The organism is Corynebacterium kalinowskii, assembly GCF_009734385.1.
GTDB classification, from domain to species: domain Bacteria; phylum Actinomycetota; class Actinomycetes; order Mycobacteriales; family Mycobacteriaceae; genus Corynebacterium; species Corynebacterium kalinowskii.
In genome coordinates this window covers 2292155-2346702 of sequence record NZ_CP046452.1, presented here as the reverse complement: position 1 = coordinate 2346702, position 54548 = coordinate 2292155, and the positions used below count along the sequence as shown (strand labels likewise).

Below are 54548 nucleotides of genomic sequence, written 5' to 3'. Positions count from 1 at the left end.
GGTGGAGGTGAGTATTGAGCTGTGCGACCTGCAGAACGACGAAGATGACGTCGTCACTATCTCATTGCGTGAAGCGAAAGAGATCGTCAAGGTGTGCGCTCCAGTGGTCACAGCTCATGACGCGGACGAGCCGCAGCTACTGGGAATGATGATTGCATCTGAGTGGATCGAGCTCTCCGACGAGTCCGGTCTGGGCCTAGGTCTTAAGCGACTGCGGGTTAATCGGATCGGCCCCGAACACCAGTTTCCAGATATCCCGCAGACAATTAGCACGACCGATGTAGCTGACAGTGGGATTGTGGCCTTCACTCCGACTCAGCTTGATGCACTTAAAGCCGTGGCGAAGGCGCTGTCATTGGAGTCGATGCCAGCCCGCGGCATCAATCCGCGTAATGCGGATGCGCGGGTTTTCGTCAGCATGGATCGTTTCCAATCGGTTTCTCTTGTGCCAAAGAAGAAGCAAGATCAGTCCATCATGGATCCGTTGCAACCCGAGTTGGTTGTGGAGGACCAAGAGGCAGCGCCGCAGAAGTTGCGCGTCGTGACTGTGTCCGCGAAACCGATGGCGGCGACGTAGGCCATGGACGCGGGAATCTTTATTGGGATCGAGTTTGAGCGGGCTACCTGCCGTCAACCGGCGTATCGGCCTCGCCCGCGCGATGACGAAGGTGTTCATCCGACGTTGTGGGAGTCCGGTGTTGACAAAGAGAAAGCACCCTCCGTGGCCAAGCGCCACGTAAAGGCAGTGACGTTGTGCCGTCGATGTCCGGTGCTGGATGTATGTAAACAGCGTTTTCTTGAGCTCCAGATTGAGGGAGTTGAGATCGATGGTGTCGTCGCGGGAGTGCGGCCTGAGTATCGCTCTCGGCGGGTCTGCCGTGGGTGCCACCGACGCTTGAGCCCGCGGAGTGCTCAACAGATTCCCGGTGATGCAGTGCGTGAGTATGCGGATCATTTGTGTCGTCGTTGTTGGGAAAGGAGGAAGAAGGTCAATGGAACAAAGTGTTGAATCTGCAAAGCGAGAGCAGATCATTTGCGATTGGCGCGCGATCCAGCGGGCGTTCGCAATCATTGCGGAAGAGATCGCTGAGGCTTATCGGCAGGTGGCCGAGGCTTTGAGGGTTGTCCACGATGCGCTGGAGGTCACGTCGCGTAAACCGGAGCCGTTCTGGGTTGAGCGGTCGCGACGCCACGCCTTTAGATCTGCTGAACCTGCAGACAGACTGGCGCGGGTTCCTGGGCGTCATGGTGCGCGGAATCGGGAGCATCGATTCCGCAGGCGTCGCGTGGAAGCAAAGAACGTGCGCTGCCGTGGCCCAGACCGTGGCAGGCAGCAGTGAAGTATCGATGAATCAGTGAGGAGACAAAGGACATGCCGTGGTTGAGACTCGGAGATACCGCAGCAATGCACCCGCGACTCTTGGGCGTCGTCGAGTACGTTGATTTCGACGAACGACTCTTGAATGAGACCTTTGGTTTCCTCGTACGGTGTGCCACCCAGGCCGCCGGTTTCATCACTGACTACGTGGTGGACTTCGGCACGGCCACAGTCATTGCAGGGCCGAGTCGTGTCCGTGATCTTTTGGGCGTCTGCGAGTTCGCTGGTCTCATGCAGCCCATCGACATCGAGGGTCGTCGCCAATGGAAGATCATGGAAGACCCGGAGTTCATCCACATGCGGCTCCAGGAGGAGCTCGAGTGGGAGAAACAGCGCAAGGCTGATAACGGTGATCCTGCGCTCACGATCCAGATCCGTCTTCGCGATGGGGACGCCTGTCGCTACTGCGGAAGTGTGGTGAAGTGGACTGCGCGTAAGGGAAAGATTGCCGGCACTTATGATCATCGAGTCCCTGGTGAAGCTGGGACTTTGGAAACGATGGTCGTCGCATGTGGGTCCTGTAATGCAAAACGCGGGAACGATCCAACGGCCGACCGTATTCTTCCGCCATATCCTGTCCCAGAAGAACCCTACTATTCAGATTCCACGATTGAGTGGATCAATTCTCACCCATGGGCGCAACAGCACGGAATTACACTTGTAACCAAGCGGAGTAAGGACATTCCTCCTGGCCAAGTAGCTCCTTGCCATGCCAAGCATGTCGCCCAGCCAGCGTTGTACCAAGTTGAATTGCGCGAGCCTGACATAGATCCCCGCGCAGATGAAGCTACGGACCGTGGGACTCCGCCGCACCCAGCGGCGCGTGCACCCCGCGTAGCACCTGAAGACACGGCATTGTCCCCCTCACCGGAAACGGTGGCACGTGGGGTCGGCCAATCCAGCGACACAGTCCGAGGGACAGCGCAGTCACCAGCTGCCGCCAGTGCCCGTGTGTCTCAGTCGGAATGCGATCTGGCACTGACGTCTGAAGTTGTGAGCGACCGCTTTGACCCCTCACCGGAAACGGTGGCACGCGGGTTGGCTGACGCTTATTCATCTGCGGCCCGCGGGTCGGGGCTGCGTGCACTCGACGAAGGACACGACGAACCCTTACACAAGATTTCGCCTAGACCAGCGGAAACAATGGATCTGCCAGATCCGGCAGATAATCTGCCGAATAAGTCAGATCCGGCAGATCACCAGTGTGCAAGATCTGGATTTTCCGGGTCGGGACGGGACGGGTCGGGTCGGGCTGGTACTGCAGACGGTGAGGGAAGGAAGCGTAAAGGTTCTTGGACTATTCGAAGTCGGAGGAAGAAGCGGTGATGCTTACCCAGGATGAAGTGTTTATTCTTGAAAAGGCTTTGTTAGAGATTGAGGGTCTTGCTGGTTATCTCGATGATTTGATGGTTCCTTCGGTTCCTCCGTCTGGATCGAATGCGGGTGTGACTGCGACGAAGGGGAAGTCGAAGCCTCCGGTGGTGATCCCTGTGCTGGATATCAAGGATCATGCTGAGGCGGTTGTGTTTGGTTGGTGTTCGTGTTTGTCGGATTCGTTGGGGCTGCCGGTGCCGAGTGAGAAGTCGCTTGCTGTGCGAACCAGATGGTTGCGCCTGGAGCTGGAGTCGGTGCGCGTGTGCGAGTGGGCGTCGGATTGTCTTGAGGAGGTGGTGGCGGAGGCGCGCACGATTCGTGATCTCGTTGATCCGCCGCTGTCTAAGAGGTTGCCGTCGCTTGGTTCGGACGAGCCACGGGCTGTAGCTCGGTTTGATCAGCCGTGTTCGGCTCGGCAGGCAGCGCGATTGTGCGAATCCCGGGGCGTACCGGTCAGCGACCGAACCGTTTCGGACTGGGCGAAGCGGGGGATCATCACGGCCGATGTTGGTGAGCTTGGCACGTGGGAGGTCTATCCCAAAGAAGTGTTTGCAGTAGCGCGGGATAGGTATCGTTTGGGCAGGTCAAGGCTAAGAAAATCCCGACCTTCGCACCCCGGTATGCTACGCTCGCTTTAGCGAATTCCTGGGCCTTCCGGCTCGGGAATTTTTGCTTCTCTCGCGTGATCGGCCTGGGCAGTTAGGGCTAAAGCTTGATCGCAGCAGGGTGCTCTCCTCCCTGCGTTATCGACATCTTGCTGCGTGGGCGTTGATCCCGACGATAGGCAGCTAGTGGGACATGGTGCGAGCGTGCCGAGCGCACCGACGTAATCCCTTGTACATGTGGATCCCCTGCTTTCAACTTTCAATGTTCCCCTTGGGGCGTAGCAGGTGGTGCTGGTTCGAACCCGGCCAAGGGAACTACCGAAGGAGGTGGCTCATGGATACGACGCCTGGTGATCTTCGTGGCGAGAAGCTGAAGATCTATTGGACGAAGGGTGAGGGTTTGGCCAGATGGGCCGAGTCTCCGCATCCGTGGACTACTCTTCGCGCATTGCTCTCGAAACACATGAGCCCCGCGCAGGCGGCGGGCTTGGCGTCGGAGTACTTCAAGGCAGTGTTTGGGATCTGGCCCGGCGAGCGCAAGGGAAAGAACCCAGCAGGAAGAGGCTAGCCATGGAACAGATGCTGCACGTTGTGCCGAACAACGACTACATCAAGCACGATCTGAACACGAACCATTGCGTATGCGGTCCGCGTATCGAGCGTGTCGTGGAAGACGATGGCCAAGTGGGTTGGCTGATCGTTCACCACAGCCTCGACGGTCGCGAGTACCGAGAGCGTGGGCACGTCCCACCGATCGAGCCGGCGCTGTCATGACCGACGGCACGAAGTGGAACACTAAGCGCGCCTATTTGCCTTCGTGGCTTCGACTCAAGATTCTGCGGCGTGACCGGTACACGTGTCAGCGGTGTGGAACTAAGGCCGGTCCCTTCGAGGTCGATCACATCACGGCCGTTGCTTTCGGCGGGACTGACGATGAGAGCAACCTCCAGACGCTTTGCTCCAGGTGCCACGCACCAAAGACACAAGCCGAGAAGATCGAGGGGATCAGGCGTCGAAATGAGCGCCGTCGCCTGCCACAGAAACCGCATCCGGGTCTGAAAGTGTGAGCCGGGGTGGGGGAGGACCCTCGCCGACCGAAATCCGAGCCCGAGACCGATAGCGCCTGACATCTTGTACGGGTTTGAGGGTTTTTGCAGGTCAAAGGGTGTTTTTGAAAATCGAACTTGCCTGTCAGGGTGTGTGACCTGGGGTTTTGCAGGTGGCTCCACAGCCTCCTAGCCGGCATGTGGGTTATGGTTTCTCGAAAGTGAATATAGTGCCAGCTAGAAGTATCTAACCCGTAACGTTTTTGATAGGGTGAAGGCATGTCGAGTTGTTGTGAGCAGTGCGGGGAACGCCTGGAGATCAAGGTCTCCGGGCCCTCTGCTCGCTACTGCTCCGGCAAGTGCCGGCAGCGCGCCTACCGACGCCGGTGCAAGCAGCAGCTGCCCGCGCGCATGCGCCAGCTCGACCGCTGGACAGTCGCAGATGGAAAGCGTCCGGTCACGGCCTGCGGCGCTCCTGCCTCTTCGACGGACGCATCAACGTGGGGCTCGTACGAGCAGGTAAGCTCCCGCCCTCACGGCATCATGCTCGGCGGCGGGATCGCCTGCATTGACCTTGACCACTGCATCAACGGGCGTGGCCAGCTTGCTCCGTGGGCGAGTGAGATCATCAACGCCGCGCCAGGAGCTGTCGTGGAGCGCTCGATGAGCGGGCGTGGGCTTCACGTCTTCGGGTTGCTGCCCGAAGCGCCAGGGCGCAGGCGTGGCCACGCGGAGGTCTATTCGCGAGCCCGCTTCATTCGAACCACGGAGAACATCTATCGGCCGGGACGCCTCGTCGACCTGGAGCCGGCAGTAAAGAAACTCAATGCCCTCGCTAGAGCGGGGGACATTCCGACCTAGGAGGTGAGACATGCCCGGTCCGATCCCCAAGCGCAGCGACCAACGACGCCGCAGGAACAAGGACACCGACGGTGTCAGCACCGTCGTCGCATTCGGCAAGCACGTCGCCACACCTCCGACCGAAGACCGCACCTGGCACATCTACGCCAAGAACTGGTTCCGCTCTCTCAAGCGCTCAGGTCAAGCCCAGTTCTATCAGGAGTCCGACTGGCAAGAAGCCAGAATGGTCGCCTTGCTGATCTCGCTGGAGATGAAGCGTGAGCACGGCCCACGGGCCGGCATGATGGACGTGATCTTCTCCAGAGCAGACAACCTCATGACCACCGAAGGAGCACGCAGGCGTCTCCGCGTCGAACTCCACAACACCAAGGAAATCGACGACACCGACAAGTCAGCCACCGTATCCGTCCTCGCTGCCTACCGAGAGGAGTTCCAGGAGGGAGACTAACCCTTGGCGAAACAATCCGCCGCCGACATTCTCGACACCCTCCCACCAGGACTCCCAAAGCTCACACTCGGCTGGGAAGCACTCGCATGGTCAGCCCGCTACCTCATCCACCCCAACGGCCAGCGCGCCGGGCTGCCGTGGAAGTTCCGCAAACGCCAAGCAAGATTCATCCTCTGGTTCTATGCAGTCGACGAAAACGGCAACTGGCTCTTTGGCGAAGCTCACCGACGCCTCGCGAAAGGATCCGGCAAGACACCGTTCGCAGCGGCCCTCGCACTGATCGAGTTCCTGGCACCGGTAAGATTCGCCGGCTTCGACCCAGACCTTCCCGGTGGGTGCTTCGGCAAACCGGTCCCCATGGCCTGGGTACAGATTTCGGCAGTCTCTGAGAGCCAGACCAAGAACACCATGCGCATGATCCGCGCCATGGTCAACAAAAAGAAGAACCCCAGAATCCACCAGGACTACGACCTAGACGTCGGCAAGACTCAAATCAACGCCGACTCCGACCGCAAACTCGAAGTCATCACATCCTCAGCAGCAACCGCTGAAGGCGGCGAAGCAACGTTCATCGTCGCCGACGAGCTCGAACACTGGACACCAGCCAACGGCGGCACAGAGCTCCACGCGACCCTCATGGACAACCTCGCAAAAACCGGCTCCCGCATGCTCGGAACCATGAACGCCTGGAAACCAGGCATGGACACCGTCGCAGAGGAAATTTTCGAGGCATGGGCCGAGCAATACAACGGCCGTTCCAAAGCAGAACGAGAAATCCTCATGGACGCCGTCCAAGCGCCACCTGACACCGACCTCGCCGACCCAGACTCACTGCGCGCCGGGCTCGAGTTCGTGTACGCAGATTGCCCTTGGGTTGATATTGACTCGATCATGTCGCGTATCTGGACGAAGAACGCGCGTCCAGATGATTCGAAGCGCAAGTTCTTGAACTGGCCGACTGCTGATCTCAATGCTTGGGCTGATCCGAAGGACTGGGCTCAGATGGCGCGCTTCGGTCAGCGGCCTGCACCAGGCACGCAGATCGTGATGTTCTTCGATGGCTCGCTCTCGCGAGACACCACAGCGCTGGTTGGTTGTGAGGTCGAGTCGGGTCACGTCTTTCAGATCGGTGTGTGGGATCCGCACAACAGCCACGATGACGATAACCGGATCGATGTCTTGGCCGTGGACGCAGCTGTGCAGGCCGCGTTCGATACGTGGGAGATTCCCGCGTTCTTCGGAGACGTCCGTGAGTGGGAGAGTTTCACGAAGGTCACGTGGCCTGAGCGGTACAAGGACCAGTTGGAGGTGTGGGCTGTGCCGTCTGGAAACCGAATGGAGGCCATCGCGTGGGACATGCGCTCGAAGACGTTCGACTTCACCAGGGCTTGTGAGCTCACCGAGCGGGAGATCCTGGAGCATGCTTTCACCCATGACGGGTCGGTGGAGCTTACAGACCATGTGCGTAATGCCATGCGTGCTCAGAACCGCTATGGGGTCTCGGTGCGTAAGGAGTCTCCGAACTCGGCGAAGAAGATCGACGCGGCAGTGTGCATGATCGGTGCTCGTATGGTGCGCCGGATTTACCTAGAGCAAGCAGAAAAGACTCACAAGTACGACGGAAGGGCGGTGTTTGTATGAACGAGAAGCAGGTTCTCGACGCGGCGCGTATGCTGCTCGACCAGCACGGCTCGGAGCGTGCACGCTTCGACAAGATCGACGCCGCTATGCGTCCGTGGACGGACGAGGACGCCTCGCAGCGCTTCGACATTCAACGCGAAAACGGATCAAATGCAAAGATGACCCGCAGACTGGTTGGACTGGCGAAGGACTCCCAAGCGCTGTTTCTGCCGCTGGTACTGGACACATTCTCGCAGTCGATGAAGGTCGACAACTACTTCTCCGGCAATCAGGAGACAGCGCGGGCGTGGCAGCATTGGCAGCGTAATTCCATGGATGCGGCTCAAACAGGGATCACCCGTGCAGCGATGCAGTATGGCGCTTCTTTTGCAGTCGTGACGTCTTCCGATCCTAAGGGAAACGAGATCTCCCCGGTCATCAGTGGAGTATCCCCGCGACAAATGACGGCAGTCTATGGCGAGGCGCATGCATGGCCAGGCGAGTCGGGTGTCTCGTCGGAGTGGCCGATCATTGCATTGGAGATCAAAGGCAACCGTCTGAAACTCTACGACGAAGAAGCCGTTTACTACCTCGGTGCACACAAGCTTCCCATCGATCCACTTGCCTGGAAAGAAAAGGAATTCTCTGGGCTTTCAAATCTCAAGCTCATTGAACGTCGAGAGCATCGCGCCGGAGCGGCCCCGGTCGTGCGGTTTCGAGACCGCTGGTTGCTGAACGGTGAGTACCACGGTGGCATGATTGAGCCATTGATGGGCTTGCAGGCTCGTATCGATCGCACGGCCTATGAAATGGGAATTACCCAGTATGTCGCAGCATTCAAACAGAGATACGTTGTCGGTTGGGCTCCCGATAGTGATTACGAAGGTCTCAAGATGAAGGCCCAAGATACCTGGTTCATCAACGCAGATGGAGCGAAAACGAAGATCGGCCAGTTCGATGAATCCGACCTGACTCGCTACATTGACTCTCGCCAGGCCAGTGTCCGTGACCTTGCTGCTATTGCCCAGGTACCAGCTCAGTCTTTGGGTGCCAATGCGATCTCGAACATCTCGGCTGATGGCCTCGCTGCCATGGAGTCCGCGAAGGACCGCAAAGCGGCCGAGATTCAGACGTCGTTGGGTGAATCCTACGAGCAGCTCTTGCGCCTGTGTGCGCATGTTTCCGGGGATACGGAGGAAGCCGCCGACTTTGGTGCTGAGGTGAAGTGGCGCGACGCCACTGCACGATCTTTCGCCCAAACGGTCGACGGCCTCGGAAAGCTCGCTACCATGCTCGGAGTCCCACCGGAAGCACTGTGGGAAGACATCCCAGGGTTTACTTCAGAACGCATCGCGCGAATCAAAGAGAAGTACTCGAACCGTCTGGTACCGCCAGCGACTGACCCTGGCGGCGCCGCGCCGGGAATCTTCTAGCAGGCCATAGGGAGGTGAGACACGATGAGCGTTGAACAACACAAATCCGACAACGAAGAAGCGAAAGCAGTTTTGGCGGCGAGCGTGGCAGCGCTCATTAACGAGCACGGCGTGCCGAACTCTTTCGACGCGATGTGGTCGTTTGTTCAAAACCTGTTGCCGGAGATCCTTTCGGCCCGGCAGACGTTCTATGACTCTGCAGTTCGAGCCATGGGACGTTCCATGGTGAGTAAAGGGCTGGAAGTTTCCCCCGCGCCCATCCGGCCCTATGAAGCGAACGCGGCTTGGAAGCTCCTTGCGCGAGCGCTGGGATGGAACAAAAGGCAGAACCCTATCGATGGGCCGATTACCGAGCTCGATGAAGCAACGCAACGTCAACTCACCGAAAAAGTGATTCCGTTTCCGGAGGATCCTTTTGATGAGGAAGTCGTTGAGCAAGTCACCAGGCGGATCACGGCGGCAGCGATTACGCATGCTCAGCAGGCAGGGCGTGATGCGATTGTCGATACTGCGGAGAAAAACGTGGTGCGGACGGCCGGATCGAAATCGGTCGTGTCCAAAGCGAAGGATGAGCTACCTGAGCCGGCATTGGCACCAGAGCCGGCCTTGGCCGAGGAAACACAGGACAGTGAGGCCGTCGATACCTGGCACCCAGAAACACCAAGCGATGACGAGTACATCGCAGACTACGAAGATAGCGATGGCGTCATCCTCGGTTGGGCCCGTGTGCTCACGGGTGAAGAGAGTTGTTCCTTTTGCGCGATGTTGGCCAGCCGCGGCCCTGTCTATGACAAACAAACAGTACTCACCAAAGGCAACGGTGCGAGGTATCACGACAACTGTGATTGCATCGCGGTTCTTGTTGTTAAGGGACAACATTGGGAAGGCCACAATCAATTCCGGGCGCTCCAAAAACTGTGGAACGAATCGTACGAGACACCGGACAGTGACTCGGGTGACGCCCGCGCGGTGTTCTCCGAGCAGTACAAGCAGATCATCGAGTCCGAGCCTGAGAAGTTCGCCCTTGACGTCCACGAATCAGGAGTACCGGGAGTCAAACTCCCTGAACTCGTTGACAACGACGGCAACAAGATCACAAGCCTCGGATACTTCGGTGATGAACCCGAACCGATCCCGTCCCTGCGAACCTTGATCAAGCATTCGACCTGGGGCTGGAATCGCAACGATCCGCCGATTGATCCAACAAGCACCGAGCGCCGCGGTCACCACCACCAATCGATGCGCAGGAAGGGAAGCTTTTACCCCGAAACATGGGACGATCAACAGATCGCAGACGCCATTGCCTCCACTGTGGCAGACCCGGATCTGGTAGGAAAGAAGCAGTCCGCAGGCAACGCGGAACAAAGGATTGCTGTCAAGACTATCGGTGGCGTCACTGTCAAAGTAAAGTGGACATTAAAAGATGGTCGCGCTATCTCAACCACGGCATATCCAATCGGTGGTCCTGGAGTCGAACGATGGCATAGGAAACAAAGTGCGCGAATATCTGCCGAAGAACTTCAGCGCCATGAGACCGCTGGCTTGATAACTAATCCAAGGAGGAAGCGATGATCTCTGACGACAAAGCGACAGAGATCGCTTTGGAGATCGCCAGCTACCTCCAAGGGACAGATTTCTACCCGGAACTCATCAGCGACATTGATGCCGGAGAAGACGAGTCCGCATGCTTTACAGCAATCGGAAACCTCGGACTCACCAAAACACCAATTCCAGCGCAACTCCTCGACAACGCAGTCGACGTAGTCAAACTCCGATGGGAAAGCGACCCCGACGTGATGCAAGCAATTGATGAGTGGAAACCACTCGTCAACACCATCTAGAGACATTCCACCGAAACCCGGCACCGACCAACAGGTCGCGCCGGGTTTCGTCATTTCCATGGAAAGCAACGCCCACGGTGGGCCAGGTTTTACCACCTGATTCGTTGAGGTTCGATTCCTCTGCTTTCCGCTGACCCCGCACCCAGGCTGGTGGCGGGGTTTATCCATATCCACGACAGCAGACCCAGGAGGTCAACAATGTCTACTCCCGCCACCGACCAAATCCCAGTAGAGCAGCCAGGGCAAGAGCAAGCGCAGCAGACTCCAGTGCAGACGCCGCAGGTTCCAGGTGAACAGCAGGCGACGCAGCCGGAAGATCACAAGGGCTTGTCCGCTGAGGACAAGGACGCGGTGATTGAGAAGCTGCGTAAGGAAAACGCACAGCGCCGTGTTGAGTCGAAGGAGCTTAAGGAACGCGCCCAGAAATGGGATGAGTTCGAAGAGTCCCAGAAGACGGAGCTGCAGCGCGCTACCGAAGCTCAGACCAAGCTCGCGGAGGAAAACGCCCGCCTTCAGGCCGCGAATACTCAGCTGACGCTTGCCACTGCCTATGGCATCAAGGCAGAAGATATCGCGCTTCTGGGCACGGGTACGGCAGAGGAAATGGAAGAGCGCGCCAAGCGCATTCAGGAGCTGTACGGCGCTAGCCAGTCAGCTCCAACCCCACCACCATCGCAGCGTCCACACGAGGGATTCATCCCAGGGACTGGTCAGCGTCAGGACATTCCGGACGACACGTACCCAGCCGGGTGGACGCCTAAGCCACTCCGCAAGAACTAGAGATAAGGATCATTCATGAACATCACCAAGGTTCACTACAACCCCGCGGATCAGGTCACCATCAAGGCAGCAGCTGATCTCGTTGCCGGCCAGTTCGTCGTCATCACCGGCGAGATGGACGGCCGGAACCCCGTCGCCGGCGTCGCTGATGCTGGCGTAGTGCCATTCGGCGTCGCTGCTCACGACTGCCCTGCAGGTGAACACGTCATGGTCTACCGCAGCGGACACATCGTTGACGTCACGGCATCCGCTGCTATCAACGCCGGAGCCAACGTCTCCACTGCATCCGGCGGTAAGGCAGTAACTGCAGCGACCGGCCCGGTGGCTGGCATCGCACTCACCAAGGGCACGGCTGGCAACCCAGTCACCGTGGCACTGACCTAAGAAAGGACACTAAAACATGCTTAACTCTGGCTTTTTCCCAGGCGAAGCACCAAAGGTCTCAGACGGTGGCATCACGGTCTCCTTGATGCTCAAGCAGCCTAAGCGCATCGCCCGCTACATCGCCGATATCACGGCGCTCGGCTTGTTCACCGACCGCATTTTCGCGCACGACTCCGCAGAAGGTGGCGCGATTCTGTTCGACGTTGTCACCAAGAACAGCGCGCTGGCCGACGACCACATGGGAATTATCGCCCCTGGCGGCGCTTACCCAATCGTGGACGCCTCCGATGGTGAGCCGAAGGTCAAGCGAACCAAGAAGATCGGTGGCAAGTTCGGCATGACCGACGAAGCCCAGATGCGCAATGACATGGCTACCATGCAGCGCCGCGCGCAGCGTGTCGCCAACACCATGGTCTACGACATCGACGCTCTCGGCCTCGAGACGCTGACCGCAGCGCTCACCGAGTTCGACTCGGATATCGTCAAGGTCCAGTCCGGTGGCTGGGCGACGATCAACAAGACCGCGAAGTCCGCACAGACCGCTGAGAAGTCCATCCGAGCCGACATCAACAAGGCCCTCGCCGAGGGCAAGAAGACGCTCATGGGCTACAACTACGACCTGCTGTTGCTCAACACCGACGATCGCTTCCAGTTCGACACCGCCTTCGACGATGACGGCCAGGCCGCCAGCTTTGCAGCATCAAAGGGCATCGAGATCCTCGACACCCCTCTGCTCGCGCCGGGTGAGGGCTTGCTGATCGCCTCCGGTGCCGTGGGCACCATGGGTGTTGAGTCTCCGATCCAGTCGACCACCTACCGCGATGAGGATCATGACACCACGTGGACGAAGACCCGCGCACTCATGGCTCATGTGGTCACTGATCCGCTGGCCATGATCCGTATTCAGAACATCGCGGCGTAAGCCCATGGCTGGATACGCAACGGCCGATGACCTCAGGACGCGGTGGCGGCAGTATCCAGCTGACCTCAGCGATGAGATGGCCACGGCGTTGCTCGATGACGCGAGTACATGGCTGTCGGTGACGTTTCCCTCGATCCCGGAGGTCGTAACCGGGAAACTCGCCGACGTGCTGAAGATCGTGGTGTGTGCAATGGCGCGTCGCGCGTTGATCGCTGATGTCTCCGATGGAGCTGACCAGATCACCGATGCTGCTGGGCCGTTTTCGACATCGTTGCACTTCCGAAATTCGGAGGGAAACCTCTTCATCACCGGCCAGGAGCGGGAGATGATCGAGGCGGCCCTGGATTCGGGAGCAGACGACTTCAAGTGCATTTCTGCTGAAGGGTGGTAATTCGTGGCCACCGTCATCGTCGAACGACTCACAGGCGGTAAAGACCGTCATGGTGACCCGCTCGGGCAAACAGTCAGCCACAGTGAGCCAGGCGCTCGCGTGGCATGGGCCGGAGCAACCGAGGATCTAGACCACAAGAGTGTGCTGGTCACATCTCCTACGGTCTACTTCAAGCGCCGCTCTCCCGACATTCGGCGCGGTGACACCCTCAAAGTCCTTGGCCGCGAACTCCGGGTCAAAGACATTCAGCCGTGGGAACACCCACGACGGGAGTCGATCATCATGGGCACGGCCGTGATCTGTGAGGAGATCACCTAGTGGAGGAGCTGAAGTGGGAAGAAGGATGGTGGGCGGACTGGCTGCAAGGCCCCGACGCCGAAGCCCTGATGCACGAAGCAGGGCATAAAGCCATAGAGCTCTTCGAAGCGATGGCGCCGGAAGACTCCGGCTTGCTGGTTGCCTCTGCCGCCGTCGACGTAGACATCACCAAGCCCTACCAAGGAAAAGCTAAACCGCGTTACACAGCGACCCTGCGCGTCGTCGCACCGTATGCTGCCGCGTTTGAATTCGGTTACACCGCCAAGAACGGAAAACAGATCCCTGGCAATCACCTCCTCCGCCAGGTCCTGCAAGCCCTGTCCATCTAGGAGCCCCAATGAAACTGCCGACCGACGTCACACCACGGCCAGACATCGAAGACATCCTCTGCGATCTCTTCGAGAAAAAGGCCGTCGAGATCGACCCCACACCAGTGGTCGTGACCGAGCTCCCGCAGGATTACGAGTTCACCATTCAAGATCGCCCGATCATCACCATCCGTAAAACCACCGGATCCGGCACCACCGATCACCAAGTCGACGCCAGCTTCATTGAGCTCGCCGTGGTGTACCGCACGCGCCGGGAAGCGTGGCAGCTGCTCAACTACTTGGCCGCGTGGCTGTGCTCCTTGGAAGGGCGAGCAGACATGGGGCCAGTTCGGCTTGCCGCGATCGAGGAGATCAAGTCTCCGGTGATGCCGAAATGGGTAGACCCAGAGCATCGCCGCGTCCAGGCGGATTTCCGCATGGACATTCGACGCCCACGCTAGGGCACCACAAATAACTCATGACCTCGCTGGTTATTGGCGGGGTCTTTTCTATGCCCGCTCCTGGCGGGAGAAAAGGAAACAAGCTCATGACTTCTCCAACTCCGCAGCTTTCCCCGACCGACTTCTACACCCTCAAAGACAAGAACGATTCCCTGCTGCTCGCAGCACTGAACGTCGCTGTGCTGATGAAGCCCTACGACGGCAATCACCTTGAGCTTGACGACATCATCGCTTCCGATGGCCAGCTCAAGCAGCTCCCACCAGAGTGGTTCACCTTCGGCGAAATTGAGAAGAAGGCCGGCGTCGATCTTGCGCCGGACATGAAGGTGGAAGGCCCAGAAGGCTACGGTTCCCGTGGCCGGCGCCGCGACTTCATCACCGACGAGTCGTTCTCCATCGACTTCACCGCGCAGGAAACCCGCCTGCGCACCATGGAGGCCTACTACGACCTCGACCGCACCGACATGATTGCCGAGCCAGGTCGATTCTTCGCTAAGAAGCGCCGATCTTCGAAGATCCCAGAATGGTCCACGCTGCTCATCGGCTACGACGGTGAGCCGGGCAAGGAAATCTACCCACTGTGGTACTACCCGAAGACCTCCATGGAAAAGAAGGGCAAGCAGTCCCTCTCTGATTCCAACGTGCTCACCTGGCCAATGACCTTCACTGCAAAGGACGACCCTACCTACGAGTCCCTGTTCGGCTTCGGTATCGCAGGCACGGGATTCACCAAGGAAATGGCCGAGGCAATGGGGATCACCCTCACCGGCGGTTCCGGACAAGCCACCAAGACCGTGACCCTCCCCGCCGGCACGACCGGCGGCACCTGGACCCTGACCGTCGACGGCAAGACCACCGCGCCGATCCCTTACAACGCCGACGGCGCAGCCGTGACATCTGCTCTCGCAGCAGCACAGTCCACCGCCACCGCCCAGGGCTCCGCAGGTGGCCCATTCACCCTCTCTGACGCCACCAACGTCTCCGCCAACGGCAACGCCCTCACCGGCGGAGACACCGCCATCGCAATCAACTAGCGCACACCAGCGCGCCGGGCCGGGGGAGTTCTTGGCAGGTCGCCTCCGGCCCACCCCAGCTTTGTTTTTGACCTGCCTCCTTAAGTCTTGAAAGGACCTGCCATGACCAAGAAGATCGAGACCACAGACCAGTTCGAGGAGTTCCTCGGCCGCGCGAAGAAACTCGCGAAGAAGACCGGAAAGAAGCAGACCAGCTCGGTCACGGATGAGCCGTTCGTGCTGGGCGAAGACTATGGCTTCACTCCGGAGATCAGCATTGAGAAGCCTGTCTTCTCTGACCGATTGACGCTCGCGCAGGCGGCGCAGCGCCAGGACACCATCACCTGCCTGCGGGTGTTCTTCAAGGACGATTTCACGCGCTTCCTGATCTGTATGAACGACATGGGTGATGATGCCGAACTGATCACCTTGGGTGTTGTCCAGGCGCTCTTCGAGCACTTCTACGGCATCGGAGTGGACGACGCTGTCGGGGGTTTTCCTATGTTGTCGATCTGATCAATCGTGCTGGACGTCAAATCCGCTTTGACCTCCACCACTATTTGCAGATCGACCTCGATGACTTCTTCCTGGGCTATCGCAGCTGGGAAACACTTGTCGAGCTCGTCCACATGCTGCCACAAGGCAGTGCGTATTGGGCGGCGGTTGCCGACGATGACGAGCTTGCAGAGCTGGTGATCGACAGTCTGAAACCGAACCCACGTCCACCGCTGCATGGGTGGACGTCACTGCATGAGAGCTTGGCGACGATAGCTGAATTTTGCGAGGCGATTCTCGCCGCGGTCACCAATTCTGATCAACCTTTTCGCGGGCAGCCGCGTCCCGAGAAAGCAATTGAGCGCGTTGAGAAGCGGCGCTTGAAATCTAAAGGCGATGCCTTGCTCCGAATGGTGCTGGGTGATCGTCTTTCGTCGTGAAAGGACTAGTCAATGGCCGAGTATTCAGCTGGTACCGCGTCGATCCAGATTCGGCCAAATCTCAAGGATTTCAAGAAGCGCGCAGAGGCAGAGCTCGCTCAGATCAAGATCTCTTATGGCATCGACATTGAGCCGGAGATGGAGAAGTTTCGCGCGGAGCTAGATGCGGAGCTCTCCAAGCTTCAATCATCGGTCGATGTAGATGTAGACGCTGACACCGCTGCAGCAGCGACCAAGATAGAAGCGCTTACTAAGGAGCGACGTGCAGAAATCCGAGCCGAGGCGGATACTCTCAAGGCTCAAACTCAGCTGGACAGTGCTGCTTCTAAAAGGCGTACGGCAAGTATCAACGCAGAAGCTGATGTTCTCGCGGCAGAAACAAAACTGCAGGTAACAGAGAACAAGCGGCGAATCGCGGAAATCAATGCTGATGCCGACACGATGGCGGCTGAGGCAAAGCTCATGGCAGCAGCTCGTCGCCGTAAGGCTGAAATCGACCTTCAACTCGACGCATCCAGCGTTGCGACTGCACAAGCTGGAATCGCAGCTGTCGGTACTTCTGCGCAAATGGCGTCGGGCAGCGTGGCCATGCTGGGCGCTCAGGCAGCGGGCATCGGCATTCTTGGCGTCGCCGCAATGGGAGTAGTGGGCCCGCTCGCAGCACTGGCTTCTACTGCTATGACTGCGGCGGGCGCGCTTCTTATCCTGCCCTCTGCGGCGGGTGCAGCGGCAGCTGGCATCGCAACCCTAGGCATCGGCCTGTCCGGTATCGGCAAGGCGTTCGGCTCTATGGGGCAGGCCGCTGGCGGTGCCGGGGCTGACACCTCCAAGGCCATGAAGGCAGCTCAGCGCGGCGTGGAGGATGCAGAGCGTGGCATCGTCCAGGCACAGCGCCGAGTAGCAGACGCAGAGCGCAGCGTAGCTGATGCCCAAAAGGCGTCGAAGAAGACGCAGGAAGATCTCAACAAGGCCCGCAAGGACGCTGTCGAAGACCTCCGCGACATGAACCAGCAACTCCGCGACGCTGCCATGGACGAAGAGGAAGCCACCCTCGCTGTCGCGCGGGCCCGGCAGAACCTCATGGAAACCAAGGCCGACCCTAAGGCATCTGGCCTGGATCACGCCGAGGCTGACCTTGCTTACCGAAAGGCTGTGAAGAACCTCGAGGACACCCGAGAGAAGAACAACGAGCTTGCCCGCGACGTCGACGAGGCCAATCGCGCCGGGGTAGAAGGCTCCGAAAAGGTCGTTGCGGCGAAGGAGAAAGTCGAGCAGGCTGCGCGCCGGGAAGAGGACGCACAACGTTCTTTGGCTGATGCTCACGAGTCCGTGGCGTTGGCGCAGGAGCGGCTTGCTGACGCGATGGAAAACCTTGCGACCGCTGGTGGTGGGGCTGCAGGTGGCGTCGATAAGTTCGCTGACGCCATGGCAAACCTCTCGCCGAATGCACGGGCGTTTGTGCTCGCGATGCAGGAGCTCGGTGACGAGTGGAAGGATCTGCGCCTGACGGTGCAGGACAACCTCTTCAAGGGCCTGGGTGATTCCGTCACTCAGCTTGCTCATGTTCAGCTCCCGGTACTCAAGACCGGCCTGTCTGGGATCGCAACCGAGATCAATGGCGGCGTGCGTCAGTCGCTTGAAGCGTTGGGCTCTGATTCCACTGTCGAGGGAATGGGCTCGATGCTGGAGAACTCCCGTCTGGGATTTGCCGGGCTGAATCAGGCAGCGACACCAATCACGCAGGCACTCGTGGATATCGGTGCTGCTGGTTCGAGCTACCTTCCGCAATTGGGCAGCTACCTCGGCGAGGCTGGGGAGAAGTTCGGAAGTTTCCTTACCCAGTCCACGCAGAACGGCCAGTTCGATCAGTGGATCCAGAATGGCATGTCTGCACTGGAATCTTTGGGGCAGACCGCTAGCAGTATCGGCGGTATCTTCTCCGGTGTCTTTGGTGCCGCGTCGGCATCTGGACAGGGTGCTATTGGCCCGCTGAATCAAGTACTCGAGATGGTCAACGGGTTTGTGAACTCGTTCGAGGGCCAGCAGGCGTTGCAGAGCTTCTTCGGGTCAATGACCGACGCGCTGTCCGCGTTGTCTCCGATCTTGGGGACGGCGTTGCAATCGATCGGTTCGACGATCATGCCGGCTATTTCGCAGTTCATCCAGTCCGCAGCGCCAGGTACCCAGTCGCTGATTCAAGGGCTGGCCGATGGCCTATCCGCTCTGGCACCCGCGATGGGGCCACTAGGTGAGGCTTTCGGGGCGATCCTCGGTGCTGTCGCTCCTTTGCTGGAGCCGCTGGGTGCGCTGCTCACGGCAGTGATTCAGCCAATAGCGCAGCACATTACAACGATCTATACCGCGATCCAACCTGTGGTTCAATTGCTGGCTGGTCAGTTGATGCAGGTCGTTCAAATGTTGACGCCGATTCTTGGGCAGATTGTCGGGACGCTCACTGACTTGATGATGCAAATCATCACTGGCTTGGCGCCGTATCTACCGATGATTGTTCAAGCGGTCATGCAGGTCCTTGAGGCGGTGCTTCCGCTGGTGCCAATTCTGCTGGACTTGGTGGTGAATATCATCACGCCACTACTTCCTGCAGTGATGGCACTGGTGCCGGCAGTTGTTTCGGTCGTCCAAGTTCTCGCCAACGTTGTGACGGCTGTGATGCCGGTGATCCAGATCCTGGCTCAGCTGATCGGCATTGTCGCCCAGGTGCTGGCTTCGGTCGTTGGGTTCGTGGCCACGGTGATCGCTCAGTTCATCTCGCTCGCCGCTGGAGTGCTGGTCTCGGTGACGAACCTGATGTCGAGTATCACCTCAGGCTTCTCGAACATGATCGCCTCGGTCATCTCTGCTGCCTTGCAATTCCAGTCTGATTTGATCCAGCGGTTCAACGAACTGTGGGCAAACGCCTCACAATCGTTCAGCGAGGGGATCGGACACGTCCTCCGGATTACGGGCGAGATCAAAGACAAGATCCTGAAAGTCTTTGATGGAGCAGGTGATTGGCTTAAGAACATCGGCTCTTCCATCATGTCCGGACTATTGGGCGGTCTAAAAGACAAGTGGAACGACGTCAAGGAATTCTTCTCCAACTCGGTCGGTTCCTTGAGGTCGCCGTTCTCTCGCAGGTCAGAGGGATCCTACGAAGCAAACGCTCTCGGATCCATCAAGTACTTCGCCGGTGGCGGCGAGAACCACGAACCGCAGTTCGCACCAGCAGGCAGCTACCGCGTCTTTGGTGAGGAAGAGACCGGCGGCGAGCTCTACATCCCACTAGCCGATGACTACCGACGCGGACGCGCGGAAGCCCTGCTTGCAGCAGGTGCCCGCTACTTCGGACTCGAAGTCATAGACCCTGAAACCGGCATGCCATTCGCGCCGGGCTATCAGGGGGATTTGGGGCCGAAGTCTGCCACGTTCTTCGCTGAGGGCGGGGCGACGATCCAGGAGATCGACGACTTCGCCATGGGCGTTGACGGGCAGCCGTATGTGCTTGGTGGACCGTTCTGGGGGGACTGCTCACAGACAGTGTCGATCGTCACGCGGTATGCCAAGTTCGGTGAGAAGCTCATGCAGCGCGCCTTCTCCACGGTCAACGAGGGCCAGGTGCTCATCGATGATTGGGGCTTCTACCCAGGGCTGGGTGACCCGGGCGATCTGCAGGTCGGCTGGTGGGATCAAGGCGGTGGCGTCAACGGGCACACGGCAATGACGACGCCATCCGGTGTTGCTGTCGAAATGGGCGGCTACCCGTCACAGGGCCATTTCGGTGGTAGTGGCGTCGGCGCTGATGATTCCCAGTTCACCAATCATGCGCACCTTCCTCGGGATTTCTTCGAGGAGTTCGTCGTGCCTGATATGGGTGATCTTGGCGATATGCCGGGGCTGACCGACCCGAGGACCAAGGCGTCGGCTCAGCCGCTGCAGGACTTCCGGGCGTCGGACGCTGCGGATCCGATGTCCTACGGCACGACTGAGACGGGGCCGACGTCGCTCTCTGGGATCGCGGGCGAGTTCGCTAAGAACTTCATCTCCGGCCAGGTGAAGGGCGCGCTTGATGTGTTCGGAATTTCTGACGAGATCCCGGCTGTTAAGGCGTACAAGATGTGGGAGAAGACCCAGGCTGAGCTTGGTCGGGGAGGGTCGCGCACGTCGGCGGTGAAGGATATCGCCACGGCGAAGTCCGGTGCTGGTGACGCTTTGGCGCTGGATCCGACGTTGCCGACGAAGACCGTGACCGGCGCCCAGATCGTGGGCTTTGGTGAGGGGTTCGATGACATCACGGCTCCGGCTGGTGACGCCAATATTGGCCATGTCTGGGATCCGACGCAGGGTGCCGAGCAGTGGCGGGGCATGATGGCCGCCGCTATGGACAACCAGGGCTACGGCGGAAATCCTGCCGAGCTTGATGCGTGGGTTCGCCAGATTCAATCCGAGTCCAGCGGTAACCCGGGCATCGCCCAGCAGATCGTCGATGTCAACGGCACTGGCGAAGCTGCAGGCGTGGGGCTGGGGCAGATGATTCCTACGACTTGGGCTGCTTACCGCGACCCGACGTTGCCTGATGATCGTCGGGACCCGTGGGCGATGACGAATGCCATGGTGCGGTATGGGCATCAAAAGTATGGGGACGGCCTGCTTGATGTGATCGGCCATGGTCACGGGTATTGGGCAGGCGGTTCGGTCTGGGGTGCTGGTGGCCCAACTGATGATGCGATCCCGGCGTTGCTGTCGAACGGAGAATTTGTGGTCCGTGAGGCGGCAGCACGGTATGCGCGTCCAATGCTGGAGCGCATTAACTCCCAGCCGGGGCTTGCGCGTCAGATCATGCAGGGTTCACCGGTTACAGCGCAGGCCGCTGGTGCCGGCACGTCGGCTGAGTATCACGTCCATATCCAGACCAACAACCTCGATGAAGGTATGCGTCGCGCAGAGATGTATGGCCGTCAGCGCGTGGGCGCCATCGTCGGGGCGAATAGATAGGAGTAGCGATGAAAAGGCCGTCTTGGGATCATTCCGCCCAGATCATCATTAAGGGAGTCAACGGAGCAACCTGGCATGTGTCGGGTCCTGAATGTGGGCGTGAGGGTGTCGAGCTGGCGGAGGATCCGGACGGGCTGCATGACGAAGCCCCGTTCAAGGGCATCTGGCAGTCCGGCGCTTTCCAAGACGGTGCTAGCTTCCTCGGCTACACAGTCGACCCCATCGACCTCGTCCTGGGCTTCGATATCTTCCCCGAGGAGCAATCCTGGGAGTACATCGAGGCGATGTTCTACGCATCGTTTTCTCCGGAGAAACAGTCCGAGATCGTCTTCAACTCGGACGGCGAGCAACGGTCGCTCTTCGTCCAGAAGCTCGAAAAGACCAGGACCACGAGCAAGAAGGATCCGCGCCTGCTGCAGTGGTCCAAGATGCTGCTCACCCTACGAGCCAAGAACCCTTTCTGGCAGGGCGACACCATCACCCGGAACCTGGCGTTCGACTCCACTGGTACGAAGCAGATCATCGTGGAAAACCCCACCGACACCGCGATGTGGCTGCAATGGGTCGTCACCGCGCCGGGCAAGTGGACACTGCCAGACAACGACCTGACCGGTGAGGCCGATCGTTACAGGTACATCCACACCCCGCCGCTGAGCTCGGGGCAGGACCTCACGATCGACACGCACCCGCTCCATGAGTCCTACGTCGCGGCCGACGGCTCCAACGTCGCAGGTCGCTTCAACGGCGTCGAATTCCTTTATCCGATACCGCCGCACACGCCACCGACTGCACTTGACATTGGCTACACGGGCGACCAGCCCGGGGCCTGCCAAGTGCGCATGGTGCAGCAATGGCAACGACCTTGGGGAGGTAGAGTCCAATGACCGCACCAGTCATCGATGAGGTAGCAGTACGCCTCGACGAGATCTGGGCCGATGGGGATAGGCGTCGACAAGCCCGCATTGATGCTCGCCGGAAACCTCCCGTCATCCGCTTGTGGGATGGCAACTGGCACTACGTCGGCCAGGCCGCCAATGCTCTGGAAGGCGAATTCCAATGGAAGCTCAACGACACCGGTGCCGGCCGCCTGCGGCTCCCCGTCGATGACTGGCTCGCAAAGTGGGTCCTCGACTACCGCAAACGAGAAACCAAAAACGTCTACATCACTGTCGACAAAGACGGCGCCCGCTGGGGCGGCTGCATGCAATACCCCGAGCTCATCAAAACCGAGTCAGGGGAGCGCTACGTCGACATCCATTTCCTCCACGACTACGAGAAATTGAAGCATTTGTTGGTGTGGCCGAACCCGCTCACACCCGCGGCCGTGCAATTCCCTCGCACGTTTATCCTCCTGGGCCCTGCACGGTGGGCCCTCAAGACCGCGCTCATGCTCAACCTCTGGCGCATGCAAGGCAGCCTCTGGGCCTTGCCCGACGACCCACTCCACCCAGAATCCTGGTCCGACACCTTCAACCCCTACCAATGGCCCATCCAGGTCGCACCGGGATCCATAGCAGGGGACTCAACACCATTCACGATCCTGAACTCGCGGATGAAGTACTGGCACGACATGGCAGCCCCCAAACTCTCCGAGTATCAGCTCTCCGTCGAATGCCGCCGATGGCTCGAGGGCGACCCGCTCCCATGGCCTGGCGCAATGGTGCGCAACGGCTGCCTGATCGTGGACATCGTCGACAAGTCCAGCTTCTGGGACCCCGAGGGCACGTCGCTGTTCGGCAACATAAAAACCGGATTCATCCGCTCCATCCAGTCACTAGCCGGCAACAACATCGACACCCAACAAACAGTCATCGAAAACCCCAACCACGAATCCGCCTACTCCGACCTCAAAGAATGGCTAGGCACCAAACCCCGCGCCCCCTACGTCCTCTACCGAGACGGACGACTCACCGGCGTCGAATCAGCAAACTACAAACACCAACCAGCAACCGACGTCCAATTCGTCTCCGGCGGACACAGCGCGCCGGGAGTCAATGAGGCGATCTCGTCGATCATCACGCTGATTGGTAATTACGTGGGCATGTTGATCGGTGCGCCGACGATGGGTGTCATCGCTGACACTTTCCTCAAGCCTTTCTATGAGGACACGATTTTGGCGTGGGTGGCGGTGAAGTCCAGTATCCGCGCGTCGGAGAACGAGTACGGGGTCAATGATCGCGCGCTCGGGTGGGATCACTACCTCGAGTATTTCGTGGAGGGAGCCGATCGGGCCTACACGTTGGCGTCGCTGGTGGCGCTGCGGAAAGGCTATTGGGACACGCGAGAGCGCGTTTCTCACCAGATCTCGGTGCGCGACGGCGCGCCGTGGTTCGTGGGGGACGAAGGGCAGGGGCACTTCTTCCTCGGTGACCGGATCGGCTCAACGATCCAGGGGCTGCCAGACGACTTGATCGTCGTCGAGCAGGTCTCCGAGTTGACCTACGCTTTCGCCCGAGATTCCCGCGGCTGGAAGATCACCTGCGGTGACCTCGCCTCGCAGCACTCCCCGCTAGAAACCGTCATTTCACATGTGAAGGAGGGCGCTTCTGCTCTCCATGACCTAGGAGTTCAGTAATGCCAATTCCACTCCAGCACCATTGCAATTCATCGGATCCGGAGGAAGCGGCCCTCTGGGCCCTGGTCGCACTTCCCGGCGTCGGGGATACCGCACCTTTGGCCTTGCCTGTGGAGGTGATGCGCAAGTGGGCAAAGCGCCTGTGGGACTGCGGATTCAGGCACGTTCCGGAGCTGCAAACCATCAAGTATGTGCCACCGGGCGCTGATGCCGACTGGCTGACCGGTGCCGGCGGCCGGTGGGCACCCATCGATGAGGCCGTCGAGCCCCGCGGCCTGGCTCCGGACACCTCCCAGCTATCCATGGTCGAGCGCCAAGCGCTCTACGCGCAGTTGCGCGCGGAGTTTGAGGTTCCGACCCCAGATAGCAAGCACGCCACTGTGGAGGTGAAGGAGCAATGACGCATCCATTCATCGAAAACACCGACCAGCCCCTGAGTCTGACTGGCCAGCGGGATGTGGTGACTGGCGCATCCGTGACGACTCTCCAGCCGTACACACAGCAGGGGGTCAAGGACGTCGCACGGCAGCAGGCCGAGGAGGCGCTTCGAACATCTGGGATGAAAACGGTTCCGCAGATGATTTGGGACGCAGTTGTTGGCCTGATCAAGGTAGTTGTCCATGCGATAACCCACCCGATCAGTACCTTGGTCAACGTCGTCAGAGATGTATTCGGATGGCTGTTTGGTGGTGACGGGGGTGGTCGCGAGCAGGAACTGGCAGACCAGCTCACCGCACAGGAGCAAGCTCGCCAGGAACAGCAGGCGCTGACGTACTCCGGGTTCGAGGATCGAATTGCTGCTGTCGAAGAGGGGCTGACCAAGAAGCAGGATGCGCTGCAACGCGTGGTGGCGTCGGGGACTGGCTGGACCGCAATCCGAAATGCAGGGGTGGTCACGGTTGCGATCGATGCGGCAACTTCCGGGTTCATTCTCCCAGAGCAGGTGCGTCCCTCTGTGAAGCTCGTCTTTCCAATCGTGGTGGGTGCCGCCTCGGCGGCGTCCCGCGTAGAGCTGCTGCCGGATGGCGCAGTGAATTTTGTCAATGCTCAAGGCGCTGTCAGCGCCACGTGCACGTTCGTGCAGTAAGGAAAGTCATGACCAGTATTGAAATCAGTGTCTTGGACTTTGGGATGCAATCCCATGAAGACGACTACGTCAAGATTTACTCTCCGGTATTCCGGCCGACTCTTGATAACGGGGCAGTAGTATCCACCGCGCCGCAGATCGTTAGATTGGTCAACGGCAAGGCGACAATTCCTAATGCACAGCCAGGAATTCTTGCAATTGAATTTTACTGTCGCAACATCGTTAATTCTCGCCCGGTGGTAGTGACGGTGCCTAATCTCCCGTCGGTGCGACTGGTTGACTTGATGCAGTCGACATATACCTGGGACGCTGGGGTGATTTCGGCCATTGACAAGCTCATAACTGATTTGTCCACCGCCTTGAAGCTTGACGGCGCTAAGACCCTTGAGCAGGTTAATAAAATCGTGGCTCCCCTTGACAAGAGGATTACGGCGAATGCGGTTAACGTCGCTTCGGCTGATGTGCGCATTGATGCGCTGGAGTCGATGAGCGGCATGGGGCCTGGCACACCGGCAGATGGCCAAACTGCAGTATTCGTATCACAGGCTGATTCGGTGACCCGTGCAGCACTTGATCTGCTGTATGGCGGATCCGCTACGCGGCAATACACCGCACCTCAGGAATTCGGCTCGGGTCAGATCAACGGAGCAGCGGCGTTCACGGTCGGTCAGCACCTGCGAATCCATGAGGGAGACGGTAACGCCGGCCAACGGTTTGTGCTGACCGGTACGAACCCGGACGTCATGCCCTACTTTGAGGTGGTCGCAAACACGAGGATCGGCACCGATGGTGGCGCAGCTGTCGCTGGCGTCCAGGTGCATCTCGGTCCAGATGTGGGTGCTGGAATTAACAGACAATTCCTCTACATCGAAGCCGTGGGTGAAAAGCATTCAGACGGCCCGCACTTCCGCATTGGCTCTCACGCATCAGGCACTCAAAAGCGACTGATGTGGAAGATCGAAAACGGAACTGCTGCGCTGATTTTCAACCCAGATAAGCTGCGCATCGAGCAGTGCCAGCCGATTGTCTCGATGCTGCAGCAGAATCCCTACACGGCAGAATCGTCGAACGGAAACCTTACAGCTGTTTCGGGAACCGCTTACGGCACCGGCACCGCGCAAATCTTCCTTGGCAAGGCCGGGGGAACGTCCGGCGCTGGCACCGCACCGGCAGCGGGGCAGCCACTTGGACAGCTCATGTTCGGGTCTAAAAATGGTGCGAGCACTGTTATCGGCGGCATGATTCGCCAGCTGACCAACGAAGCCTGGGCATTTGGGACCGCACAAGGCACTAGGACCGAGATCAATATAACCCGTCGTGGGGCAGTCGCGTCGACACCAGCACTCACTATCGATGACCCAGATGTGAACCAGATAGGCCTGTCTGTCTTGGTCAATCGGTCTGGCTCAGTGACCTTTTCCCGCGTGCTGGTGGGCCCAGCAGATTCAGCCGGCACAGGCTATCGCACCCTGAGAATTGCAAACTAAGGAGACCACATGGAAGAACACGCTGTACGCATCATCTCGATCACCATCGCCCCCAATGCTGTCATCGACGATGGCGAAAACCTCACCCAGATGGATGTCCGACCCATCACGATCACTGCCCGGGATTGGGACGCATTCACCGCTGGCGGAATCGCCGGGATCAAGCGGCAGCTTGAGGCAGCCATAGCTCAAGCCTCACAGTCCTAGCCATCCACTAACCCAAGCCCTCACCGCTCGGTGGGGGCTTTTCGCATGAAAGGACAACGCACATGACCCTTATCGACATGTCACAACGCTTCACTTTCGGCGGCCCCCGCGTCCAAGCAATCCGAGGTATCTGCATTCACACCACGGAATCAAGCATGGGAGCTAAAGCCGAAGACGTGGCAGCCTGGCAAGCCAGCTCACGCACAGGCTCCTACCACCGACTCGGCGACGATTACGGCACCGAAGTCCTAGCCAACACCGACGACTGGACGACCTGGTCCACAGGCAACCTCGGCAACGACGTTCTCCTGCACTTCTCCTGCGTCGCGCAGGCAGCATGGTCCCGCGCCGAGTGGCTATCCACACGCCACACAAAGATGTGGGACACGATGGTCAACCGCGTCGCCGAGTGGTGCAAAACCTACGGTATCCCGGTCGATATCCTCGACGCTCCGCACCTCCTACAAGGCCGCAAAGGCCTGTACGGGCACGACGACACCCGCGTCTGGGGCGGCACGGACCACACCGACCCCGGCCCGAATTTCCCGTGGGACGTGCTCCGCGATCGCGTCCTCGCAAAACTCAACCCAACGCCAGCGCAGAAAGGCCCTGACATGACTGTTCCGTTTAACCGAGTCCATGAAGCCGCTATCGACGACACTAAGCACGCAGCGCAGGGGGCGGAAGCTCTCGCCGCGGAGGTAGGTGCGCAGCTCAAGGGGTCTGGCCATCTCGGCGAGCACCCCGGCTGGACGGCGGAAGTGATCCTCCGAAATGTCCGTGCCAAGGGGTACGACGGTCTGACCCTGACGGATATGGTCGGCCTGCAGATTTGGGGCACCGACGCTGACCGCGCAGCAGCGCGGGCAGTCGGGGAGAAGGTGAAGTGATGCGTAGCACCCAATTCTGGCTAGATCTCGCAGAGCGTGCCATCAAGACCCTCGCGCAGACCCTCCTCGCGTGGCTAGTCGTGGATCAGACGATCTGGGAGCTGGACTGGCAGCAAGGCTTAGGCGTCGCAGCGACAGCGACCGTCGCGTCGATCCTCGGGTCCATCGCCTCCGCTGGCGTCGCAGAGCCCGAGACCGCGTCCCTGGTGTCCACGGGCCGTCACGCCGCGGCGGAGCGGTAACCATGCCCATCGATCACCTGCCGCACCGTGTGCGTCCAGGGGCCTACCGCTTGCGGGCGTGGGCGATGGGAGATGGCCCTGCCCTGCTCTTCGCTTCCGTCTTATCGACGTTCCTCGGCCTGTCCTATTTCGGCGTTTTCGGCGGCTATGACGCGCAGATTCACCCGATCGAGCACATCACCGATCAAAAGTTTTGGGCTGGCACATGGCTCGCGGTGGGGGTGTGTGGACTCATTGCCGCCTGTATCCCATGCTCCCGCACCCGGAATGTCGTCTTTACTGTGTGGTCGGCAATGATGCTGCTCTGGGGCACCAGCTATTTCCTCGGGTGGACATTCGGTCATCTCGACCGAGGTGTCGCTCTGTCCATTTTCTACTGCGCGACACCATTCCTGGTGGCATGGACGGTGTGGAGGGGCAGCCGCTCGGAGCTGATTTTGAAGGGAGACGCGGATGGTCTTTCCTACCACTCTGCCCGATAACGCATGGGGCGCACTCTCGATCTTCTTCATCATGATCGCGTCCTTGGCCGCTAATCGGGTATTCACCCACGGCGCCAAAGAGCAGACGAAGCAGAATGACAATGACACCCGCGCCCAGGTCTTGCTGGACACGTTTACCGGGGAGATCGCCAAGCTGAAATCACAGATGGAGGCGGGCTTCGCGGAGCGTGACGCTCGTCTGGACGACTTCGAGAAAAAGTACCATGCGGCGCTCGGGCACATTCGTGATTGGCGTCGGCACTATCCGCTGGCTGCCTTGCCCACCCCGACTGAGATCGAAGCTGACCTCTAAATCTTGACCCCATCACTTAGTATGAGTCTCATTGTTTAGAGTGCCAGCGGGTAAACTTCAATCCGTCAAATGCATAATAGATACCATCGAGGAGTGCTTGTGGCGGATGTGCGGGCTCATCGAGTGGATCCCCCAGGGGCTCGCTCTTGTCGCAGTCATTACATCGAAAAGGGCGAATTACGTGTGAACCAGGAGACTCCGCCTTTCGAGTGGGTGGAAGCGACGAGTTTCAGCAATCGAGTTTTGATCGAAGAGGCTGGCTCGTTGTCCGCGATTACTCTGTTGCAGCGGATGCGGTTGAAGATGGATCAAGCTGCACGAGGCGAGCTTTCGTTCGGAAGGACCCATCGGTTCGATGTCGACTGCATGGTGAGTTGCCGGGATATTCTTGAAATTAAGTACCGGAATCTTCCTCCGGACTGCAATGTGAAGAAGAAGTGGCTACGTCTATATTTCACGGAGCCTGCAGATACACCGGGAAGGTTGCTGGCGTTAACTTTGAAACTCAAGTTTGCCGACGACCCAGAAGGCCAAACGAATGATGCGTTGGACGCATACAATCAATTTCAGTTGCATTTATCTCGCGATTGAGTGAATGGAGAAACAGGATGAGCATCTACGAATCGCTGGCAAATGCATTGAATGTTGATATCGAATCTGAGCAAGCAATGCTCGCTCTGGATCAACTCAACATCGACACAGTTATGCTTGAGCAGCTCATATCTGAGCGTAAGCGACTTTTTCCTTCTCTAAGCGAATTCGCAAAGACTGTGGGAATGGATGAAGAAAGCATCGAGACTTTTGAAGTTGATCCGCTCGACTTCTCGCTAGCATTTGTGCGACTGTATGCCTTGGGAGTGCGGGCAAAGATCGAGCACAATGTGATCATTCAATCCAATCAATGGCATGTGGCAGGAGGGACGAATGGAGTTCCTCCTTCGGATTTCGGCATCAACCGTTCTACGGAACCCAGGATTAAGCAAGATATGGGTCTGCTTTTAGAGAAGAAGGTCCGTCAACGTTTTAGGAATACTCCTAGCACTAATACTTTTCGGATCACTGAGAGGGCCGCATAATGCAATTTTCTGCACTTGAAGAGCAGATGAAGAATGTGCAATTCAGGGTAGGGCGCATCATGGCGGTCAGGAAAGACCTCGACCGCAGATTATCCGATGATGAAGGTCATTCAGGGTGGGACATCGACGCACAGGTTAATGTCGACGTAGGTGTGGATAAGTTTCAGGTAATTATCACGCTTACTCGCGATTCTTTCCATGATGAGATCGCAGTTACGATCGGCGGATATTTTTCATTGCTCAGCGATATTTCAGAGTTTGATTCCTCCCAGTTCGAGGAGTTCGTCGTTCAGTCTGCAATCCCACGGACGCTTAATGTTGCGATGGCGCATCTTGATCAGGCGGCTAAGCAGATTGAAGCTGAACCTACTCCGATCCCATTTGAGTTGGAGCGCAACATTAGGACAACCCCATTCTCGGCATTCTTGATCACGCATTAAAGCAGTTCGATTAGCCACGTGTGTTGCTCTGGCCCAAGTCTCCGGGGATGGCGGGCCAGTGTTCCGAACTAACAAAACCAGCACGGAACACTGAAGGAACATCACCGCTAAACAGAGAGGTAGAGGGCTATTCCAATCTGACTACGGATCAGAAGGTTGGGGGTTCGAGTCCCTCCGGGCGCACCAAATTCCCGTGTTGACACTGTTCAACACGGGTGTTGTGCTTTATCGAGGTGAATAGACTTTGATAAAGGTTCCAGTTCGCGGGCTGTACCATCCTATGGTCCCGTCCCTGGATAAGATCACACCTCTTCCGGTGGGTTTGGTGGGGTCGTCGTCGTTGATCCCATTATGGTACTTGCATAAATGCGCCATATTGTTGATATTGGTCGGTCCGCCGCGGGCCCAGGGCACGATATGGTGCGCTTGACAGTGCTCGGCGCCCTTGTTGCAGCCCGGCCAAATGCATGTCGTTGATTTTGCATGCAGCAACAGTCGCTGTTTGATGCTTGCGAACCGGGAAGTGCGGTACAGGTCAACGGGTCCTTCCTCGCGGTCGATGAGTGCGGCCAATCCTTCTGCCTCAAACTCGGCTTCCAGGAACTCGCGCCCGCTCATCGACGTCCCATCGGTCATGTGCACCACCAGGTCGTCGCCTTCGCTCCGATAGATTCGCGCAAGCTCGGGGAGTGGTACCACTGCATAAATCATTCGGCGCGTTTCTACGCGCTGGGCGTCGTCTGCGCCAGTGATGAGGTTTGCGATCGCCTCAGCGAACTGCTGCTTAGAGAAATCTTCGCCGCTGCGCTGCTTGGCATGAGAAATCGAGACTGCTTGTGCCTCGGCCATTGTGTGCTCATCCAGGGTGAGCGTCAGCCTGGTCATATCGCCGTGGCGAGAGAACCGAGCTCCTGCCTTCGGTGCTAACGACTTGTCTGAGGCTGATTCCAACTCGGCGATCTTTGCTGCGCCTTCTCGTCGAATTTCTTTTGCCCCGGACAAAGTGCATAAATACTCGCGCAACTCCCAGGCGGCCTTGTGCCCGCCCAGGGTTTTCGCTTTGGACGCGAACCCTTCGATGGTCTCTAGATCGGGGAGCGCAAGATGGGCCCCGATGCTTCGGCAACGGGCACGGTGGCGGGAGAACGGGGTCTGAGGGTCGAAATAGACGCTGGATAGGCGTGCGATGCGCCGTGCTGAGCCCAAAGAGATTCCACGTTTGACCAAAGCGAAGGCCGTGAGCCCGGCGGCCTCAGCGAGGAGGTCCATGGCGCGGGCTTCGGCGCTAGCGAATTGGTCGATGCGTGACATGGCTCAGATGGAAACATGCATTATTCATAGTTGTCTAGGTCGAGAATCCAGTGCCTGTGGATAACTAGACTTATCCACAATTATGACGATGACCTGCCAGTTTGTTTTTGCGTAACCTTCGTGTGTAGAGTAATGCTTCGTTGCACAGCGCAAGCGAGCGACAAAGTGCGCGCCCGTAGCTCAACGGATAGAGCATCTGACTACGGATCAGAAGGTTGGGGGTTCGAGTCCCTCCGGGCGCACAAGCAAGGCCCCAGGTAAATCCTGGGGCCTTTTTGCATGCCCGGATCTAGAACACGTCGATGCGGGCGCCGAGGTTTTCGGCTTGTTCGAGCTGGGAGATCCAGTTCTCGGCGCCGGGGTGGAGGCGAAGGACGGGGCGCCCGGAAACACCGGATATGCCAGAGACGCCGGTGCGTGCTTCGAAGCGGATGCGGGAGCGGTAGCCGGTGTCAATGAGCAGGCTGAGGTCGTTCTCTGGGGAGGCGAGGGCTGCGCGCGCATCATGGAGGAGAGTAAGAGCTTCATCGAGGGCTACGAGCAGGGCTTCGCGGTTGTTTTCGCACATGGCTTGGACGAGGGAGGGGTGAGAACCGGCGACGCGGGTGGAGTCGCGGAAAGAGCCCGCGGCCAGCGAAAGTGCCAAGGCACCACCGTTATCGCCGGTGATCGCGAGGGCCTCTGCAAAGATGTGCGGCAGGTGGGAGATGCGGGCGACGGCCTCGTCGTGTTGCGCAACTCGGGTGGGGATCACTTCGGCACCGACAGACAGTGCCATCCGTACGACATCGATCCATAGCGCGACCCAGGAGTCGGATGGGGAGTTGTAAGCGTGGTCGAAGGTGACAACCCAGGCGGCACCCTCGAATAGCCCTTCCAGGGAGGCGGACCAGCCGGAGTCGGCGGTGCCAGCCATGGGGTGGCCGCCGACGTAGCGGTCTTGCATACCGTGGTCGCACACTAATCCGTAGACCTCGGCTTTGACGGAGACTACGTCGGTAATGCCACAGGTAGGGGCGTGCTCGTCGATGGCGTCGAGAAGCGAGCCAATGGCGGGCATTGGGGTGGCGAGGACGATGAGGGCACCGGCGGATTCGGCGCGCTGCAGTACCTCGATCAGGTTGGTGGACACGGAGAAGCCTTCGGAGGTGGCCGCGGTGGCGCCGGAGGGGCTGCGGTTGAAGCCGAAGACGTCGACGCCTTGCGCGGCGAGGTCACGGAGGAGGGAGCCTCCGATGAGGCCGAGGCCGAGGATGCAGACGGGTCGGGAAATCTTGGCGATAGTCACCCTGCAAGTGTGGCACAATTATGTTTCATGAGCACGAATGAGGACCTCAGCTTCTCGGTCGCAGTGACGGCCGTGAATGGCGTGTGGAAAGTCGCTGAGTACGACGACGATTTCCACGACGTCGAGGACGCTGTCAAAGCGGTTCGTGCGTTGCGCGCCGAAGGGCCCGCATTTGCCATGATCTGCGTGGACGACGATTACTTTCTCATCGTGCGCCCAACCCCGGGCCGCGTGAAGCTGCTGCTTTCCGACGCCACCGCCGCCATCGACGATGACTACGCCGAATCCGCCCTCGACCTGATCGGCGCAGAAGCAGAAGACGGCGAGCCATACGCAGAGGGCGACTTCGATGTCCTCGAAGATTTGGGCCTCGCCGAACAAGTCCTCTCCGTGATCACCGACAACACCGAAGCCTGGGCGTCCGAGCAGCTCCAGCAGATCGCCGACGAGCTCGGCTTCGGCGACGAGCTCTCCGACATCTACTAAATGTTCCCCGCTTTCGAAGCCATGATGCGCCGCGCCATCGAGGTCGCGCGAAGCACCCCGGAAGCCGATGTCCCCGTCGGAGCCGTGCTTTTCGACGCCACCGGCCGCGAACTCGCCTCGGCCACCAACCGGCGGGAAACCGACCTCGATCCAACCGCCCACGCCGAAGTCCTCGCGATCCGGGAGGCTGTCAAGGTGCACGGCGACGGCTGGCGACTGACCGGCTGTACCCTGGCCGTCACCCTCGAGCCCTGCGCGATGTGTGCGGGCGCAATCCTTGGCGCCCGGGTCGGCCGCGTTATATTCGGTGCCTGGGAGCCAAAGACAGGTGCCTGCGGCTCCCATATTGAGGTGCTGCGCGCGCCTGGTGAGCTCCACCAAATTGAGGTGCGCGGCGGCGTACTGGAAGAAGAATGCAGCGCTTTGCTCAGTACCTTCTTCCGCAAACATAGGTAGGCTCGGGCTTCCAACCCGCACCACTTCAGGAGGAACAGCAATGTCCGATTTCAAGAACAAGTTCGATGAAGTATCCGGCAAGGCAAAAGAAGCAGCTGGCGAAGCCACCAACAACGAGTCCCTGGCCAACGAGGGTCGCGCTGACCAAGCCAAGGCTGAAATCAAGGACGCAGTAAAGGAAACCGGCGACAAGATTCTCGGCGCCTTCAAAAAAGACAAGTAGAGGCGATTTGGTTTCTCTCTTCGGCGAGCGCTAATCTAATTCGCGGTGGCGTGTCCGAGCGGCCGAAGGTGAACGCCTCGAAAGCGTTTGTTGGGTAACCCCCAACCGCGGGTTCAAATCCCGCCGCCACCGCCAGCTTTTAACAGGTGCCCTGGATTCGTCCGGGGCACTTTTCGTTATAGGCTCGAAGCATGGCGAAGTTCTTGTTCCACGTGGGAAAGTGGTCGTATCAGCGCAAATGGGCGGTGATTGCGATCTGGTTAGTCCTGCTCATCGCAGTGGGTGGCTCGGCGCTGACCCTGCAAAAGGGCTTTGACGATAAGTTCGCCATTCCGGGCACCCCGTCGCAGGATGCCGCGGATCTGCTGATCAAGAACTTCCCGGATCAAAAGAACCCGCTGGATAATGCGGGTGTGAACATCGTGTTCGCAGCCCCTGAGGGGCATCGGCTGTCTGAACCCCAGTATGTGAAAGCGATTGACGAGGTCATCGCGCACATCGATCAGGGGATTCCGGATAAGAAAGACACGATGCGCTTCGGTAATCCCGTGACGCTGAATCCGAAACTCCAACAGGGCATTATCGAGCAGGAAACTGCCCAGGGGCTGCCGGAGGAGACCGCCAGGGCCGACGCTGCAAACCTGACCCTAATGTCCGAGGATGGCCGCATCGGCTTTGCGACCTTCGGTATCGACGTCCCCTCCCCGACGGATGTCACCGACCATCACCGCGCCACCATCCGCGAGGCGCTGGAAATTGGCCGAGCCAAGGGACTCATCGTGGAGGGCGGCGGTGCCGCGTTCGGCGACCCACTCGTGATCAAGACGACCTCCGAGATGATCGGCCTCGGCGTGGCGTTCATCGTATTGATCTTCACCTTCGGTTCGCTCATCGCCGCCGGGCTGCCGCTTCTTACCGCCGTAGTGGGCATCGGCATCGGCTCACTGACCATCGTGCTGGCCACGCGCGTAGCCACGCTGAACAACACCACCCCGGTCCTGGCTGTGATGCTGGGCCTCGCCGTGGGCATCGACTACGCCCTGTTCATCTTGGCGCGCTACCGAGCGGAGTATCGCAAAGCTCCGCGTGACGACGCCGCAGGCATCGCCGTCGGCACCGCCGGCTCGGCCGTCGTGTTCGCTGGCCTCACGGTCATCATCGCGCTGATCGCACTGTCGATCGTTCGCATCCCGTTCCTGACCTACATGGGTCTTGCTGCCGCCTTCACCGTGTTCGTGGCTGTGATGGTCGCCCTCACCCTGGTTCCGGCGCTCCTAGGCGTGATGGGCAAATTCGCCTTCGGTGCGAAAATCCCGTGGCTCGCGGGTAATCCGCGCAGGCCTGGCGAGGAACCACGCCGTGGCACCCGCCGCTCCAAGGGCTACGCCTGGGTGACCTTCGTCCACCGATTCCCGGCGCTCGTGCTGGCGGTGGTCGTGCTGGGGCTCGGAGCGCTCACCATTCCGGCGCTGCAGCTGGAGCTGGCACTGCCTAATGACTCGACGTCGTCGTTAAGCAGCACGCAGCGCAAGTCCGCCGACCTGCTCACGGAAGGCTTCGGCGACGGCCACAATTCCCTGATGCTCGCCGTGGTCGACGCGGGAGAGGTGGATCCGACGGCGCCGGCGCTGCAGCCACTGGTGCGCGCGCAGCGGGACATGAACCCGGAGGGCTTCGATGAGAAGAAAGCCGCCCAGGCTGCCGCGTTTTCCTACGTGGTCGAGCGATTCAACACGAACGCCGACATCAAGCACGTGCAGCTCGTGGGCGTCAATGAGCCGGGCAATGCTGCCCAGCTGATGATCACGCCGTATGCCGGTCCGAATGACCCGATGACCACGAAGCTGCTGCACTCGCTGCGCGCGTCGCAGGCCGAGGCTGAGGCGGCCACGGGCATCAAGATCGGTATCACGGGCCTCACCCCAATCCAGCGCGACGTGACGCAAAAGCTTTCCGACGCCATGCCGCTGTACCTGGCGATCGTCGTGGGGCTGGCCATCGTGCTGCTGCTCATGGTGTTCCGCTCGATCATGGTGCCGATTGTCGCGGGCCTCGGCTTCCTGTTGTCCGTCGGTGCCGCGTTTGGCGTGACCGTCCTGTTCTGGCAGGAGGGTCTGTGGGCCCTGGTCGAAACCCCAGGCCCGCTGATTTCCTTCATGCCGATCTTCCTCATCGGCGTCACCTTCGGCCTGGCTATGGACTACCAGGTGTTCCTAGTCTCCCGCATGCGCGAGTTCTATGCCCACCATGGCGGCGTCCCGACCCCGGGCTCGCGCTACTCGGCGGTCGACGAATCCGTGATCGAGGGCTACACGCTCGGCTCCCGCGTGGTCACGTCCGCGGCGCTCATCATGATCGCCGTGTTCGTCGCGTTCATTGACCAGCCGCTGCCGTTCATTAAGATCTTCGGCTTCGCGCTGGGCGCGGGCGTGCTTTTCGACGCATTCTTCGTCCGCATGGCATTGGTCCCCGCCTCCATGTTCCTCCTCGGCCGCGCTACCTGGTGGATGCCGTCCTGGCTGGACAAGATCTTGCCGCACCTGGACATCGAAGGCGCAGCCCTGGAAAAGGAATGGGAACTGCGTCGCCTCGAAGCCGAACGCTTGGCGGATCTGCAGGTGGAGGAGCTGCGGGCACGGAGCGTCTAGCGTTTTCGGGACACTGTTGGCTCGCCAGGGATCCAGAAGCGGAGCGGGGAATCGGCGTTCTTCGTGATGCCGATTCTGGGTCCGATTGCTATGTGGGGTTGCGTGGTCGGGAGTTGGAGCTGGAAGTCGCCTTGCTCAAAGGTGACCGGTTGTGAATTATCGCTGATCTCCAAACCGAGGGCCTTGCCTAGGTTTCCCGGCCCGCTGGCAAGCCGATGGTGGGGAACTGGGCCACGTCGGTCTGCTGCCTTCGTCTGACCTGCGATAATCTCCCCGGCTCGCAGCAATATTCCGCCCGAACCTCCCTCCGGGTGGCAGACGATGTTACCTGCCTTGTGAATCCCGTAGGAGTGATACACGTACATGCGGCCGGGTGGGCCGAACATCGCCGCGTTGCTGCGGGTAAGCCCTCGGGCGCAGTGCGAGGCAGCGTCATCCACACCCAAATAAGCTTCCACCTCGGTCAGTCGCACTGACACCCCGTCGTGTGTCAGCACAGCGCCGAGCAGTTCAGGGGCGACGAGATTAGCGGATCGGGTAAAGAAGTCCCTTAGACTGTTAGCCATGACTGACACCACCTTCTCGCTGGAAACTCGACTGGACAATACGAAACACGGTCGCACGGGAACGATCCACACCCCACATGGCGACATCCAGACCCCGGCATTCATCCCGGTGGCGACGAAGGCGACCGTCAAGACGCTCACCCCCGAGCAGATCCGCTCGACCGGCGCTCAGGCCATCCTATCCAACGCCTATCACCTGTATTTGCAGCCCGGCCCGGACATCGTCGACGAGGCTGGTGGCGTTTCCGCGTTCGAAAACTGGCACGGCCCGACCTACACCGACTCCGGCGGCTTCCAGGTCATGAGCCTGGGCGTCGGCTTTAAAAAGGTGCTGTCCATGGACGCGAACATCGCCGAGGGCGAGGTGAAGGCGCGCAGCAAGGACCGCATGGCGCATGTCGACGAAGAAGGTGTCGACTTCCGCAGCGTTATCGACGGCTCCAAGCACCGCTTCACCCCAGAAGTGTCGATGCAGATCCAACACCAGCTGGGCGCCGACATCATGTTCGCCTTCGATGAGCTCACCACCATCGTGGACACCAAGCAGTACCAGGAAGAATCCGTGGCCCGCACCCACCGGTGGGCGCAGCGCTGCATCGAGGAACACAACCGCCTGACTGTGGCCCGTGCCGACAAGCCGCTGCAATCCCTGTGGGGTGTCGTGCAAGGCGCCCAGTACGAAGACCTGCGACGCAAGGCGGCCCGCGGCCTGGAGGCCCTTTCTCAGGAAGCGGAAGCCTCCGGCCAGCGAGGATTCGGCGGCTACGGCATCGGCGGCGCACTGGAAAAGGAAAACCTTGGCACGATTGTCGGCTGGGTCAACGACGAACTGCCCGTCGAAAAGCCCAAGCATTTGCTGGGGATTTCCGAGCCGGACGACATCTTCACCGCCGTCGAAGCCGGCGCCGATACCTTCGACTGCGTCGCGCCGACTCGCCTTGGCCGACGCGGCGGTGTGTACACGCTGGATGGGCGCATGACGCTCACGAACGCCCGCTTCAAGCGCGACTTCACCGGCATCGATGAGGAACTCGGCGGGTACGTTTCCGAGAACTACACGCGCGCGTACATCCACCACCTGCTGAAGGCCAAGGAATACCTAGCTGGAACGCTGTGCACTATGCATAATTTGTACTTCATGGTCGGTTTGGTGGATAAAATCCGCGAAACTATGCAGGACGGCACGTACTGGGAGTTCAAGGAAGAGTTCATGGGGCGGTATTACCGGTAACCGGGCGCGAACTCGCCGAGGCGCCTAACTGTCTGCTTCGGTACCGCTAGGGCGGAACAAAACCTGATCGTCGTGCATCCTACTGATAACCGAAAGGGTGCCACGTTGAATACACTTTTCAGACTGCAAAGACGCTTCGTTGAGCATGGCGAGGTCCACTTCAAACTCGGTGTGCGTTGGATGCTGTGGCTTCTGGTGCTGTTCTTCGGTGGCCTCCTATTCTCACCACTTGGGATTAGTTTCTTGTGGTTTCATGAAAGCTGGGGCGAGCTAATTGTCGGAGGCCTACTGACCCTGATGGGCGCGTATGGCCTTATCTATCCGTTTTTTCAGATCTTAAATCCAAAGGTCCGACGGAACCATCGCATGCGTGTTTCTCGTGATGGCATCGAGATGGCGGGGATCCGGATTCCATGGAACGCGATCGAAGAAATCAACGTATTCGTGGAGCGGTATGGCCGTAGGAGGATCTATCACACGATTCTGCAGCTCTCCGCCCAAGCTGCCGCATCTCAAGTGGCCTGGGATGATGGTTCAGAAGGTGGGCGACGTCTCGCAGTCGCGGTAAATCAAGACCGCAGTGTTATCTTCTTCACCGGACGCATGAACGTGTGGGTGGACACACTCCAGAATTTCCTCAAGTGGGCGAAGCTGGAATGCACCCCGAATGCCACTGACCTCCGTTTTGAATCGATGTAGGAGTCCTCATGAACTCACTACCAATTGGGGCACGCAAACACCAGAATCTGCATGTAATGCGGGTGAGCCGGGTAAGCATCGAAATGGGCGGAAAACAGATCCCGTGCACCAAGTTTGCAGGTGTCACGCTGTGCGATGCCAGCGCTTTCAGGGGCCAAGCGTACCGAGTTCAATTAAATCTCCAAGGAGAGGAACATGGCAGCCTCGTGTTGCTCACTGAACGCTTGAAAGTATTTCCACAGACGCTGGTGAAGTTTTTGAAATGGGTCAAGGAGATGAACTCATGAACGACTACCTGAATCAGATTCGCCAGGGTGAGCCGGTGACCATCATCGGCAAGACCCCGAATTTGGGCAGCGCCATTTTTGTCACTCTTGCTTCACTCGTAGCAACGGGGTTGGCAGCTTGGGTGCTCTACCAAGAGCTACCAGTGACGGCCTGGGCTGCTGTGATCTGTGTGCTCCATTTGCCCAGTATATGGCTTCGTAGAAGGCACGATCGCAAGTTTGACGCCATCCACCTGGGGCCTGAGGGGCTGCGTACTCGCGGCGTTTTGGCGTCGTGGAGCAGCGTCGCGCGTATCGACGCCGAATGGACCATTCCCCGCTGCATTGCCTACTTACACCCCGGCTCCACTGTGAAGTTCGCGTCAACGAAGCAAGAGCTGCAGCTTCGTTCTGAAGTCATCCGCTACCACGGGATCCCCCTGGAAACGAAAGACCAATACCTGCGGATGTCCCAGATCGTAGACCTGTGTATGGCCGCGAAGAGACAGTGGGGAGGGGAGAGCTACCAGTAACGAACCAGGACCGGATGCTCCTCACGCACGATGCCGGTCGGCTTGAATCCCACATGACGCTAAAGCTGCAGTGCGCGCTCGTTTGTAGGTGCCACCGATAGCGAAATTCCAGGAGCGCCACTCCACTGCGAGTGCTAGCTCAGGGATTGCTTCGGCAACGCGCCCGCGGCTGCCAGTCGCGCACGTAGTAGTTGTTGTGCCGATCGAATCCAGGAGACACCTCTGCTGCTCGTCACGGAAAAAATCTGTGAGGAAATTCAGGCGGGCGATGTACGTGCGGTCAGCCTCGGTGATCGCAGCGGGAACTTTCGCCTCTTTTCGTGCATCCTATTCATGATGAAAGGAGGCAGGTGAATTCTCTCAAGAACTTGCAGAAGCACTTTGCTGAGCAAGAGGAAGTGGTGTTGACCGGCGGGGTTAGAACAGTGTTCATTGTTGTCTATTTGAGCCTGATGGGCAGTGTAGGCCTCGCTGCAAGCTACCTCGCTATTGACCAGTTCCTTCATTCCGACTGGGTGTTCGGTGTGGGAGAGGGGATATTCTTTGGACTTTTTGGCATCCTCCACCTTGGTGTTTTGGCAAAATTGCTGACTAGGTTACTTCGCCGAACTTACAGCCTGCGCATTTCCCGACAGGGCATCTCCATGAAGGGAATGTTTGTGCCGTGGGAGTCGGTGTATTCGTTTAGCTTGAGAGATGTGACGGGCCCTAAGAGTTTTTCGGTCCACGCCCTCCAGCTCACATTGGTGCCAAAGGACTGGGTGGCACAAGTTGCCTGGGATGACGGCTCCCCACTTGGCCGGAAAACTGCCGCCTCCGTTATTGAAGAACGAGGCATCACTTTGCCTACATACGTGCTCAGCGTTCGCCCAAAGACACTGCTGAAGTTTGTGACTTGGGCGCGCCGGGAATACGCCGGCCCATTCCCGTACGAGACGGATGTCTTTAGCATTTGGGAAAAGGGTCGACAAACAGGGTCGAAGATGTAGGACTACTCAGTCTCAGGAACATTTCCGCGCTCGCGGGCATCCTATGTGCAAAGGAGGAACGCGGACAATGAATTCTCTAAAGAGCATGCAGCGACGGTTTCGCGACATTGGTGAAGTGGTGTTGACCGCTGGGTGGCGTTCCACGGTTTTCGCGTTTTTCGGCTTCGGGCTTGGGCTGGCGGGGCTCTGCTCTAGTGCACTTATTTTTGGGCGATTAGTGGACAGCAACGTGCCCGTTGGCGAGCGAGCGCTCTCAGCTGTGTGGGCGATCTTCCTCGGCTTCAGTGGCCTATTGTTCCTCATTGGTGCGGTAATGATGCTGACGGGTTGGCATCGCAGAGTTCACCGCCTCCGGGTGACGCGTCAGGGGCTTCACATGGCAGGGCTTACTGTTCCCTGGGAGGGGATATACGCAGCTGAACTGCACGATTTTCCGCGTGGTCGATTCAAGAATTGGCGCGTCCTCTACCTGACACTCGCTCCGAAAAACCGGGCGACCCAGGTCGCTTGGGATGATGGATCTAAGAATGGCCAGAAACTTGTTGAGTCGGTTAATGAGTCGCGGGCTGTCACATTTTTTACGCATGTGCTCAATGTTCGCTCCAAAACACTCCTGAAGTTTGTCGTGTGGGCGCGGCGAGAGTGCGCCGGACCGCTACCTCATGAGCGCAGCGACCTCAACTTCGAGCAGTTGTAAAAGCGCGGGAACATTTCCTGGTGCCTGGGCATCACACCTGTGAAGTAATCAACCGAGCAGGAGAGAAACATGAACACCTACATCGATCAGATCCGTACCTGCCAGACCGTGGTTCTCAGGGGCGACATACCGAACCGTCCAATTATCATCAAAATGTACATCATTATGGGCATTGCAACGCTGCTGAGTACCGGAGTGCTGTATGACGAGATGGGACTGATTGGTCTTGTGTTTAGCCTCGGTATCGCACTAGTTGAGGCATTCATCATGGTGCACATTTGGCGCACCGCCGCCCGCAACCGCGATGCTCAGGTGATTCACATTGGTTCTGATGGCTTGTTTACCCGCGGGGTTTTAGTGCCGTGGCGCAGCATCGAGCTTTTCGACGTCACTCCCGCGGCACAACACTTCACTGCGCGGCTTGCCCCTGAAGCGACCGTCAAAATCGCCGATGTCCCTAACGAGGAAGCGATGCGTTTGGAAGTAGCACGTCAGCAAGGATTGATAGTTCATACCGCAGGTCAGGAACTCAGCGCCGCAGAGATCGCGGATCTGTGCCGCAAGGCAATGGAAATGTACCGAACAGTCGAATTTCGCTAGCTAGGACCGCTTTAGCAAGACCTCGTGTCCCTCGCGGACGATACCCGTCGGCTCAAAACCCGCCCTTAGGTACAGCCGGTGGGCTCGTTCGTTCGCCGGGTGTACTGACAGCGACACGGGTGCGGGCACCAGTTCTAGCAGCTGCTTTGCGACGCCCTTCCCCCGATACCTCGGCTCCACCGCAATCGCGAGCTCCGGGATACCTTCCTTCACATGGCCGTAGCCATGCCTTTCGTCGGTACCCCGTACTAGCCAGACTCCGCCTGCGGGAATGTTGCCATCCCACGCGATGAAACCGCCGTCCTCTGGGTGCCAGTCACGCACGTAATAGTCGAAGTCCCGATCAAATCCCGATGAAACTTCCGCGTGCTCGTCGCCGAAAACATCCGTGAGGAAATTCAGGCGCGCAATATACGTGCGATCAGCCTCTGTGGTGGTTGCAAACTGCATAATGCATATCGTAGCGGGAACTTTTATGCGGATTGGTGCATCTTAGGAGCATGAACTCCTTCAGATTTCTGCGACGACGTTTTGAATCCGACGGCGAGGTCATCTTCAAGACTGGAGCCAAGAGCGTCATCTATTTGCTTGTCGCGGCAGCTGTGGTCGCACTGTCTGTACTTGCCAGTGTCGTTCACGTCCACGCTCTGAGCACAGGGGAGTACGAAGCTCCTGACGCCTGGGCTGCCACCATTTGGGTCGCTCTACTGCTGCTAGTTAGCGTTTTTATTGCCCACGGTATTGTGAGGGCGATGCAGCCGTCGATGCGTCGCAACCTGCAGCTGCGCGTTAGTGGTGCAGGAATTGAGATGTCTGGCCTGCGAATTCCGTGGTCGTCGATTGATTCATTTGAAACGCATTATGAGGGCTCGCGTGGCGTCGTCAAGTGGGTCAACGTGAAACTTCATTCCGATGTGGGTGATGATGGAACCCTTGCTGGGCGCACCATCGCGGAATCGGTCAATCGTCAACGATCAGTGCTGCTCACCACCGCTACGCTCAATGTTCGGCATAGGGCTTTGAGGAATTTTCTGCGTTGGGCTCAGGAAGAGAGTGCGCACGGGGGAGCAGGTGCAACTGTAGATTTCGCTCCCAGTAACCGAGAATTTTTGCAGACCTTTGAGCATCCGATGAAGTCTTTGCAACGCCGCTATCTGTCAGCTGGAACGGTAGTCATCAAGCCCGGAGTTAAGGCTGTTGTCTATTTGTTAGTTGGCATCTGCTACGCGGTGCTTTTTGTCGGTGCAGCTATCGCACGTGCCAAAGGTATTCAAGACGGTGATTACGATGACACCGAACGACTGGTGCAATGGTTTTGGGTGCTGTTATCGCTGGTGTGCGCGAGTGCTATCACATTGGCACTTGTGATTGTGGTGCGGAAAAGGGCGGGCAGTAAGGGGCAGCTGTGGGTTAGTCGTAAGGGGATTGAGTTTCACGGGTTGGTGGTGCCGTGGGCGGCCATCGACTATTTTGACTCGGATTCCTCCACGAATCGTAGCGGCACCTTTATTATCGTTGCCTTGCGATCAGACATCGGCCACGACGGCACGAAGAGCGGGTTTAAGAATGCCTCGGCTGCTAATGAGCTGCGCAAGTTCTGGATAAATACCCCAATTTTGAATGTCAGGAATTTTACGCTGTGGTGCTTTTTAAGGTGGGTTCAAGAACAGACAGCCTCGGGCACGCAACAATAAAAGCCCCAGTTCCTAAGAACTGGGGCTTCTCAAATTGCGGAGGATAAGGGATTTGAACCCTTGAGGGGCGTTAACCCCGCACGCGTTCCAGGCGTGTGACATAGGCCGCTAGTCGAATCCTCCAGCGTGACAAACAGCTAGTGTTTGCTACCCGGAAGACTTTACTAAACAACCTGCCAGATAACAAAATCGCAGTTCAACGGGCGCGGTTTGGCTCCATAAGTCATTAACCGATAAGGTATGCAGCAGGATCCCGTGTGGCGATTATCTTGTGAACTCCCCCAGGGCAGGAATGCAGCAAGGGTCAGCGAGCTCTGTCGGGTGCGCGGGGTCCCCTTTATTTCTCATTTAGGGGCAATCTACGGGTTGCCCTTTTTGTGTTTCCGTCCACAGTCTAGAGTGGTAGCCGTAACATTCGATTCCATCCGATGGAAGGCACCGACGTGGCTTTGAAAGATTTGACTGCAGAGCAGTTCGCCGAGCTCAAGACTGACATTCAGGGCAAGTACGACGAGCTGAAGTCTCGCAATCTCAAGCTGAATCTGACCCGTGGCAAGCCTTCCTCCGAGCAGCTGGACATTTGCACCGATCTGCTGAGCCTGCCGGGCGAGAATTTCATCGATAAGGACGGCACCGACTGCCGTAACTACGGCAACCTCGTCGGGCTCACCAGCATCCGCGAGATCTGGGCCGAGGTCCTCGGGGTGGAGGTAAAGAACCTCATCGCTGCGGACTCCTCATCCCTGAACATCATGTTCGACCTGATCAGCTGGTCTTACATCTGGGGCAACAACGATTCCGAGAAGCCCTGGAAGGACGAGGGGCAGGTCAAGTGGATCTGCCCGGTTCCTGGTTACGATCGTCACTTCACCATCACCGAGCATTTCGGCTTTGAGATGATTACTGTCCCAATGACTCCGATCGGCCCGGACATGGACCAGGTCGAGGAACTGGTGAAGGATCCACAGGTCAAGGGCATGTGGGTGGTGCCGATGTTCGGCAACCCGACGGGTGTGACCTTCGATGCGGACACCATCAACCGCCTGGTCACCATGGAGACCGCTGCACCGGATTTCCGCGTTGTGTGGGACAACGCCTACGCCATCCACACCCTGGACGAGAACTTCCCGGAGATCACGGATGTAGTAAAGCTCGGTGGCAACCGATTCTGGTCGATGTCGTCGACAAGCAAAATCACTCAGGCTGGTGCGGGCGTCGCATTCTTTAATTCGAGCGATGAGAACTTGACCTGGTACAACAGCCACGCACTCGTGCGGGGTATTGGTCCGAACAAGATCAATCAGCTGGCCCACGCGCAGTTCTTTGGGGACGCGGAGGGCGTCAAGCAGGTGATGCGCAAGCACGCGCGCTCGTTGGCTCCGAAGTTCGCGAAGGTGCTGGAAATTCTTGAGAGCCGTCTGGGTGAGTATGGCGTGGCCGAGTGGACCAAGCCAACCGGTGGCTACTTCATCTCCCTCGATGTGGTCCCTGGCACCGCGAAGCGTGTGGTTGAACTGGCGAAGGATGCGGGCATCGCGCTGACGGCCGCGGGCGCGAGCTTCCCGTACGGCAATGATCCGGAGAACAAGAACATCCGCCTGGCTCCATCGCTTCCGCCGGTGGAAGAGCTTGAAATCGCGATGGATGGTGTCGCCACCTGTGTGCTCTTGGCGGCGCTGGAGCAGTGAATCTTCAAGAAGTCGCCGTCTGGGTTGATGGGCTCTTCCCTGGTGAAGTGACCATCGATCTGGTCGGCGATTTTCATGTCGCCAATTTCCATGACGACGGCCAGTTCATAGCCAGTACCTTAGATTTCCAGCACGTGGAGACGGGGCTGGAAGCGGAAGACCACGACATCCGCGTCGAGCTTTTCGCCGTAGCCAGTAGTGAAAAAGGTCTGAAGGAGTTGGTCAGCGCCACTGCTGCCATGCTTCGGGACACAGATATCATTCCGCAGCCGGGTGAGGTGGTCCCGGGCGCTGGTGCACTGGTGCCGGGACTCAGCGTCGCGCATAGCCTGCTGGTTGTGCCTTTCCCATGGGGCGGAGATGTCCCGCACTTCAAAGATGCAGGCATCATGACCCTCATGCTGCAAATCTTGCCGCTCACGGATGCGGAACTGGAGTATTTGCAGACCTATGGCTTGGCCGAGCTGCAGCGAGCGTTAGTGGAGCAGCAGATTGATGTCTTCAACCTGCAGCGTTAACGTCACATCAATTTAGGTGGTTTAATGAGTATAGAAATAGACTGTTTTACCGCTTAAAGGAAAATTAAACATGGCCTCTGCGTTTTTGGCGAAGAATGCCTGGTTGGTGCCCGCATCCCTGGCATCCACCGCACTCGTTGCTTCTCTGGGAATGAGCACCATGGGGGCGTACTCGGCATCCCTCACCAACGAAGAAAACACCGCCGGAACGGGCTCCTTGGTCATGACTGAAGTCGCCGAAGGTGGCCGCAGCACCATCTGTACTTCCACCTCCGGCAACAACAACGCCGCGGTCTGTTCCAGTTTGAATAAGTACGGTGGAAACTTGGACATGATGCCGGGCGAGTCACTCACCACCGACTTCGCCATGCGTAACGACGGCTCCGTCACCGCCACCGCCTTCACGCTCGCGGCTGGCGCCTGCACCGAAATCGGCACCGGCACTGCCTGCGACAAGATGCTCATCCAGATTATGGACGGGCACACGCTAATCTTCGAAGGATCTGCTGCGCAGCTGGCACACCAGACCTTCACACTGCAGGCACCGGTGGCTCCAAGTGAGCTCCGTCCGTTCTCTGTTACTGCAACGGTGAATGAAAAGGCCGGAAATGACATTCAGGGTGGTGCCATTAGCCAGCCTCTGACTTGGACATTCACGGCTTAATAACGTGAAACGGCTGATCGCCTCAGCATCCGCTGGGGTCCTCCTGCTCGCCCTACTCGTGGGCGCGCTGCTGGGCTTGCGGATGCACATTCTTTCGACCCCGTCGATGGGAACTGCGCTGCCCGTGGGGGCTTTAGCAGTGACGGCTCCGGCGTCGGCAAGCGAGATACTTGCCGGAGACATCATCACATACGAAGTGGGTTCGGAACTGACGCGCACCCACCGCGTGGTGTCCGTGACATCGGCGGGAGTGATCACAAAGGGCGATCTGAACGGTTCGAACGATCCGTTACCGGTGCATGAATCGGAGATCGTTGGCAAGGTGGTGTGGTCCTGGAGCTGGGGCGGGCACCTGCTGAAGCTGCTGCCGTATGTGCTGGGCGGCTGGCTGCTGATGCATTTCGTGACCACGCCAATGACTGATCCGCGTGCCCGGAGCCGCTACCGTTTTCTTGGCGTGTACTGCGGTTTGGCGCTGGGCTTGGTGGTGCTCAAACCGCTGTTCGGTGTCGATCTGCTGGCGATGCAGCTCAGCGGTACCGGAGGCGGTGCCAGTGCTCAGGCACACGTGGTGTCCACTGGCCTGTTGCCCGTTCAGGTGCACGGGGCCGGTGCGAATGGCACGATGACCGACGAGCTCTTCCCTGCGGGAACGGATGGCTTTGCCGAAGCTCGCGAGCGTAACCAGATGGGTGCGTTCAGTTTCAAGCCACGCATGGCGCTGGACTGGAAGTGGATCACTGGCATCGCCGCGTTCATCCTGTCCCCGTATGTGCTGTTCTTCCTGCAGGATCTCATTGCTGCCCGCCGGAAGCGGGGTGAGCACAATGTCTAAGAACTCACGTTTGGCGCACATCGTGTTCGCTCTTTTTGTGGTGCTGGTGGTGTGCTTTGGCTTGCAGCCGAGTGAAACGATGGGTGCGTTTACCGCGCAGCTGACCTCGGAGAACGCCGCGGGGATCAAATCTGGGCACAGGAGCGTAGGGACTTTGGACGCTGACAGGACCACATGTGAACGTTCGATGGGTGCTTCGGCGGCCGATGGCGCCATCTTCGCCTACCAGGTGCAGGTGCCGTCGACAGGGCGTGAGCTAGAAGACTTGTCGCCCAACGGCAACCTCGGCCTTTTGCATATTCCGGCGATGGAGTCGGTGTTCGCTAGCCCATGCCGTCGCGACGATACCCAAGCCATTTCTATTCCGGCGATGGGTGCGAAGAGCTACATTGCAACCTCGCAGCAGCTGCAGACGCCAGGCGACTACACCTCGGAAATGTGGGTGCGCACCACCGCTGCTGAAGGCACGCTCATGGGCTTCTACTCTTCACAAACGCCGGACGGCGGCAGAGGAGAGGCAACCCTGAAACTCAATATCGACCCGGCGACGGGCGGCCTGGTCTTCTCCACGGCGCAGCGAGGCGGGTACAGCACCGCGGTCTCAGGCACGCCAATTAACGACGGCCAGTGGCACCACATCGTGGCCCGCCGCTCCGCGGACACGTTGAGCATTTTCACGGATGGGATCCTGGTGGCCGAAACTGTGGAAGCCCCGGGCACTGCTGAGTTCTTGGGCTATGTCCGTATCGGATGCGACAACGAGACTGGTTGGCCGTCAGCGGAGCAAGGGGCAGCTTGCTACGAAGGCGATCTGGCGTTCGCGGCCGCTTACTCCCGTGCGCTAGATGACCGGGAGATCACCTCTCACTACTACGCTTCCCAGTAACCGGTAGTCTTTAGTTCGTGGCTCTTTATCGCAAGTATCGCCCGGCCAGCTTTGCTGAGGTCGTGGGCCAGGAACAGGTAACTCGCCCGCTGAGCGTGGCGCTGGATAGTGGACGCATTAATCACGCTTACCTGTTTTCCGGTCCCCGCGGTTGCGGTAAGACTTCTTCTGCGCGCATCTTGGCACGCTCTCTGAACTGCGTTGAGGGGCCGACTTCGACCCCATGCGGTGTCTGCCCGTCCTGTGTGTCGCTCGCGCCGGGTGGCCCTGGCAATTTGGATGTGACCGAGCTTGACGCTGCTTCGCACAACGGTGTGGAGGATATGCGTGAGCTGCGCGATCGCGCTTTTTATGCTCCTGCCGACTCTCGCTACCGCGTTTTCATCATCGACGAAGCGCACATGATCACCAAGGAGGGCTCGAATGCCCTGCTGAAGATCGTGGAGGAGCCGCCAGAGCACCTCATCTTCATCTTCGCCACCACCGAGCCGGAAAAAGTGATCGGTACCATCCGCTCGCGCACGCACCATTACCCGTTCCGGCTGCTCACTCCACCGGACATGCGCGGGCTGCTGCAGCGCACCTGTGACGCTGAAGGCGTCCAGGTGGAGGATTCGGTGTTCCCATTGGTCATCCGTGCCGGTGGTGGTTCGCCCCGCGATTCGCTGTCGATCCTGGACCAGCTGTTGGCCGGCTCCGGGCCTTCCGGACTGACCTACTCGGAGGCCGTCCCTTTGCTCGGGGTCACGGATTCTTCCCTGATCGATGCCGCGATCAATGCCGTTGCCTCCGGCGATCAAGCGGGCCTGTTTACCTGCGTCGATGACGTCATCAACGCAGGCCACGACCCCCGCCGCTTCGCCCACGACCTCCTCGACCGACTCCGCGACCTCATGGTCCTCCAGGCCGTCCCGGATGCCATCTCGCTCGGCCTCGTGGAAGCCCCCGCCGACCACCAACCCGTTTTGCTCGAGCAAGCGCAGCTTTTCGACGCCCGTCGCCTCGCATCCCTGGCTGCCTTGGTCAATGACCAGGTGGAAGACCTCCGTGGCGCAACCTCGCCGCGCCTGCTCCTGGAGATCATGTGCGCCCGGATGATGCTGGCGGTGACGGCTCCTGCTGCTGGTGGAGGCGCTGCACCTTCTGGTGCACCTGCGTCTGCTGGAGCTCCTGCCGCCTCTGCCGCGAGCAATTGGCGTGCCCAGCGGGCGGCAGCGAAGGCGGCTGTTGCGCCAGCTCCCGCTCCAGTACCTACTCCGGAAGCCCCAAAGCCGGAGCCAAAGCCCGAGCCAAAAATGGCGCCTGCGCCGGCCCCCAAGCCTGCCCCAGAATCAAAGCCGGCTCCTGCACCGACTCCTGCCGCCGAGCCAATCGCCGGTGATCCCCTCGAACTTATCCGCTCGAAGTGGCTGGATATCCGCAAGATGGTGGGCAAGCAGAACCAGGTCGCGGAGATCATGCTCACTGAGGCCAAGGTGCTCGGCCTGGAAAATGACGAGCTCATTGTCGGCCACAACACGGGAGCCCTCGCACAGCGACTCAACGCGGCGAACAACAATAAGGCCCTGGTTAGCGCGGTCAAGAGCGTGACTGGGTTGGACTTGCAGGTTCGCGTAGAGGTCGGCACGGTGCCGCTGTCTGGATCCCAAAAGCGCGAGCCACAACAGAAAACGTGGCAGCCCGAGGTAAAGCAGGAAGAGCCGGACCCTGAACCAGAGCCTGAACCCGCTCAGTCAACTGGGTGGGGTGCGCCCGTGGCATTGGGTGGCGCTGCAGCGGAACCGGTGAAGTCGGAAGAGGTGGCGTCGACAAGCGTGCCCGAGCAGCCTGCGCCGAAGAAGCGCTGGCAGGAGCTCGCTGAGCGCGGCCGTGAGGCGATGAAGCACAGCTTTACGGGCGGGGTGCCGTTGCCGCCGGAGCCTGAGGACGAGCCGGAGCCGGAGGAGTGGGCGCCGCCTGCACCTTCAGCCCCAACGTCGGAGCCCGAGCCACAGCCGGAGTCGGAGGAAGAGCAGATGATCGAGGAGGCCACCGGGCCTGCGAATTATGATCATCGAGACGCGAAGACGATCGCGATGGAGATGCTTACCTCGGAGCTCGGGGCTCGCCCGCTGTAGCAATTCGGTAGAATCGCAAGGAACTGACCCCAACGAAAGGTACTCCCGTGTCCCAGCCAGATATGTCCCAGCTCCTCGCCCAGGCTCAGCAGATGCAGGCTCAGCTGCAGCAGGCTCAGAACGAGCTCATCGCTTCCTCCGTTATCGGCAATGCTGGCAATGGCCTGGTCAAGGTGACCCTGCAGGGCTCCGGCGACGTCACCGCCGTGGAGATCGATCCGCAGGTTGTTGACCCTGAGGACGTCGAGACCCTTCAGGACCTCATCCAGGGCGCGTTCATGGATGCGCACCGCCAGATCGGCGAGCTCGCCCAGGAGAAGATGGGCCCATTGTCCCAGGGCATGGGCGGCGGACTGTTCGGCTAAGCTTTACGATGTCCATTCTTTCCACTCTTTAGTTAAGGCGCTGCCCGGTGTTTGAAGGCCCCCTCCAGGATCTGATCGATGAACTTTCTCGGCTCCCGGGGGTTGGGCCCAAATCCGCGCAGCGCATTGCTTTTCACCTGTTGCAGGTGGAATCCGAGGACATCTCGCGATTGCAGTCAGCGCTGGATGCGGTGCGCGAGGGCGTAACCTTTTGCCGAATCTGCTGCAACGTGTCGCGCGAGGATGTGTGTCGCATCTGTGCGGATTCGGGACGCGATACTTCGATGATCTGCGTTGTTGAAGAGCCGAAAGACATTCAAGTTATTGAGCGGACCGGCGAATACCGGGGCCGCTACCACGTGCTCGGGGGAGCACTCGATCCGTTGGCCAACATCGGGCCACGAGATCTGAACATCACGCCGCTACTGCAGCGCATTGCTGGGGTCTTGCCGGACTCCGGTGAGTCGTCGCCTGACATTACTGAGGTAATTCTGGCAACGGACCCGAATACTGAGGGTGAGGCCACAGCTTCGTATTTGGCCCGCTTGCTTCGCGACTTCCCATCTTTGACCGTCTCACGCCTTGCTTCCGGCATGCCATTGGGCGGTGACCTGGAGTTTGTCGATGAGCTGACGCTGTCGAGGGCGTTGAGTGGGCGGTTGAAGCTTTAGTTTGGGTCATTATTTGAGTAGATTAGGCAATTCTCTACGATAACAAAACTATTACAAAATGCTCGCAAAGTTCTCGGCTAGGTTATCATTCACTCCGAGAGTCGTGTGTTCAGTGAAACTTTGCTGTGCGCATACGGGTTAAGTGACCTGCTTCAAAGGTTGCTGCAAGGAAGCGTGCGCTTTTTTCAGAATCTTTTGATGCGGGACGCCATCAGAAGATTGGTAACGCATGTTTCTGGACGGGTCTAAGGTTCGAGTGATTTTACCGCGTGCACTGCTTGGGATTGTTGCAGTGCTATCGCTACTCCTGGCGAGCATCATGGTTCCGTGGGGAGGTGTGTGGCCGGAGGCGAGGGCTGATACGAAGACAATCGCGACGAATTCGCTAAGTATGGAGTCGATCGTAGAGCCGAACCAGGTTCCAGCGGGCGGAGGACAAGTTGCTGTTACGTACAAAGTTACGAACACGCGTACAGACGGTAGGGCTGTTTGGTACTCCGAAGAGCAAAACTCGCTTTGTAATTCTTCTGGAACGTCTGATGGCGTATCCGGCCTTCGTATCTATCCTGGAGATACATTCACTTTTTCCTGTGAGGCATACGTCACTCAGAGCCAGGACGTCTCGATTAGCTTCACTGGTGAGTGGTGGGATGATTCTGCTTGGCGTTTTTTGCCGGAAACTACTGTAAACACTCATCAGGTGACTGTCGATGCGAACAATGGTAATTCGGCAGGTACTTGTGACCGGCAGTGGTATGTGTCTGCTATTGGTCGTCGTGACGGATACACGGACCAAATTGGCTACTTGGACCCAGTAACAAACTCCATGACAGCTCTATATGATATTCCGCGAATAAAGAACAATATTGGATTCTTGATCGGTGATGCTTCTTCTGCCCTCGCTCAGGATCCAAAGAATCCGCGCTATGCGTATTTTACAACGCGTTATGAAACAGCGCTTCGAACAGTATTTACTGATTACTTGATCAAAGTGGATCTGACCACAGGAGATTTCTTTGTAGTTGGTAAAGCGGGTCCAGGTCAACTACAGACAAATAGGCTTTCCATCGCGGCGGATGGCGCGCTGTGGTCCTTTGGTATGGATGGGGTTCTTCGTCGTTTGTCGGATGTAAGTTCGTTGCCAGCTACGAAACTGAGTGTTGATACAAATGGGAATGCCAAGCTTCCTTCGAATGTGGCAACTTTAGCCTTGGAGAATAAAGGCACTCCGAAGTTGCCAGCTGAAATGTCGACCGATGTTGATAGCCTAAATTCCGGAGACATTGTTTTTGACGGCACGGGCACAATGTGGATTCTGGTTGCTGGAGACGTTTCAGCCGCCGGCGCAGGCGATACTTGGCTACTAACCATTGGCCCAGACCAGTTGGCAAGGCCTTCTGCCCCTGAAGCGACCCTAGTGGGTAATATGAGATCCCCAGGAAAGTACTCGTTTTATAACGGAATATCCTTCGATTCTAACGGTACGTTATATGCATCTGCGAATGATAATCAAAAAGGATCATCGAATTACTATTCAGTAAACAAAGATACCGGTGTTGCAACACCACTTAACGAGTTCACTTTCACAGAAAGCCATGGTTTTGCGGACATGGCATCGTGTGCCCTTCCGCAGCCGGATTTAGCTATTGAGAAAACGGCAACTCCAGAATCAGCTAGCGTTGGGGACACTATTACGTTTAGCATTGTGATGAAAAACACGGGCAATCTGTCGGTTTCTGGCGCGACATTCGAGGACCAGGTGCCACATGGTGCGGAGTATATTGAAGGCAGTACCACCCTCAATGGTGATCCCGTGTCTGACGATGCTGGTCCATCTATGCCTTACACAAAGCGAAGGCCAGTCAAGGGCACCCAGACCGAATTTGAGGGTGTGATTCCAGCTGGCGACACAGCTACAGTCACTTTCCAAGTCAGGATGGCACCAGGACAAACTGAAGTCTGTAACCAAGCTAACGTGGTTTGGGTCTCATACCCAGACGGCATATTATCGGACGATCCAAACAAACCAGGTGGGGAAGATCCGACGTGTGTTACTTCGCCTGATTTTGCTGTTCGGAAGGAGTCTTCTGATCTGCCGGTGGTGTTGGAAAAGGATGCTACTGAGGTCACGCGTAATTACTCGGTGATCGTGAAGAATACGGGTAATGATCAGGCGATGTCGAAGGCTGTGATGGATACGCCGTCGGTTCCTGCTGGTTTTGTGATTAAGTCGATCACGGTTGATGGCAATCTGGTCTCGTTGCCGCTGGTTGATGGCAAGTTTGAGGTCACGCCGGGTGATGATTTGGCTGCTGGTGCGGAGAAGCCGCATGTGGTGGTGATGACGTACACGGTGGATCAGTCCAAGGTTGAATGGGCCACTATCGGTGAGTGTAAGACTGATGCAGGTGCGACGGATTCGTCGAAGGGGCTGTACAACGTTGTTGATTTGCCGGGTGATTCTGATGGTGTGGATAACAATGATGTGTGTACGCCGGTGACGCAGCAAGGTGTTCCTGGTATCAATATCGTGAAGAAGATCAATGGTTTTGATGCTGATTCGAAGGATGCGGCTGCTGTGGTGGCTGTTGGTTCGGATATGAGTGTCACGTTTGAGGTCACGAATACTGGTGATGTGCCGTTGACGAATGTGACGGTGACGGATGACAAGATTGCGGCGTCTGAGATTAAGTGTGATGACGACAATGTTGTTGATGTGTTGTTGCCGGGTGCGTGGGTTACGTGTTCGGCGACGATGAAGGCTCCTGCTGCTGATACGCCTCACGTGAATGTGGGTACGGTTTCTGGTGATACGCCGGGGACGACGGTGCCGGGTACGACGGATGCGACGACGACGGTGCCTGGTTCGACGGTTCCGGGTACTGCGGTGACGACGACGAATCCTGCGAATGCTGTGGTTCCTGAGGTGTCGATTAAGAAGTACATCAATGGTGATGATGCTAACGTCACGGCGGTTACTGTTCCTGCTGGTCAGGATATGGATGTTGAGTTCCGTGTGAAGAATACTGGTCAGAAGGATCTGTCGAATGTGACGGTGACGGATGACAAGGTTGCTGCTGAGGAGATTGTGTGTGAGGGTTCCTCGAACAATGTTCTGGGTGTGCTGAAGGTGGGTGAGGAGAAGGTGTGTAAGGCGACCTTCCCGGCTCCTCCTGCGGGTTCTGAGCATGTGAATGTGGGTACGGTT

Annotated in this window: 62 protein-coding genes, 3 tRNA genes and 1 other RNA gene (2 of these 66 running past the window's edge); 61 read left to right on the top strand and 5 right to left on the bottom strand. The window is 58.5% G+C overall.

Features of this window, described 5'->3' with window-relative positions; all coding sequences use genetic code 11:
• The 37 genes from CKALI_RS11280 to CKALI_RS11095 all read left to right on the top strand — a co-directional run.
• On the top strand, positions 1-577 hold the 3' portion of the coding sequence (locus tag CKALI_RS11280; protein WP_156193443.1) for a hypothetical protein. 182 nt of this gene lie to the left of the window's left edge; 577 of the gene's 759 nt are visible here — the last part of the coding sequence; the start codon falls outside the window, past its left edge; its stop codon occupies positions 575-577.
• 415 nt (positions 578-992) lie between these two features.
• Positions 993-1340, top strand: a complete 348-nt coding sequence (locus CKALI_RS11270; protein WP_156193441.1) for a hypothetical protein — start codon at positions 993-995, stop codon at positions 1338-1340.
• A 32-nt stretch (positions 1341-1372) separates the two neighbouring features.
• The gene (locus CKALI_RS11265) at positions 1373-2704 is read left to right on the top strand and encodes an HNH endonuclease (RefSeq protein ID WP_156193440.1); all 1332 of its coding nucleotides are present in this window, start codon (positions 1373-1375) and stop codon (positions 2702-2704) included.
• Complete coding sequence (locus CKALI_RS11260) at positions 2671-3390, top strand: hypothetical protein (RefSeq protein WP_156193439.1); 720 nt, start codon at positions 2671-2673, stop codon at positions 3388-3390. The genes CKALI_RS11265 and CKALI_RS11260 overlap by 34 nt, the downstream gene beginning before the upstream one ends.
• A 301-nt stretch (positions 3391-3691) precedes the next feature.
• The gene (locus CKALI_RS11255) at positions 3692-3925 is read left to right on the top strand and encodes a hypothetical protein (protein ID WP_156193438.1); all 234 of its coding nucleotides are present in this window, start codon (positions 3692-3694) and stop codon (positions 3923-3925) included.
• A 2-nt stretch (positions 3926-3927) separates the two neighbouring features.
• Positions 3928-4131, top strand: a complete 204-nt coding sequence (locus CKALI_RS11250) for a hypothetical protein (protein WP_156193437.1) — start codon at positions 3928-3930, stop codon at positions 4129-4131.
• The gene (locus CKALI_RS12375; protein ID WP_156193436.1) at positions 4128-4424 is read left to right on the top strand and encodes an HNH endonuclease; all 297 of its coding nucleotides are present in this window, start codon (positions 4128-4130) and stop codon (positions 4422-4424) included. The genes CKALI_RS11250 and CKALI_RS12375 overlap by 4 nt, the downstream gene beginning before the upstream one ends.
• Positions 4425-4682: 258 nt before the next feature.
• Positions 4683-5264, top strand: coding sequence for a hypothetical protein (locus CKALI_RS11240; protein WP_231580466.1), 582 nt, complete (start codon positions 4683-4685; stop codon positions 5262-5264).
• Between the two features lie 10 nt (positions 5265-5274).
• Complete coding sequence (locus CKALI_RS11235; protein WP_156193435.1) at positions 5275-5712, top strand: phage terminase small subunit; 438 nt, start codon at positions 5275-5277, stop codon at positions 5710-5712.
• A gap of 3 nt (positions 5713-5715) precedes the next feature.
• A complete protein-coding gene (locus CKALI_RS11230; protein WP_156193434.1) occupies positions 5716-7353 on the top strand; it encodes a terminase in 1638 nt (545 codons plus the stop codon).
• Complete coding sequence (locus tag CKALI_RS11225; RefSeq protein WP_156193433.1) at positions 7350-8765, top strand: phage portal protein; 1416 nt, start codon at positions 7350-7352, stop codon at positions 8763-8765. Before CKALI_RS11230 ends, CKALI_RS11225 begins: the two co-directional genes overlap by 4 nt.
• Before the next feature lie 24 nt (positions 8766-8789).
• Positions 8790-10337 carry a VG15 protein gene (locus CKALI_RS11220; protein WP_156193432.1) on the top strand — a complete coding sequence of 516 codons (1548 nt, stop codon included), beginning with the start codon at positions 8790-8792 and terminating at the stop codon, positions 10335-10337.
• On the top strand, positions 10334-10606 hold the full coding sequence (locus CKALI_RS11215) for a hypothetical protein (RefSeq protein WP_156193431.1): 273 nt from the start codon (positions 10334-10336) through the stop codon (positions 10604-10606). Before CKALI_RS11220 ends, CKALI_RS11215 begins: the two co-directional genes overlap by 4 nt.
• Before the next feature lie 198 nt (positions 10607-10804).
• Positions 10805-11386: a hypothetical protein gene (locus tag CKALI_RS11210; RefSeq protein WP_156193430.1), complete on the top strand. Its 582-nt coding sequence runs from the start codon at positions 10805-10807 to the stop codon at positions 11384-11386.
• Between the two features lie 15 nt (positions 11387-11401).
• Positions 11402-11770: a capsid cement protein gene (locus CKALI_RS11205; RefSeq protein WP_156193429.1), complete on the top strand. Its 369-nt coding sequence runs from the start codon at positions 11402-11404 to the stop codon at positions 11768-11770.
• Between the two features lie 16 nt (positions 11771-11786).
• Complete coding sequence (locus CKALI_RS11200) at positions 11787-12692, top strand: major capsid protein (RefSeq protein WP_156193428.1); 906 nt, start codon at positions 11787-11789, stop codon at positions 12690-12692.
• 4 nt (positions 12693-12696) lie between these two features.
• Positions 12697-13083, top strand: a complete 387-nt coding sequence (locus CKALI_RS11195; RefSeq protein WP_156193427.1) for a hypothetical protein — start codon at positions 12697-12699, stop codon at positions 13081-13083.
• A gap of 3 nt (positions 13084-13086) precedes the next feature.
• Positions 13087-13401, top strand: a complete 315-nt coding sequence (locus CKALI_RS11190; RefSeq protein ID WP_156193426.1) for a hypothetical protein — start codon at positions 13087-13089, stop codon at positions 13399-13401.
• Entirely contained in the window at positions 13401-13730 is a 330-nt protein-coding gene (locus CKALI_RS11185; RefSeq protein ID WP_156193425.1) for a hypothetical protein, read from the top strand. The genes CKALI_RS11190 and CKALI_RS11185 overlap by 1 nt, the downstream gene beginning before the upstream one ends.
• Before the next feature lie 8 nt (positions 13731-13738).
• Complete coding sequence (locus CKALI_RS11180) at positions 13739-14170, top strand: phage tail termination protein (RefSeq protein WP_156193424.1); 432 nt, start codon at positions 13739-13741, stop codon at positions 14168-14170.
• A gap of 86 nt (positions 14171-14256) precedes the next feature.
• On the top strand, positions 14257-15204 hold the full coding sequence (locus CKALI_RS11175) for a hypothetical protein (RefSeq protein WP_156193423.1): 948 nt from the start codon (positions 14257-14259) through the stop codon (positions 15202-15204).
• Positions 15205-15306: 102 nt separating this feature from the next.
• The gene (locus CKALI_RS11170) at positions 15307-15699 is read left to right on the top strand and encodes a hypothetical protein (RefSeq protein WP_156193422.1); all 393 of its coding nucleotides are present in this window, start codon (positions 15307-15309) and stop codon (positions 15697-15699) included.
• A gap of 44 nt (positions 15700-15743) precedes the next feature.
• Positions 15744-16118, top strand: a complete 375-nt coding sequence (locus tag CKALI_RS11165) for a hypothetical protein (RefSeq protein ID WP_156193421.1) — start codon at positions 15744-15746, stop codon at positions 16116-16118.
• Positions 16119-16130: 12 nt separating this feature from the next.
• Positions 16131-21110 (top strand): hypothetical protein, encoded by a 4980-nt coding sequence (locus CKALI_RS11160; RefSeq protein ID WP_156193420.1) that lies wholly within the window; start codon positions 16131-16133, stop codon positions 21108-21110.
• 8 nt (positions 21111-21118) lie between these two features.
• Positions 21119-21994 carry a phage tail family protein gene (locus tag CKALI_RS11155; RefSeq protein ID WP_156193419.1) on the top strand — a complete coding sequence of 292 codons (876 nt, stop codon included), beginning with the start codon at positions 21119-21121 and terminating at the stop codon, positions 21992-21994.
• Positions 21991-23685 (top strand): Gp37-like protein, encoded by a 1695-nt coding sequence (locus CKALI_RS11150; RefSeq protein WP_156193418.1) that lies wholly within the window; start codon positions 21991-21993, stop codon positions 23683-23685. The genes CKALI_RS11155 and CKALI_RS11150 overlap by 4 nt, the downstream gene beginning before the upstream one ends.
• Positions 23685-24086, top strand: coding sequence for a phage gene 29 protein family protein (locus CKALI_RS11145; RefSeq protein ID WP_156193417.1), 402 nt, complete (start codon positions 23685-23687; stop codon positions 24084-24086). The genes CKALI_RS11150 and CKALI_RS11145 overlap by 1 nt, the downstream gene beginning before the upstream one ends.
• Positions 24083-24772, top strand: coding sequence for a hypothetical protein (locus tag CKALI_RS11140; protein WP_156193416.1), 690 nt, complete (start codon positions 24083-24085; stop codon positions 24770-24772). The genes CKALI_RS11145 and CKALI_RS11140 overlap by 4 nt, the downstream gene beginning before the upstream one ends.
• An 8-nt stretch (positions 24773-24780) precedes the next feature.
• Positions 24781-26259: a hypothetical protein gene (locus CKALI_RS11135; RefSeq protein WP_156193415.1), complete on the top strand. Its 1479-nt coding sequence runs from the start codon at positions 24781-24783 to the stop codon at positions 26257-26259.
• Between the two features lie 9 nt (positions 26260-26268).
• Positions 26269-26466 (top strand): hypothetical protein, encoded by a 198-nt coding sequence (locus tag CKALI_RS11130; RefSeq protein ID WP_156193414.1) that lies wholly within the window; start codon positions 26269-26271, stop codon positions 26464-26466.
• A 62-nt stretch (positions 26467-26528) separates the two neighbouring features.
• The gene (locus CKALI_RS11125) at positions 26529-27356 is read left to right on the top strand and encodes a peptidoglycan recognition protein family protein (RefSeq protein WP_156193413.1); all 828 of its coding nucleotides are present in this window, start codon (positions 26529-26531) and stop codon (positions 27354-27356) included.
• The gene (locus CKALI_RS11120) at positions 27356-27598 is read left to right on the top strand and encodes a holin (RefSeq protein ID WP_156193412.1); all 243 of its coding nucleotides are present in this window, start codon (positions 27356-27358) and stop codon (positions 27596-27598) included. Before CKALI_RS11125 ends, CKALI_RS11120 begins: the two co-directional genes overlap by 1 nt.
• A gap of 2 nt (positions 27599-27600) precedes the next feature.
• Positions 27601-28080: a hypothetical protein gene (locus tag CKALI_RS11115; protein WP_156193411.1), complete on the top strand. Its 480-nt coding sequence runs from the start codon at positions 27601-27603 to the stop codon at positions 28078-28080.
• Positions 28052-28393, top strand: coding sequence for a hypothetical protein (locus CKALI_RS11110; RefSeq protein WP_156193410.1), 342 nt, complete (start codon positions 28052-28054; stop codon positions 28391-28393). The genes CKALI_RS11115 and CKALI_RS11110 overlap by 29 nt, the downstream gene beginning before the upstream one ends.
• A 183-nt stretch (positions 28394-28576) precedes the next feature.
• Positions 28577-28984: a hypothetical protein gene (locus CKALI_RS11105; protein WP_156193409.1), complete on the top strand. Its 408-nt coding sequence runs from the start codon at positions 28577-28579 to the stop codon at positions 28982-28984.
• Between the two features lie 17 nt (positions 28985-29001).
• A complete protein-coding gene (locus tag CKALI_RS11100; RefSeq protein WP_156193408.1) occupies positions 29002-29469 on the top strand; it encodes a hypothetical protein in 468 nt (155 codons plus the stop codon).
• Complete coding sequence (locus CKALI_RS11095) at positions 29469-29909, top strand: hypothetical protein (RefSeq protein ID WP_156193407.1); 441 nt, start codon at positions 29469-29471, stop codon at positions 29907-29909. Before CKALI_RS11100 ends, CKALI_RS11095 begins: the two co-directional genes overlap by 1 nt.
• 225 nt (positions 29910-30134) lie before the next feature.
• Here CKALI_RS11095 and CKALI_RS11090 read toward each other — a convergent pair whose 3' ends face one another.
• Positions 30135-31220 carry an HNH endonuclease signature motif containing protein gene (locus tag CKALI_RS11090; RefSeq protein ID WP_156193406.1) on the bottom strand — a complete coding sequence of 362 codons (1086 nt, stop codon included), beginning with the start codon at positions 31218-31220 and terminating at the stop codon, positions 30135-30137.
• 169 nt (positions 31221-31389) lie between these two features.
• Here CKALI_RS11090 and CKALI_RS11085 point away from each other — a divergent pair.
• A tRNA-Arg gene (locus CKALI_RS11085) sits at positions 31390-31462 on the top strand.
• Positions 31463-31509: 47 nt separating this feature from the next.
• Here CKALI_RS11085 and CKALI_RS11080 read toward each other — a convergent pair.
• On the bottom strand, positions 31510-32508 hold the full coding sequence (locus tag CKALI_RS11080; RefSeq protein WP_156193405.1) for a prephenate dehydrogenase: 999 nt from the start codon (positions 32506-32508) through the stop codon (positions 31510-31512).
• 27 nt (positions 32509-32535) lie between these two features.
• Here CKALI_RS11080 and CKALI_RS11075 point away from each other — a divergent pair, with 27 nt between their 5' ends.
• From CKALI_RS11075 to CKALI_RS11055, 5 genes are all read left to right on the top strand, one after another.
• Entirely contained in the window at positions 32536-32994 is a 459-nt protein-coding gene (locus tag CKALI_RS11075) for a tRNA adenosine deaminase-associated protein (RefSeq protein WP_156193404.1), read from the top strand.
• Complete coding sequence (tadA, locus tag CKALI_RS11070) at positions 32995-33450, top strand: tRNA adenosine(34) deaminase TadA (RefSeq protein ID WP_231580465.1); 456 nt, start codon at positions 32995-32997, stop codon at positions 33448-33450.
• Positions 33451-33490: 40 nt separating this feature from the next.
• Positions 33491-33673, top strand: a complete 183-nt coding sequence (locus CKALI_RS11065) for a CsbD family protein (RefSeq protein WP_156193403.1) — start codon at positions 33491-33493, stop codon at positions 33671-33673.
• A gap of 44 nt (positions 33674-33717) precedes the next feature.
• Positions 33718-33808 (top strand) — tRNA-Ser (locus tag CKALI_RS11060).
• A 56-nt stretch (positions 33809-33864) separates the two neighbouring features.
• Positions 33865-36321: an MMPL family transporter gene (locus CKALI_RS11055; RefSeq protein ID WP_156193402.1), complete on the top strand. Its 2457-nt coding sequence runs from the start codon at positions 33865-33867 to the stop codon at positions 36319-36321.
• Here CKALI_RS11055 and CKALI_RS11050 read toward each other — a convergent pair.
• Positions 36318-36887: a DNA-3-methyladenine glycosylase gene (locus CKALI_RS11050; protein WP_156193401.1), complete on the bottom strand. Its 570-nt coding sequence runs from the start codon at positions 36885-36887 to the stop codon at positions 36318-36320. The genes CKALI_RS11055 and CKALI_RS11050 overlap by 4 nt on opposite strands.
• Between CKALI_RS11050 and tgt the strand changes: the two genes are divergently transcribed.
• The 7 genes from tgt (at position 36886) to CKALI_RS11015 (ending at position 41902) form a co-directional block, all read left to right on the top strand.
• Positions 36886-38118: a tRNA guanosine(34) transglycosylase Tgt gene (gene tgt / locus CKALI_RS11045; RefSeq protein WP_156193400.1), complete on the top strand. Its 1233-nt coding sequence runs from the start codon at positions 36886-36888 to the stop codon at positions 38116-38118. The genes CKALI_RS11050 and tgt overlap by 2 nt on opposite strands.
• A 366-nt stretch (positions 38119-38484) precedes the next feature.
• Positions 38485-38817, top strand: coding sequence for a hypothetical protein (locus CKALI_RS11040; protein ID WP_156193399.1), 333 nt, complete (start codon positions 38485-38487; stop codon positions 38815-38817).
• A gap of 8 nt (positions 38818-38825) precedes the next feature.
• On the top strand, positions 38826-39104 hold the full coding sequence (locus CKALI_RS11035; RefSeq protein WP_156193398.1) for a hypothetical protein: 279 nt from the start codon (positions 38826-38828) through the stop codon (positions 39102-39104).
• The gene (locus CKALI_RS11030; RefSeq protein ID WP_156193397.1) at positions 39101-39616 is read left to right on the top strand and encodes a hypothetical protein; all 516 of its coding nucleotides are present in this window, start codon (positions 39101-39103) and stop codon (positions 39614-39616) included. Before CKALI_RS11035 ends, CKALI_RS11030 begins: the two co-directional genes overlap by 4 nt.
• 350 nt (positions 39617-39966) lie before the next feature.
• Entirely contained in the window at positions 39967-40605 is a 639-nt protein-coding gene (locus tag CKALI_RS11025) for a hypothetical protein (protein WP_156193396.1), read from the top strand.
• 67 nt (positions 40606-40672) lie between these two features.
• Positions 40673-41302 carry a hypothetical protein gene (locus CKALI_RS11020; RefSeq protein WP_156193395.1) on the top strand — a complete coding sequence of 210 codons (630 nt, stop codon included), beginning with the start codon at positions 40673-40675 and terminating at the stop codon, positions 41300-41302.
• A gap of 69 nt (positions 41303-41371) precedes the next feature.
• Entirely contained in the window at positions 41372-41902 is a 531-nt protein-coding gene (locus CKALI_RS11015; protein WP_156193394.1) for a hypothetical protein, read from the top strand.
• Here CKALI_RS11015 and CKALI_RS11010 read toward each other — a convergent pair whose 3' ends face one another.
• On the bottom strand, positions 41903-42352 hold the full coding sequence (locus tag CKALI_RS11010) for a GNAT family N-acetyltransferase (protein ID WP_156193393.1): 450 nt from the start codon (positions 42350-42352) through the stop codon (positions 41903-41905).
• A gap of 50 nt (positions 42353-42402) precedes the next feature.
• Between CKALI_RS11010 and CKALI_RS11005 the strand changes: the two genes are divergently transcribed.
• Entirely contained in the window at positions 42403-43596 is a 1194-nt protein-coding gene (locus CKALI_RS11005; RefSeq protein ID WP_156193392.1) for a hypothetical protein, read from the top strand.
• 37 nt (positions 43597-43633) lie between these two features.
• On the opposite strand, the gene CKALI_RS11000 is transcribed toward CKALI_RS11005, so the two are convergent.
• Positions 43634-43719: transfer RNA gene (locus CKALI_RS11000), tRNA-Ser, on the bottom strand.
• Positions 43720-43840: 121 nt separating this feature from the next.
• On the opposite strand from CKALI_RS11000, the gene ffs reads away from it, so the two are divergent.
• The 10 genes from ffs to CKALI_RS10955 form a co-directional block, all read left to right on the top strand.
• An RNA gene (ffs, locus tag CKALI_RS10995) (signal recognition particle sRNA small type) lies at positions 43841-43939 on the top strand.
• Positions 43940-44039: 100 nt separating this feature from the next.
• On the top strand, positions 44040-45284 hold the full coding sequence (locus tag CKALI_RS10990; RefSeq protein WP_197079700.1) for an aminotransferase class I/II-fold pyridoxal phosphate-dependent enzyme: 1245 nt from the start codon (positions 44040-44042) through the stop codon (positions 45282-45284).
• Entirely contained in the window at positions 45281-45802 is a 522-nt protein-coding gene (locus CKALI_RS10985) for a suppressor of fused domain protein (protein ID WP_197079699.1), read from the top strand. Before CKALI_RS10990 ends, CKALI_RS10985 begins: the two co-directional genes overlap by 4 nt.
• A gap of 70 nt (positions 45803-45872) precedes the next feature.
• The gene (locus CKALI_RS10980; protein ID WP_156193389.1) at positions 45873-46466 is read left to right on the top strand and encodes a hypothetical protein; all 594 of its coding nucleotides are present in this window, start codon (positions 45873-45875) and stop codon (positions 46464-46466) included.
• Positions 46467-46470: 4 nt separating this feature from the next.
• Positions 46471-47301, top strand: coding sequence for a S24/S26 family peptidase (locus CKALI_RS12215; protein WP_197079698.1), 831 nt, complete (start codon positions 46471-46473; stop codon positions 47299-47301).
• On the top strand, positions 47294-48187 hold the full coding sequence (locus tag CKALI_RS10975; protein WP_197079697.1) for a LamG domain-containing protein: 894 nt from the start codon (positions 47294-47296) through the stop codon (positions 48185-48187). Before CKALI_RS12215 ends, CKALI_RS10975 begins: the two co-directional genes overlap by 8 nt.
• 17 nt (positions 48188-48204) lie before the next feature.
• Positions 48205-50304: a DNA polymerase III subunit gamma and tau gene (locus CKALI_RS10970; protein ID WP_156193387.1), complete on the top strand. Its 2100-nt coding sequence runs from the start codon at positions 48205-48207 to the stop codon at positions 50302-50304.
• 47 nt (positions 50305-50351) lie between these two features.
• A complete protein-coding gene (locus CKALI_RS10965) occupies positions 50352-50669 on the top strand; it encodes a YbaB/EbfC family nucleoid-associated protein (protein ID WP_156193386.1) in 318 nt (105 codons plus the stop codon).
• A 47-nt stretch (positions 50670-50716) separates the two neighbouring features.
• Positions 50717-51340: a recombination mediator RecR gene (gene recR / locus CKALI_RS10960; protein WP_156193385.1), complete on the top strand. Its 624-nt coding sequence runs from the start codon at positions 50717-50719 to the stop codon at positions 51338-51340.
• A gap of 229 nt (positions 51341-51569) precedes the next feature.
• Positions 51570-54548 carry the 5' end (the start) of a DUF7507 domain-containing protein gene (locus CKALI_RS10955; protein WP_156193384.1) on the top strand. The gene runs 7767 nt beyond the window's last position, so the window shows 2979 of its 10746 coding nt (coding positions 1-2979); the start codon lies at positions 51570-51572; the stop codon falls past the right edge of the window.

Bases quoted from the DNA above. Each gene is read 5' to 3' on its own strand.
- CKALI_RS11050 (WP_156193401.1), bottom strand. From the start codon at position 36,887: ATGGCTAACAGTCTAAGGGACTTCTTTACCCGATCCGCTAATCTCGTC.
- CKALI_RS11075 (WP_156193404.1), top strand. From the start codon at position 32,536: ATGAGCACGAATGAGGACCTCAGCTTCTCGGTCGCAGTGACGGCCGTG.
- CKALI_RS11170 (WP_156193422.1), top strand. From the start codon at position 15,307: ATGACCAAGAAGATCGAGACCACAGACCAGTTCGAGGAGTTCCTCGGC.
- CKALI_RS11020 (WP_156193395.1), top strand. From the start codon at position 40,673: ATGAATTCTCTAAAGAGCATGCAGCGACGGTTTCGCGACATTGGTGAA.
- CKALI_RS10975 (WP_197079697.1), top strand. From the start codon at position 47,294: ATGTCTAAGAACTCACGTTTGGCGCACATCGTGTTCGCTCTTTTTGTG.
- CKALI_RS11090 (WP_156193406.1), bottom strand. From the start codon at position 31,220: ATGTCACGCATCGACCAATTCGCTAGCGCCGAAGCCCGCGCCATGGAC.
- CKALI_RS11140 (WP_156193416.1), top strand. From the start codon at position 24,083: ATGACGCATCCATTCATCGAAAACACCGACCAGCCCCTGAGTCTGACT.
- CKALI_RS11010 (WP_156193393.1), bottom strand. From the start codon at position 42,352: ATGCAGTTTGCAACCACCACAGAGGCTGATCGCACGTATATTGCGCGC.
- tadA (WP_231580465.1), top strand. From the start codon at position 32,995: ATGTTCCCCGCTTTCGAAGCCATGATGCGCCGCGCCATCGAGGTCGCG.
- CKALI_RS11205 (WP_156193429.1), top strand. From the start codon at position 11,402: ATGAACATCACCAAGGTTCACTACAACCCCGCGGATCAGGTCACCATC.
- CKALI_RS11035 (WP_156193398.1), top strand. From the start codon at position 38,826: ATGAACTCACTACCAATTGGGGCACGCAAACACCAGAATCTGCATGTA.
- CKALI_RS11005 (WP_156193392.1), top strand. From the start codon at position 42,403: ATGAACTCCTTCAGATTTCTGCGACGACGTTTTGAATCCGACGGCGAG.
- CKALI_RS11220 (WP_156193432.1), top strand. From the start codon at position 8,790: ATGAGCGTTGAACAACACAAATCCGACAACGAAGAAGCGAAAGCAGTT.
- CKALI_RS12375 (WP_156193436.1), top strand. From the start codon at position 4,128: ATGACCGACGGCACGAAGTGGAACACTAAGCGCGCCTATTTGCCTTCG.
- CKALI_RS11200 (WP_156193428.1), top strand. From the start codon at position 11,787: ATGCTTAACTCTGGCTTTTTCCCAGGCGAAGCACCAAAGGTCTCAGAC.
- CKALI_RS11120 (WP_156193412.1), top strand. From the start codon at position 27,356: ATGCGTAGCACCCAATTCTGGCTAGATCTCGCAGAGCGTGCCATCAAG.
- CKALI_RS11100 (WP_156193408.1), top strand. From the start codon at position 29,002: ATGAGCATCTACGAATCGCTGGCAAATGCATTGAATGTTGATATCGAA.
- CKALI_RS11270 (WP_156193441.1), top strand. From the start codon at position 993: ATGGAACAAAGTGTTGAATCTGCAAAGCGAGAGCAGATCATTTGCGAT.
- CKALI_RS11040 (WP_156193399.1), top strand. From the start codon at position 38,485: ATGCGTGTTTCTCGTGATGGCATCGAGATGGCGGGGATCCGGATTCCA.
- CKALI_RS11265 (WP_156193440.1), top strand. From the start codon at position 1,373: ATGCCGTGGTTGAGACTCGGAGATACCGCAGCAATGCACCCGCGACTC.
- CKALI_RS11110 (WP_156193410.1), top strand. From the start codon at position 28,052: ATGGTCTTTCCTACCACTCTGCCCGATAACGCATGGGGCGCACTCTCG.
- CKALI_RS11235 (WP_156193435.1), top strand. From the start codon at position 5,275: ATGCCCGGTCCGATCCCCAAGCGCAGCGACCAACGACGCCGCAGGAAC.
- CKALI_RS11225 (WP_156193433.1), top strand. From the start codon at position 7,350: ATGAACGAGAAGCAGGTTCTCGACGCGGCGCGTATGCTGCTCGACCAG.
- CKALI_RS11210 (WP_156193430.1), top strand. From the start codon at position 10,805: ATGTCTACTCCCGCCACCGACCAAATCCCAGTAGAGCAGCCAGGGCAA.
- CKALI_RS11135 (WP_156193415.1), top strand. From the start codon at position 24,781: ATGACCAGTATTGAAATCAGTGTCTTGGACTTTGGGATGCAATCCCAT.
- CKALI_RS10980 (WP_156193389.1), top strand. From the start codon at position 45,873: ATGGCCTCTGCGTTTTTGGCGAAGAATGCCTGGTTGGTGCCCGCATCC.
- CKALI_RS11145 (WP_156193417.1), top strand. From the start codon at position 23,685: ATGCCAATTCCACTCCAGCACCATTGCAATTCATCGGATCCGGAGGAA.
- CKALI_RS11130 (WP_156193414.1), top strand. From the start codon at position 26,269: ATGGAAGAACACGCTGTACGCATCATCTCGATCACCATCGCCCCCAAT.
- tgt (WP_156193400.1), top strand. From the start codon at position 36,886: ATGACTGACACCACCTTCTCGCTGGAAACTCGACTGGACAATACGAAA.
- CKALI_RS11240 (WP_231580466.1), top strand. From the start codon at position 4,683: ATGTCGAGTTGTTGTGAGCAGTGCGGGGAACGCCTGGAGATCAAGGTC.
- CKALI_RS11030 (WP_156193397.1), top strand. From the start codon at position 39,101: ATGAACGACTACCTGAATCAGATTCGCCAGGGTGAGCCGGTGACCATC.
- CKALI_RS11065 (WP_156193403.1), top strand. From the start codon at position 33,491: ATGTCCGATTTCAAGAACAAGTTCGATGAAGTATCCGGCAAGGCAAAA.
- CKALI_RS11195 (WP_156193427.1), top strand. From the start codon at position 12,697: ATGGCTGGATACGCAACGGCCGATGACCTCAGGACGCGGTGGCGGCAG.
- CKALI_RS11215 (WP_156193431.1), top strand. From the start codon at position 10,334: ATGATCTCTGACGACAAAGCGACAGAGATCGCTTTGGAGATCGCCAGC.
- CKALI_RS11015 (WP_156193394.1), top strand. From the start codon at position 41,372: ATGAACACCTACATCGATCAGATCCGTACCTGCCAGACCGTGGTTCTC.
- CKALI_RS11160 (WP_156193420.1), top strand. From the start codon at position 16,131: ATGGCCGAGTATTCAGCTGGTACCGCGTCGATCCAGATTCGGCCAAAT.
- CKALI_RS11250 (WP_156193437.1), top strand. From the start codon at position 3,928: ATGGAACAGATGCTGCACGTTGTGCCGAACAACGACTACATCAAGCAC.
- CKALI_RS11155 (WP_156193419.1), top strand. From the start codon at position 21,119: ATGAAAAGGCCGTCTTGGGATCATTCCGCCCAGATCATCATTAAGGGA.
- CKALI_RS11180 (WP_156193424.1), top strand. From the start codon at position 13,739: ATGAAACTGCCGACCGACGTCACACCACGGCCAGACATCGAAGACATC.
- CKALI_RS11175 (WP_156193423.1), top strand. From the start codon at position 14,257: ATGACTTCTCCAACTCCGCAGCTTTCCCCGACCGACTTCTACACCCTC.
- CKALI_RS11115 (WP_156193411.1), top strand. From the start codon at position 27,601: ATGCCCATCGATCACCTGCCGCACCGTGTGCGTCCAGGGGCCTACCGC.
- CKALI_RS11055 (WP_156193402.1), top strand. From the start codon at position 33,865: ATGGCGAAGTTCTTGTTCCACGTGGGAAAGTGGTCGTATCAGCGCAAA.
- CKALI_RS11255 (WP_156193438.1), top strand. From the start codon at position 3,692: ATGGATACGACGCCTGGTGATCTTCGTGGCGAGAAGCTGAAGATCTAT.
- CKALI_RS11150 (WP_156193418.1), top strand. From the start codon at position 21,991: ATGACCGCACCAGTCATCGATGAGGTAGCAGTACGCCTCGACGAGATC.
- CKALI_RS11095 (WP_156193407.1), top strand. From the start codon at position 29,469: ATGCAATTTTCTGCACTTGAAGAGCAGATGAAGAATGTGCAATTCAGG.
- CKALI_RS11125 (WP_156193413.1), top strand. From the start codon at position 26,529: ATGACCCTTATCGACATGTCACAACGCTTCACTTTCGGCGGCCCCCGC.